We start from the raw sequence: 55,611 nt of genomic DNA, 5'->3' as shown, positions 1-55,611 counted from the left end.
CCGACCGGCCGATGATGGTGACCTCGCGGCCCATCGCCCGCAGGCTCGCCGCGACCTCGCAGCCGATGAAACCGCTGCCGAGCACCGCGACCGGCCCGAGGTCGGCGGCGAGGTTGTCGCGCAGTTCGGCGGCGTCGGCCAGGGTCCGGACGACGACCACGCGCGGATGCCCGTGCGGCACCCCGGACAGCCGCCGCGGTTCGACGCCGCTGGCGATGACGAGACCGTCGTAAGGCAGTTCCTCCGCCCCCGGCAGGTGGACGACCTGGCGGCCCGGTTGCAGATGCGTGGCCGGGGTGTTGAACCGCCATTCGGCGTCGATCTCGTCGAGCCTGGCGAGCATCATCTCCGCCGGATGGGTCTCGCCGGTCAGCAGTTGCTTGGACAGCGCCGGCCGGTGGTACGGCAGATCCGGCTCGTTGCCGACGATCACCAGTTCACCGTCGAACCGCAGTTCCCGGAGCCGTTCCGCGCACCGCAGCCCGGCCAGCCCGCCGCCGACCACGACGATCCGTTCGCTCATTGTCCCGCCCCTTGCAGTTGGATGGCTCGCATCGGACAAGCTCTGGCCGCGGCCTGTACCCGCGGCACCTGTTTCGCGCCGGGTTTTCGGAGATAGCGCAGCTGGCCGTCGCCGGTGAGCTGGAAGACCTGCGGCGCTTCCGCCTGACAAATGGCGTAGCGGTGACATTTCTTGTCGTCGACGGAGATCCGGACCGGTTTGGCGCGGCCGGTCTCGCCGTCGAGCAGCCCGAGGCGGACCAGCGCCGGCAGCGGCAGCACCCGGAGCACGGTGAGCACGACGGCCGGGGTGAGCACGGTGATCCCGCCGAGCCAGACCGTCGCGAGGGTGCCGTTCGCGGCCGCGCCGAGCCAGGAGTGGATCGCCAGCAGGCCGACCGAGAAGTAGCTGACCTGATGGAACCGCTGCCAGCTGCGGGTGACCACACTGCGGCGCAACGCGGCGGTGACCGAGACGGCGACGAACAGTTCCAGGCCGACGACACCGGCCGCGTGCCGCGCGAACCCGCCGCCCGCGAACGGGATCAGCAGCATGAAGAAACCGAACGAATCGTCGTCGAGGAAGAGGTAGGACAGGCCGTGGACCACGCCGGTCGCGAGGGTGAACGCGGCGAGGACGATATGACCGCCGCGCAGCGCCTCGTGCCCGGTGATCCGCCGGATCCAGCCGGTGGCGCTCAGCACGCCCCATGCCAGCGTCAGGCACATCGTCACGTAGGCGAACCGGGCCGAAAGCGTGGCGATGTCCCGGACCCCGCTGTCGTGTGGCGAAGGGGACGGGATGACGGCGAGGAGTGAGACCGTCATGCGTGCCTGCCCGGCGAGCCGAGCACCCGCACGAGGCCGAAGGTCGCGCCGCCCGCGATCCCCACCATGAGCACGCCGAGCACGATGTCGCCGCCATCGAGTTCGTTGCCGTTGGTGGAGACGACCATCAGCGAGTCCGTCCCGGCGATACCGGTGCTTTCGAGCAGGGTCATATGCCGCATGACGGTGTCGACGGCCGTCTGGGCGAAGGAACGCATCGCGTCGTCGCGGGTGGCCGCCCGGACCTGGGAGGCGAGACCGAAGATGCTCCCGTGCGCGGCGCGGGCGCGGTTGACGTAGACGCGGTCGAAGTCGGCGCCGGCGGCACCGGAGATCTCGTCGACCCAGGATCGCTGCTCCTCGGTCGGCTCGCCGGGGAGTTCGACGCGGACCTTCGCGGCGAGTTCGCGGACCTGCGCGTCGAGCCGATCGTGATCGTCCGCGAGTTTGCGACCGACTTCGCGCACCCGCTGCCCGGTCCCGCGTTGTTCCGCCTGACGACTGACCGGGCCTTCCCACAGACCCGCCTGCCGGACCCCTACGAGCAGTTCCCGGTCATGGGCGTCGATTTCCGCATAGGCGTTGGCCGGCAACCCGACCCATATCGCAAGACAACCGATCACCATACCGAGCAGTCGATAGATCATTTCACCCGTCCCCGTGCAGCCCATTGCTGTTCAGTGCCTCACTGGGAGTACGGCGAAGCGGAGCGACCGGTTCGATCTTTGCACACTCAAGGTAGTGTGATGTGTATCACACTAGCCATTTAGAACCGTTCTGCGCCGCCATACGTACCGGGGGCAACTAATTGTAAATAGATGACTACTGCACATGGCTTACAGCGATAGTCTGCGCTACGGTGTACGGACTCGTGAAATCCTCCACCGCTGGGGAGGTTGCAAACCTTATGGAAGCAGTGGGCAGAGGGTGCCAGTTCGGCCGCGACCGCCACGCGACCGACCTGTCCGACGATCCGTCCGACGAACTTATTTCGTTGCTGTACAAGGATTTTCGGGCGACTCTGTTCAACCAGGTCATGTACCTGACCGGCCACGACCAACAGTGGACCGAGGACGTTGTCCAAGAGACGTTGATTCGCGCCTGGCAACATTCGGACACACTGAACCGCGAGCCGGGAATGTTGCGCGGCTGGCTGCTCACGGTCGCGAGGCGGATCGTGATCGACGGTTGGCGAAACCGGCGGGCCCGACCGCAGGAGGTGGAGCTGGACAGTTCCGAAAACGCCGAAATAGCGGATCAGACGGATCAGTCACTGTCCGCGCTCGTCATTTCCGAAGCGCTACGATATCTGGACCGCAAATACCAGGCGGTCATCTACGAGACGTATCTGACCGGACATACGGTCCGGGAGGCGGCGGTGATATTGGGAATCCCGGAGGGAACGGTCAAATCACGGCTGTACGCGGCTATGAAGACATTGCGACGGTCGTTAGGAGAGCTGGGTTCGCGATGAGGAAGCGAAAGGTGAAACACACCGATGTCGCGGCCTATGTGCTCGGTGTGCTCGATCAAGCCGAGGCATACGCCTTCGAAAAACACTTGAAGGCCTGTGAGCGCTGCGGCCGCCAGGTCGCGGAGTTCACGTCGGTGGAAGGCGCGCTGGCGAAGGCCGACCTGCGCTACCTGTCGCCCGGCGCCACGGCCACGCGCCGTCCCGGCGGCATCGTCGTCCGGCGCTGCGGGCGGCTGTCGATGATCGCGGCCAACCTCGTGGTGGTGCTCCTGGCGTGCGTCGTCGCGGCCCTGATGTCGTCACACCGGTCGTCCGGCCGGTACCGGCGGGCATCCTCGGATCCGGACATCTCGTCCCCGGCTCCCCTCGACGACGGGCCGGCCGGTGACCCCGACCAGCGATTACTCCCACTACCGCTTACGTTCCAGTAGTCTGCCGCAAGCCGACACGAAGGTCTCTACGGTGCATACCGAAGTAAATCCCGAGAGTCCCTTCGGCGGGCCTTCGGTACCGAAGCGCCGCGCCGCCGGACTGCTGGGTCGCGACAGCGAACTGGACACGATCACCAGGCTGTTCCGGGCCGCCCTCCACGGGCGCGCCACCAGCGCGGTGGTGGTCGGTGAGTTCGGCATGGGCAAATCGTCGGTGCTCGCCGCGGCGGGCGAGCTGGCGACGGCGGCCGGATTCACCGTCGCGATCGCCGCCGCGTCCAGGCTGGAGACCCAGCTGAGCGGCGGTGTCGCCCGCCAGCTGATCGAAGGGCTCACCCACGCCCCCGCCGCCATGGGCTCCCCGCGACCGCGGGCACCGCATGCGACCGAGATCCTGCCCGACCGTCGTCCCCGGAACGAGCAGGAGCAGACGGAGGCGCTCGACGCCTTCTTCCACATCGTCCGGCACGCCGCCGAACAGGGACCGGTCTTCCTCGGCATCGACAACATCCACCTCGCCGACCCGTGGTCGATGCGCTGCCTCGCCTACATCCGGCACCGTGTCGAGCAGCTGCCGGTGATGATCGTGCTGACCTCGCTGATCGGGCATCTGCAGACCGGCGAGGTCGCCCTGATGGAGATGTCCGGATGCACTCCGGCGGCGATCAGGCTGCGCGGGCTCGGCACGGGGCAGGTCGCCGAATTCCTCCGCATCTCCCCCGGCCGGTTCGCCGAGCAATGCCTCGAGGTGACCGGCGGCAACCCGTACCTGCTCGCCGCGCTGCGCCGTCGACTGGTCCCCGGCATGGATCTGGACACCACCGGATCGGCGATGATCGGCGAGGTCCTCCGGGTCCGCATGCACGAGTACACCACCGCGCCCAAGATGCTCGAAGCCGTCGCGATCCTCGGCGAGGACGCGAGTTTCGACCTGCTGGCGCAGCTCGCCGGCGTCGACGAGATCACCGCGCTGGAAGCCATCGACACGATGGTGCGCGTGCACCTGCTGACCAACAGCCATCAGCCCGCGCTGACCTACCGCTTCGTCCGCAACTCGGTGCTCGCCGACATGCCGCTCGCCACCAGGGCGGTCAGTCACGCCCGTGCGGCGCGGCTCCTGCACGACGCGGGCGCGCCGCCGGAGCGGATCGGGGCCCATCTGCTGGAGGCGACCGCGATCAGGATCCCCTGGGCGGTCGACATCCTGCGGCAGGCCGCCCGGTGTTCGGTCGTCAAGGGCGACCCGGAGCTTTCGGTCCGGTTCCTGTTGCGGGCGCTGGAGGAACGGCTCAGCGAGCGCAAGCGGATGGCGATCCTGCTCCAGCTCGCGCACGCGGAGTTCCACTGCGACCCGGATCTGGCGCCCGCCAGGGTGCGCGAAGCCGTCGACCACATCGACGACCGCGAAACCGCGGCCTTCGTCGCGACCGCCATGATCCTTTCGCTGTGCTGCGGACCGGACGCGCGGCTGGCGATCAACTCCGCCGGCCAGTTCGCCGCGCGGCTCGACGCGGGCGGCCCCGACGTCGTCGGGCCGTTGCTGTGCATGACCTACCTCGCCGAAGCGGGCAGCAGACTCGGGCCGCCGCCGGACTTCCGTGACTTCGAACAGCAGTGGGCGCCGCTGAACGACCCCGCCGCTCAGCAAAGCCGCTCAGGTCTGCTGGCGCTCGACACGGTGCGGAGCGGAAACTCGTCGGCGAACGCCGTCCGTCATTTCGGGGAGGCGTTGTCCGGCAACCAGCCCGAACTGTTCGAGCAGCCCTATTTCTTCACGCTCGCGACGGCCGTGCTCGCCGACGAGGCCGCCCTCACCGACAGGCTCTGCCAGGTGCTCGACACCAAACGCCTGCCGTGGGACTTCCACCTGCCGAAGGGCGCCCTCGCCACCCTCGCCCGCGGTATCGCCCTGCAGGCGGGCGGCGACCTGGTACGGGCGAGCGTCCATTACGAATCCCTCGTGCGGCAGTTCGACGAGCGCCGCGCAACCAGCCAGTGCCCGGTGGCCGTGCTGTGCGCGGCCAGGCTGATCGAGACCTCGGTCGACCTCGGCCGGTTCGACGTCGCGAACGCCCTGCTCGAAAAGATCGATTTCGGTGCCACACAAGCACTTTTCACGCACAACTATCTGCTTTACGCCCGCGGCAGGCTCCGGGCGGCCACCGGTGAACCCGAACTCGGCTACGAAGACCTGCGCGCCTGCGGCCGCCGTCTCGCACACCACGGCATGCGCTTCCCGGGTTTCGCACCCTGGCGGACGCACGCCGTCCGCGCCGCACTGGCGCTCGGACGCACCGACGCGGCGGTCCGGCTCGCCGAAGAGGATCTCGAAGCCGCGGAACGCTGGGGAGCGCCCCGCGTCCTCGGCGGCGCGCTGACCACGGCGGGTCTCGTCCGCGACGACGAAGAGGCCGAACGCCTGCTCACCAGGGCCGTCGACGTCCTCGGCGGGTCGACCGCGAAACTGGCGCTGGCCGAGGCGTTGACCGAACTCGGCGCACTGCAGGCCAGGCACGGGCAGAGCGAGAAGGCGATCGTCACCTTGAGGCGGGCCGTGCAGTCGAGCGACCACTGCGGGGCGCGGCCGCTCGCGAGGCGGGCAGCCGAGGCGCTGCGGGACGCGCGGGCGAGCCTGACGACGGCGAAAGACAACGAACACGGGCTCACCAAACAGGAGTACCGCGTCGCGCTGATGGCGTCGCAAGGTCTCACCAACCGCGAGATCGCCGAAGCTCTGCACCTGACCCGGCGCACGGTCGAACTCCATTTGTCCGGGGCATACCGGAAACTGGGGATCACCGGAAGGACCGAATTGAGTTCCACCCTCGGCCGTTCCCAGCGCGTGGACGTCGATTGACGGTTTCCGGGGGCGGCGGGTTCACTCCGCAGCATGCCGGGAATCGAAGCCGAACCACTCAAATTCGCCTATTGGGTCCCCAATGTGAGCGGTGGACTGGTCACCAGCGACATCGAGCAGCGCACCGATTGGGGATACGAGTACAACCGGGATCTCGCCGTCCTCGCGGAGAACAGCGGATTCGAATACGCGCTGAGCCAGGTCCGCTACACGGCCAGCTACGGTGCCGCCTACCAGCACGAATCGACCGGATTCAGTCTCGCACTGCTCCTCGCGACGCAGCGGCTGAAGGTGATCGCGGCGGTCCACCCCGGACTGTGGCATCCGGGCGTGCTCGCGAAGTTCATCGCCAGCGCGGACGTGATCTCCGGCGGGCGCGCCGCGGTCAACGTGGTCAGCGGCTGGTTCAAGGACGAATTCACGAAGCTCGGTGAACAGTGGCTGGAACACGACGAACGGTACCGTCGTTCGGAAGAGTTCATTCGCGTACTGAAGGAACTCTGGACCGACGACCACGCCGAATTCAACGGCGATTTCTACCGGATCCACGATTTCGACATCAAACCCAAACCGGTCGGCAGGCCGCATCCGGAGATCTTCCAGGGCGGCAACTCCACCGCGGCGCGGAAGCTCGCCGGCCGGGTCTCCGACTGGTACTTCAGCAACGGCAAGGACTTCGACGGCTTCAGCGAGCAGGTCGAGGAGGTCCGCGGTTACGCGGCCGAGAACGGGCACGCCGTCCGCTTCGGCCTCAACGGGTTCCTGATCGCACGGGAGACCGAGAGCGAGGCGAAGGCCGTGCTACGCGAGATCGTCGAGAAGGCGAACACCGACGCCGTCGAGGGATTCCGCAACGCCGTCAAGCAGGCGGGAAGCTCCACTTCGGACAAGAAGGGGATGTGGGCCGACTCGGAGTTCAAGGATCTGGTGCAGTACAACGACGGCTTCCGCACCGGGCTGATCGGCACGCCGGAGCAGATCGCGGACCGCGCCATCGAGTACAAGAAGCGCGGGGCGAACCTGCTGCTGCTCGGCTTCCTGCACTACCTGGAGGACGTCGAGTACTTCGGGAAGCACGTGCTGCCGGTGATCCGGGCCAAGGAGGCGGACCTGGACCGGGGCGCCGCCACCCCGGAACCCCTGCGCGTTTAGTCCTCTGGTTGCGGCGACAGTGGTTTGGCAGCGCACCGGGATACGGTGGCCGTCCTGTCCGGAACCCGAGGATCCTGGGGGATCACATGCACCAAGTCGAACGGACGACGGCGCGAAGGTCACTCCGTCAGCTCGCCGCGATCACCGTCGCCTGCACGGCGGCGACGATCGCACCGCTCCTTCTCGCGGCGGCTCCCGCCCAAGCCGGTGAAATCCGCTACGCGGGGCCGTTCTGGAAGTACGACGTCTGCCTTGACGAGCAGTCCGACTACGCCCGCTACTACAGGATCGTGAAGGCCTGCTACCGGCCCAATGGGACCTCGTGGGGCTTCGACTACACGGAACGGACCTAACCGCCTACGACGAAGGCCGCTTTCCCGAGGTCTCACCTGGGGAAAGCGGCCTTCGTCGTGGTCAGGGGAGGTAGACGGTCTCGCCGGGGTGCATGGTCGGCCCGCAGTCCTTGAGCGGCCCGCCGAAGCGCGCCCTCTCGACGTCCGGCAGGGTCTTCACGGCGTAGTCCTGGGCCGCCTTCAGCTTCTCCGGGCTGGAAACGGCGTCCTTGCGGACGAAGTCGCCGTTACGCGGCCCGGCGCCGGGGTACACGAAGATCGGCTCGTAGTCGCGATCGATGCGCGGATCGACGGTGATGCCGTTCCCCGCCGCCCACGGGCCCCACGAGTGAATGAAGGTCGGCTTGACCTGGTCGAACACGTAGTCGCGCAGCCCCGGCATGTCGCCGTTCTTGACGAAGTCCGCGACGTTCGCCTCGACCAGCCCGGCCATGTCGACCAGGTGCAGGCGGCTGGTCATCGACGAGCCGCCGAGGTCGGGCAGCAGCAGCGACGCCTGCTGCAGGCCGAGAATGTCGGCGATGGTGTTGAAACCGCGGCCGAAGCGGTCGGCGATGAGGCACGCGGGCACTGTCGGGACCTCGCGGAACTTCTCCGACGCCGACGCGAAGCCCATCCCGGACGGGATCGCGGCCGCGACCAGCACGAGGACCACGACGGTCCGCAGCACCGCTCGCGACCGGCGCAGCAGTTCGCCCGCCGACAGCGTTCCCGCCAGGACGGCGAGAATCCAGATCGGGGTGGCGAAGCGGTGCTGGCCCATCCAGTCCGGAACCATCACGCCGTAGGCGATGATGCCCAGCGCCAGCGGCACCAGCAACGCGATCAGGCTGCGGCGCCATTCCGCGCGGAAGAGCGCGTAACCGATGGTCAGCGCCAGCAGGATCGTCCCGGCGACCCCGGCGTAGCCGACCAGTTCGAACGGCTGCTTCAGCGCCGAAAGGCCGGGCAGGCCCTGCCCCTTCGCGATGGACGGGTTCGCCAGCAGCCTGCCGAACTCCGCGATCCGCCAGGCGAGGTACGCGCCGAACGGGATCGCGAACGCGACCACGGAGAGCACGACGAACTTGATGCTCTGCCCCAGCAGCGGCTTACGCAGCTGGAACAGCACGACCAGCGGGTACGCGCCGCCGTAGATCAGGCCTTCGGGGCGGGTCAGCGCGGCGAACGCGACCAGCACTCCGCACCAGATGGCGACCTTCGCGGTGAGCACCTTGTCCTTGCGCACCGCAACGAACAGCAGCGCGGCGAGCCAGGCGACCGCCAGGCCGAACAGGGAGTTCTCCAGTCCGGAGATGGTCCAGATGACGAAGGACGGGATCGCGGCGAGCGTCAGCCCGACCACCAGTGTCGCCAGCCAGGCGAAGCGCGCGAAGACCTGCTTCGCCACGACGTGGCAGGCCGTCAGCGTCCCGGCGGTGAACAGGAGACCGAGCAGTTTGGGGAACAACACGTAGTCGGGCAGGCCGAACAGCATGCCGCTGTCGAAGACGCCGACGAGCTTGCCGACCGCCAGCAGCACGAGCCAGGTCGAGTTCGACCACCCTTCGACCGACGGCTGCCCCGGCTGCAGCACCGGGCCGATCCCGTCGGCGAAGCTGCGCGCGTAGGAGAAGGTGATGGCCGCGTCGTCGACGATCCAGTGGCCGTAGAGGGTCGCGTGCCAGGCGAGCGCCGCGACACCGGCGAGAATCGCCAGGTAAGGCGCGATCCGGGCGGCCACGCCCCGAGAAGGCGGCGTCTCCGCCGGACCGGGCACGTCTTTTTCGGAAGCTTCGCTGAGTGCGCTCGCCGTCATGTCCCCGTCTTTGCCTTTTCGTTCACGTGCCCGTCGTCGAAACTGTAGCCAATACCCCATCCGGGGCTGACGACGCGTCATATCCAGGCGTGATCCGCGCCACACTCTTCGGGTCAGGACAGATGCGAGATGTCGTTCACCAGCCGGACCGACGCGTTGCCGTCCGGATAGAACTCGACGATCGACAGCGAGGCCAGGTCCAGGTGCAGGCGGAACAGCAGCGAGGGCCCGGCGTCGAGACCCATCCGCAGCAGCGCCTTGATCGGCGTGACATGGCTGACCAGCACGAGGGTGCGGCCGCCGTATTTCGCGATCAGCTCGTCGCGGGCCTTGCGGACCCGGCGGTGGACGCCGTCGAAGCTCTCCCCGCCCGGCGCCGCGATCGAGGTGTCGGAAAGCCAAGCGGTCTGGAACTCGGGGTCACGGTCCATGGCCTCTTTGAAGGTGAGGCCTTCCCAGTCGCCGAAGTCGGTCTCGATCAGCCCGGGATGGGTCTCGACCCGGCCGCCGAGCGCGTCCGCGATCGCCTGCGCGGTCTGCTGGGTGCGGATCAGCGGCGAGGCGATGATCGGCGCGGCTTCACCGTCGACGACCAGGCCCTCCATCGAGCCGAGGCGTTTCGCGGCGGCGGCCGCCTGCTGCTTGCCGTGTTCGGTGAGCGGTACGTCGCCGCGGCCGGAGTAACGCTTCTCGACCGACATCGCCGTCTGGCCGTGCCGCACGAGGAGCAGTTTGGTCGGTGTCCCGGTGGCACCGGTCCAGCCGGCGGGGCTGTTCCTGTCCTGCTTCACGATCTTCGGGGCGTCCGGCCGCTTTCCGGTTTCGTGCCCGGCGTCCATCGCCTCGTTCGCGAGGCCGTCGGCGTGCGAGTTCTCCGCGCGCGGGATCCATTCGTAGCGCACCCGCGAGAACCGCGACGCCAATTCCTTGGCCTCGGCGTTCAGCGGCTGCATCGACGGGTGCTTGACCTTCCAGCGCCCGGACATCTGTTCCACCACGAGCTTCGAGTCCATCCGGACGTCCACTGTGGACGCTCCGAGCTCGGCGGCCGCGGCGAGCCCGGCGATCAGGCCGGAGTACTCGGCGACGTTGTTGGTCGCGATGCCGACGTAGGCCTTGCGCTCGGCGAGTACCGCGCCGGTGGCCGCGTCCTTGACGACCGCGCCGTACCCGGCGGGCCCGGGGTTTCCCCGGGAACCGCCGTCGGCCTCGATGAGCACGTGCTCGGTCACAGGCCGGACTCCAGGGTGCGGACCAGGATGGCGCCGCAGTTCTCGCACTGGATGACGTTGTCCTCGGGAGCGGCCTTGATCTCGGCGATCTCGCGGCGGTCGATGTCCAGCTGGCAGGCGCCGCAGCGGCGGGCCCGCAGCAGCGCCGCGCCGATGCCCTTGTGCGCCCGGACCCGCTCGTAGAGCTTAATGAGGTCTTCCGGGAAGCGCGGCAGGAGCTTGGCGCGGTCTTCGTCGCGGCGCGCCTGCGTGGTGTCGAAGTCGGCGAACTGCTCGTCGCGGCGGCGGATGGCCTCGGCGACCTCGTTCTCGGCCTTCGCGACCTCGGCGCTGGTGCGCTGGGCGTCGAGGTCGAGCGCCTCGCGGCGTTCCATCAGTTCGAGCAGGTCGTCTTCGAGCGCCGACTGACGCCGGGTGAGGCTGTTCAGCTCGTGCTCGATGTCGGTCATCTGCTTCGCCGCGACGGAACCGGATTCGAGCAGCTTGCGGTCGCGGTCCCCGCGAGCGCGCACCGACTCGATCTCCTTTTCCTGCCGGGCGATCTCACGGTCGAGGTCGGACGCCGCGGTCTGGACCGAGACCAGCGCGTCGCGGCGTTCGCGGACCGTTTTCTCGCCCGCGTCGATCTCGGCGATTTCGGGAAGGGTGCGGCGGCGGTGGGCGGTACGCGAAAGTTCGGCGTCCACCTTCGCGAGTTCGAGCAGCTGGCGCTGGATGGCGGGGTCAGCCTTCACGGTGCTCCTTGATTCTTAGTGCTCGGTTCGGGTGGCCCGTAGCGTCCACGGGTCGGTGCACCTCGTGGAGACGTGAATGTCGACGTTACCCGCAAAGACGGCGCGGACGACGGCCGAGGCTTGCTCGCACCACGGCCATTCGCTCGCCCAGTGCGTGACGCCGACCAGCGCGGGGACTTCGGCGATGTCGGCGAGGTGCTCCCCCGCCGGATGGTGGCGGAGATCGGCGGTGACGTACGCGTCGACTCCGGCGGCGGTGGCCCGCTTGAGATAGCTGTCGCCGGAACCACCGGAAACGGCGACGCGGCGGATGAGCCGGTCCGGATCGCCCGCGCCGTAGACACCGGGTTCCGTACGCGGCAAGGCGTTCGCGACGCGTTCGACGAACACGGAAAGCGGTTCCGGCGCGGGCAGTTCGCCGATGCGGCCGATGCCGGTGACACCGTCCTCGCGGGGATCGAGCGGGCCGAGGACGGTCAGGCCGATGGCCTCGGCGAGCGCGTCGGAGACACCGGGCGACGCGGAATCGGCGTTGGTGTGCGCGCAGTAGAGGGCGACGCCGGCGCGGATCAGACGATGCACGAGGCGGCCCTTGGTGCTGTCGGCCGGGACGCCGTGGACGCCGCGCAGCAACAGCGGATGGTGCGCGACGATCAGCTGCGCGCCGCCCTCGATCGCCTCGTCGACGGTCTCGTCGACCGGGTCGACGCAGAACAGGACCTTGTCCACGTTCTCGGCCGGGTCGCCGCAGACGAGTCCGACGGCGTCCCACGATTCGGCGAGTTCGGGCGGGTACGCCTGCTCGAGGGCGGCGATGACTTCGGCTAGCGCGGGCACCGGTGGATTTTCGCATGTAGCGTTTCCGGGCATGCGACTTCGGGTGCTCTGCGCGCTGCTCGTGGCCGGTCTGCTGGCGATGCCCGCGCCTGCTTCGGCGTCTCCGGGATTCTGGACGCTCAGCGACCTGGCCGCACAACGCGTGCAGATCGCCGACAAGGTCGCGGCCGCGAAATTCGGCACGCCGTCGCCGATCGACGACCCGGTGCGCGAACAGCAGATCCTCGATTCGGTGGCGGCGAAGGCGCCCGGCCTCGGCCTCGACGCGGCCGACGCGGTGCGGTTCTTCCGTGACCAGATCGAGGCGAACAAGCTCGTGCAGCGCGGCCTGTACGCGCGGTGGACCGAGGACCCCGGCTCGCGGCCGCCCGAACGGCCCGACCTCGCGACCGAGGTCCGGCCGGTGATCGACCGGCTCAACGCGGGCCTGCTCGCCGAACTCGCGCGGACCCGGGACGCGCGGGCGCGGCGATCCTGCGACGTGCGGCTCGACGTCACGGTGCGACTGGTGGACGCGCGGCGCGAACTGGACCGGCTGCACTCGGTCGCGCTCGGGGAGTCGGTCCGGTCGGCCTGCTCCCACCCCTGAGCTCGGGGCGGGAGCAAGGGACCTTTGCTATCGCCGACGTCCCTGACCTGCGGAAAGAGAGCAAGGGACCTTTGCTATCGCTCCCGGGTCAGTCCAGCGCCTTCGCGTCCTTGTTGACCGCCCAGCGGCCGGCCGCGCGCATTACGCGGCCCGTCCACAGCATCGCCCGGTACGCCTTCGTCGCGTGATCGGGGACGTCGGAGTGGTCGACCTGGTACGGCGCGACGGAAGCGCTCGTCCGGAGGTGCAACGGCATCCTGGTCATCGCCTCTTTCGGCGATCTCGCCTGGACGAAGTGGTGCTCCGAGAGGATCCGCCCGACCTCGTAGGGGTGCGGATGCTTGACGGTGATGCGGTACCAGCGAAGCCCGGTTGCCGGGGATTCGACGGTGGGTGTTGGTGCGCTCATACGCGACCTTCCTGCGTGTTTCTCTTCAGGAGGTCTACTCCCGCTTCGCCCCGGCTTTCCAGCTTCGCGCGCCCGGTTGCCGTTCGGAGCCGGTGAGCGGTCGATCTCTCTCTGCGGTCACACTGATCGGGTGCTGCACATCGTCTTCGTCTGTTCCGGCAACATCTGCCGCTCACCGATGGCCGAGCTCGTCTTCCGCGCGAAGGCCGAGGAGGCCGGTCTCGATCACGTCGTCCAGGTGTCCAGCGCGGGCACCGGCGGCTGGCACGTCGGGGAGGCCGCCGACAAGCGGGCCCGCGCGAAACTGGCGGAGCACGGGTACCCGACCGGCCATGTGGCGGCGGAGGTCGACCGCGGACATCTCGCCGCCGACCTGCTGCTCGCCGCGGACGAGAGCCACCTGTCCTTCCTCCGGCGGAAGGTGTCGGACCCGTCGAAGGTCCGCCTCCTGCGCGAGTTCGATCCGTCGGCACCCGAAGGCGCCGAAGTCCCGGACCCGTACTACGGCGAGGACGACGGTTTCGAGGACGTCCTCGGCATGATCGAGCGGTCCGTTCCGGGCCTGCTGGGCTGGGTGCGCGCACACGCCTGAGGCGGACCGCTTACCGTGGTGGGGTGCGGTTGAAGTTCCTGCTGAAGCCCGGCTGGCTGGCGTTGACGTTGGTGGTGTTCACCTTCGCCGTCTGCTGCTTCACCCTGCTGGCGCCGTGGCAGTTCTCCCGCAACGCGGAGCGCGAGCACCAGAACACGGCGCTGCGGGAGTCGTTCACCGCGCAACCGAAGTCGCTGAACGAGCTGCTTCCCGCGGGCACCGCCCCTGATCAACGCACCGAATGGCACCTGGTCGCGATGAAGGGCACGTACGTCCCCGAGGGCGAGGTCGTCGCCCGTCTGCGGTCCATCCAGGGCGAAGCGGCCTTCGAGGTGCTGACGCCGTTCCGGACCGTCGAGGGCACCGTGGTGCTGGTGAACCGCGGGTACGTGCGGCTCGACGAGAAGTCACGCGCCCTGCCCTTCGCCCCGCCGCCCACCGGGACCGTCGACATCGTCACGCGGGCTCGTCAGGACGAGAGGGACGGGAAGAACCGCGACGCCTTCGCCGACGAGTCGACCGGCTGGAAGCTGCAGAGTTACGTCGTCGATTCCCAGGTCGTCGCGCGGGCCGCGAAGCTGGACATCCGGCCGGGCTATTTCCAGCTCGACGTGAACCAGCCCGGTGTGCTGGGCGCGCTGCCGTTGCCGCAGACCGACGCCGGACCGTTCTTCTCCTACGCGCTCCAGTGGATCGCGTTCGGGGCGATGGCGCTGCTCGGCTGGCTGTATTTCACCGTCCGCGAGTTGAAACCGGGCGGCGCGCTGACCACGGAACGACCGCAGCGGCGCAAGAGCGTCGCCGAGATGCTCGCCGAGGACGAACGTTCCGAAGTGGCCACCTGATATGATGCGAAACTGGCCCTTTTATGAGGCCATTTCCCGTGTTCGTATTCGATCATGCTGATTCACCCGTGGGATGCCGCCCACGACGACGCCGAATGGCAGGCCTGGCTCTCCGGACACGACTTCGGCCAGCTCATCGCCGGCGGTTCCGGGCGTGACCTGCCGGTCGTCAACCCGGTGCACTTCGCCTACGACGGCGACCGAACGGTCCTGTTGCATCTCGCGCGCCCCAACCCGGTCTGGCCGCTGCTGGAGGAGCACCCACGCGCGCTGCTCTCGGTGACCGGCGACCACACCTACATCCGCTCCGACTGGAACACCCCGGCCGACCCGGCCCACGGCGTCCCGACGTCGTATTACGCGTCCGTCCAGCTCGAATGCGACGTCCGGCTGATCGACGACGCCGCGGAGAAGGCAGCGCTCCTGAACCGGCAGCTCGCGCGCTTCGAGCCGTCCGGTGACCGGGTCGCGGTGAGTGCCACGGAGGCACCGGACAAGCGGCTGCTGCCCGGCATCCGGGGCGTCGAGCTGACCGTGACCGGGGTGCGGGCGAAGTTCAAGTACGGCGGGAACAAGCAGCCCGCCGACCGGTCGCGGATCGACGCTGAGCTGGAGCGGCGTGGCGATCCGCTGGACGCCCAGGCGCGGGCACAGCTGGCGCGGCGGGAGCGATAGCAAAGGTCCCTTGCTCTCTTTTCGCAGGTCAGCGGGCCCGGCGATAGCAAAGGTCCCTTGCTCCTTCTTCGCGGTCACCGTGTGGAGATAGGGACACTAACGTCCCTATCTCCACACAGACCCCCCAGTGGTGACCGTGTGGATTTTGCTGCGTTAGACGAAGCAAAATCCACACGGTCACCAGGTGAGCCAGCCGCGATACCTCAGGCGGGAGCAAGGGACCTTTGGTATCGCCGACGTCCCTGACCTGCGGCAAGAGAGCAAGGGACACGTGGAGCTGTGTGGAGATAGGGACACTCAACGTCCCTATCTCCACACACCCCCGCCAAGTGATAGCAAAGGTCCCTTGCTCCCCCGGCCACCGAAAACCGCAGGTCAGCGGCGCCGCCGCCGCAGACCGACGAGGGCGGCCAGCATCACCGAGCTGATCGCGCCCAGCCACCCGACCACCCGCGAAAGCTCCACCGCCCGCGTCACGTGCCCGGCGTCCGGGTTGCGGCCGATGCCGAGCACCGGCAGTTCCTCGACCCCGTGCGGGTACACCGTCCGCCCGCCGACCCGGATTTCCAGCGCCCCGGCGAACGCCGCCTCGACGCGGCCCGCGTTCGGGCTCGGGTGCGCGGTCGTGTCCCGTCGCCACGCCCGCCACGCGCCGCCGGCCGAACCGCCGACGACCGGCGCCGCGAGCACGGTCAGCCCGGCCGCGATCCGGGTGGGCACGAGGTGGACGATTTCATCCAGCCGGGCGACGAACCAGCGGTACTTCTCGGGTCGGCCCCGGCCGAGGCCGCGCAGCAGGCTGATCGCGCGTGAACCGAGCAGACCGGGCGCACCGGCCAGCGCTCCCCACACCAGCGGCGCGATGACGACGTTCGAGGTGTTCTCCGCGAGCATCTCCACCGAAGCGCGCGAAAGACCGATGACGCCGAGGTCGTCGGCGACCCGGGGGTCCAGTGTGGACAATGTGCCGCGCGCGGTCTCGAGCTCGCCTTCTTCGAGATCGCGGGCCAGCGACGTGCCGTGCGCGGCGAGCCCGGCGGCGCCGAGGACGGCCCAGGTGGTCACCGCGGTCGTGGTCGCCTGCATCACGGGGCTGCGCCGTCCGGCGCGTTCGGCGAGCACACCCGCCAGCACGGCGGAGCCCGCGAGACCACCGGTCCACAGCACTCCGGCCATCGGATGTTTCGACCGGACCTTCGCGTCCACCGCCGACGCCGCTCTGGCGAACGCCGTCACCGGCCGCCGCGACCGAGGGTCCCCGATCGCCCCGTCCGCGGCCACCCCCAACACCAAACCGATCGCGCGTGCCGCGCTCACCGTCGCCCCCTGCATGCAGTTCCCTCGAAGACCTGCAGAGATTACTCGAAGATCATCCGTCCAGGAGGACGGCCATCTCGTCACGCGCCTGGCTGACGATGTCCCGCATCGCGCGTTCGGCCCGGTCAGGGTCACCGGCGTCGACGGCGGCCGCGACTTCGACGTGCAGCGCGACGGCCTCGGGCTGCGGTTCCTCCGGCATCAGGCCGTGCCCGGTGCGCCCGGCGAGCACTTCGGCGACGACCGCGGAAAGCTGCGCGAACATCGGATTCCGGGAGGCGGCCAGCAGCAGGTCGTGGAAAGCGACGTCGTGGCCGAGGAAGGTCACGAGATCTCGCTGATGGGCCGTCTCTTCCAGCCGCTTGGCCAGCGCGCGCAGGCGGCCGCCCTCTTCCGGCGTCGCCCGGAGCGCGGCGAAGCGGGCGGCGCTCGGTTCGACGGCGGAGCGCAACTCGGTCAGCGTGCGCAGCGCGGTCTTCCGCTCGGCGCCGTCGAGCTGCCAGCGGATCAGCCTCGGGTCGTAGTGGTTCCACTCCCCCGGCTCGCGCACGATCACCCCGACCCGGCGTTTGCTGCTGGTCAGGCACATCGTCTCCAGTACGCGAACGACCTCACGCGCCACCGTGCGGGAGGCGCCGAACCGCTCCTGGAGCTCGTCGGACCGCAGCACCGCACCCGGCGGAACCTCTCCGTTCGCGATCGCGGAACCGAGCGCGTCGAGCATTTCGGCATGCCTGTCATTGCCCACCAGGGGACCCTAGCGTTCTGATTCGATTAAGTAGTACTTCATATTGCTTAAGTAGTACTTTTGAGCTGTACTCGTCCCGGCTACAACGACGTGGGAGGTACGGATGACCGTCATCGTGGTGATGGGCGTTTCCGGCTCGGGCAAGACGACCGTGGGCACGGCACTCGCCGAACGCCTCGGCGTCGACTACGCCGAGGCGGACACGTTCCATCCTCAGGCGAACATCGACAAGATGAGCTCCGGCCACCCGCTGAACGACGAGGACCGGCAGCCGTGGCTCGAAGCCATCGCCGGCTGGATCCGCGATCACCAGGACTCGGGCGGCGTCGTCACGTCCTCCGCGCTCAAGTACCGCTACCGCGACGTCCTGCGCGGCGGCGGCGACGTCTGGTTCCTGCACCTGCACGGCGACCGCGCCCTGCTCGCCGACCGGATGAAGACCCGCTCCGGCCACTTCATGCCGGTGTCCCTTTTGGACAGTCAACTCGCCGATCTCGAACAGCTGCGGCCGGACGAATCCGGCCTCGTCGCCGACATCGCGAAAACGCCGGAAGAGATCGTCGACTCCGCCCTCTCCGCTCTCGAGGACCGCGAATGACCACCACCCTCGCCGCCGCCTGGACCGGACACGACACGCGCCTCATCGGCGCGACGGTGCTCGCCATCGCCGTGATCGTCGTGCTCATCACGAAGGCGAAACTGCATCCTTTCCTGGCCCTGATCCTCGGCTCCGGCGCACTCGGGCTCGTCGGCGGCATGCCGGTGGACAAGCTGATCAAGAGCTTCAGCTCCGGTGTCGGCTCCACCGTCGCCTCGGTCGGCGTGCTGATCGCGCTCGGCGCGATGCTCGGCAAACTGCTCGCCGACTCCGGCGGCGCGGACCAGATCGTCGACACCATCCTGCGCCGCGCGGGTGACCGCACCCTGCCGTGGGCGATGGCGCTGGTCGCCGCGCTGATCGGGCTGCCGATGTTCTTCGAGATCGGCCTGGTCATGCTGATCCCGGTGATCCTGCTGGTCGCCAAGCGGACCGGGAAACCGTTGCTGCTGCTGGGAATCCCGGCGCTCGCCGGACTTTCGGTGCTGCACGGCCTCGTCCCGCCGCACCCCGGCCCGCTCGCCGCCGCCGGCGCGCTGAACGCGAACGTCGGTCTCACCCTGGCCTTCGGCCTGCTTGTCGCGATCCCGACGGTGATCATCGCCGGACCGCTGTTCGGCAGGCTGGCCGCAAAGATGGTGCCGGACGCCGTCGCGCCGGAACGGCTCGTCCCGGAATCGTCCTCTTCGGACGGACGACGTCCCGGCTTCCTCCCGACGCTGTCGACCGTACTGCTGCCGGTCGTGCTGATGATGGGCAAGGCGCTCGCGGACATCCTGCTGGAGAAGGAGAACCACGTCCGCCGCGTGCTCGACTTCATCGGCGACCCGCTGGTGGCCCTGCTCGCCGCCGTACTGGTCGGCATGGTCACCCTCGGCCGGGCCGCCGGCTTCACCCGCGGCAAGATGTCGTCCACCATCGGCGACTCACTGCCGCCGATCGCGGGGATCCTGCTCATCGTCGGCGCGGGCGGCGGGTTCAAACAGACCCTCGTCGACGCCGGGGTCGGCAACGTCATCACCGGCCTGGCGACCGGCGCGAACCTCTCGCCGCTGCTGCTCGGCTGGCTGGTCGCGGTCGCGATCCGGCTCGCCACCGGTTCCGCGACGGTCGCGACCGTGTCCGCGGCGGGCATCGTGGCACCGCTCGCGGCGACCATGGACCCGTCGCACAGCGCGCTGCTGGTGCTGGCGATCGGCGCCGGGTCACTGTTCTTCTCGCACGTCAACGACGCCGGCTTCTGGCTGGTCAAGGAGTACTTCGGGCTTTCGGTCGGCCAGACGCTGAAGAGCTGGTCGATCATGGAGACGGTCATCTCCGTGGTCGCGATCGCGCTCATCCTGCCGCTGGGCGCCCTCCTGTAGCCGAAGTACATGAAGGCCCCCATCCTTGCGTCTAGCGCATGGACCCGGCAAAGTCGTACAACTGCTGGTCCGTATCGCTCTTGGCGATCCGAAGGTCGTGCGTGGCTGCCTGATTCCGGGCTGGCCGGCCGCACCCCGAGTGTCCATAAGGGACACCACGGTCGGACGCAATGCCCGATGTGAGCACTTCGCGTGGGGGTCGTGAGTGTTTTGGGTCGTTAGAACGAACCCTCTCTCAGGTACCTACTCGTGGCCTGCGGGCTTGCTCGCGTGAAGTACATGATGGCCCCCTTCGTTGCGCTAGGCGCAGTGAAGGGGGCCTTCATGTACTGGGAAAGGTGTGAGGGTCGAGTTCCCTCGGCTGAGCCGAGGGACGGGGTCCTTCACGCGCCGCTGTTGTGACTGGTGGTGCCGCTGGGGCTTGTGATGTGGTTTCGGGTCCATGAGGGACTCCTTGAGGGACTCTGGGTCCCTCAAGGAGTCCCTCACGGACCAGCGCTACCCAGCTCACCCGCCGTAGGTAACCAAACACCGTTGGCCAGAACGACACAAAACACTCACGACCCCCACGCAGACTCGTATATATCGACATCAATCGGACACTCGGCCGCCAGGAAGCGTCCCCAGTGGACACTCAGAACCCGATCGGTGCGCGCCTACCTGCCACGGTCACCTGCACGAAGATCGACGAGTGCCGGAATCACCACTTGCAACCCACCTGACCGGCGATTATGCGACTTTGCCGGGGTCCTGCGTCTAGCGCACGAATGGGGGCCTTCATGCACTTCCGAGAAGCCCCGGTTGACATGTGACCTTTTGGTCACCTATGCTTTCGGTGTGCCCGACGACGACCTGGTTTTCAAGGCCCTGGCGGATCCGACCCGCCGGTTCCTGCTCGACCGACTGTTCGTGCGTGACGGCCGCACGCTGACCGAACTCGAGTCCGAAGTGGACATGAGCCGGTTCGGCGTGATGAAACATCTGAAACTGCTGGAAGAAGCCGGACTTGTCGTCACGCGCAAGGAGGGCCGGGAGAAGAAGCACTTCCTCAACCCGGTACCGATCCGGCAGATCCACGACCGGTGGATCGACAAGTTCACCGAGCGCAACGTGGCCGCGTTGCTCGATCTCAAAGCCGAACTCGAATCCCCCCGACCCGAAACCGAGGAGCCGTCATGACCGACACCACCACCGCCACCACCCAGGTCTACCGCGTCTACATCAAGGCCACGCCGGAGAAGATCTGGGACGCCATCACGAAGCCCGAGTGGTCGCAGAAGTACGGCTACACCGGCCTTGTCGACTTCGACCTGCGGCCGGGCGGCAAGCACGCCACCCATCCCACGCCGGATTACGTCGAGGCGGGATTCACGAACGACCTGATCGACGGCGAGGTCCTGGAAGTCGACCCGCCACGCAAACTGGTCATCACCTGGAAGCTGCGGATGGACGCGGCCTTCGACAACGAGCCCTACACCCAGCTCACCTACGAGATCGAAGAGACGAAGACCGCGGGCACCCGGCTGACCGTCACCCACGACGTCACCAACGCGCCGTGGACGGCCGCGCTGGTCGATGGTTCGCAGGAGGACATCAACGCCGGACCGGGCGAGAACGCCGGTGGCGGGTGGCCGTGGATTCTGTCGGACCTCAAGTCGGTGCTGGAGACGGACGAGCCGCTCGTGCCCGCAGCTTCCTGAGCCGACTGTCCGTGAAGGCCTCCTTCACTACTACCTGTGAGCTGATCCAGGCCAGGGTGCGGTGAGGTCGCGACAACGGCTGAACCGTCACCCTCCCGCAGGTCAGGGTCCCGACTTCGCCGGGACCCTGACCTTGGGGGTAGCGAAGGAGGCGTTCCGGTCAGCCACACGCGGCCCGGAGCAGGAGATTCCGCGTTTCCGCCCAGCGCTCGGCGATGTCGGCGCGCCCGTTGAGCCGATCCGAGATGTGCTGAACACCGAAGAACGCCGCCACGAAGCTTCGGGCGAGCGCCGCGGGATCCTCACCGCGGCGCAACTGCCCGGCCTTCGCCGCGTCCCCGAGCAACGACGTGAGCAGGTCGGTCCAGCCCACGAAGGGCTCCGGCAGACTGGCCGGGATGAAGGTGCGCTCGTTCTGCAGACGCGCGCCGCCCTGGATGACCGGATCGTCCCGGAAGGCGACCGCCATCCGGTCCAGGAGCACGACCACGGTGTCGAGCGGGCTCAACCGCTCCGCCAGCAGCTCCTCGAGCACCTCGGTCCGCCGGTCGTAATGCTTCTCGACCACGGCGGACGCCAGCGTCTCCTTGTCCGGGAAGTGGAAGTAGACCGCCCCCTTGGTGACCTCGGCGCGTTCGGCGACGTCCTTGACCGAAGTGCCGTGGAAACCCCGTTCCGCGAACAGTTCGGCCGCCGCGACGACCACCAGCGCCCTGGTACGCACCGCGCGCTCCTGGCGCAACGGAGCCAGTTTCGTCCTTTCCTTCGGCTCGCCGAGCAGCTGGACGGGCGTTTTGCCAGGTTTCGGCACGGGTGACTCCTGTTTGTGAGTGAAGATCCACGAACTCGGTTGCAATATACCTTCCCGACGGTATATTTTTCAGAGCACCATCACACAGAGTAGTGAATGGTCCTGGGGTCTCCGTCTTTTCACACTTGATGCCGAATATCGGGGGATGTTCTGTCATGGCCAATTCCGAGGCTGCTGTCACGCGCTCGATCCCGGTCGAGCGGGCACTGGTCCACAAGAGCGCCGCGAACGAGGTCCTCGTGACCGGCGCCGACGTCCTCGCCCCGCACCGCTACCGCGTCACCGCCCGGTGGCACCGTTCGCAACTGGTCGGCCCGCGCGGTGAGCACGCGCCGGTCGATCCGCTCCTGTTCGCCGAAACCGTCCGCCAGGCGACGATCTACCTTTCGCACCGGTACTTCGACGTTCCGCTCGACCACCCTTTCGTCCTGTCGGGCCTGCACTTCCGGCTCGACCGGCCGGGACTCACCGTGCCGGAGGGCGGCGAGCTGCCGATCGACCTGGAAGTGACCGTCCAGGAACCCGAACGCCGTCCCGGCCGGTTCACCTGCGCCCTGGAGGCGGTCCTGTGGGCGGGCGGGGTGCGCGCCGGCAGTGCCGGACTGCGCTGGTACACGCTCGAACCGCGTCGGTACACCACCTTGCGCCACCGTTCCGCCGTGACGGGTGAGCCTTCGCTTCCGCTCCCTCCCGTCGAAGCGGCGCTCGCGGGGATGCTCGACGAACGGGACGTCCTGCTCGCCGCCTGCCCCGACGGCGACGCGTCCTGGCGGCTCCGGCTGAACCGCGACCACGAGGTGCTCTTCGACCACGAATCCGACCACATTCCGGGAATGACCCTGCTGGAAGCGTTCCGCCAGGCCACGACCGCACAGTATCCACAATGGACATTCGGTGGGGCCGACGTCACCTTCTGCCGGTTCGGGGAGCTTGATCTCCCCGTCCGCATCGAGGTGACGGGCGACGGCAGGACAATCGACGTGAAGGCGTTCCAGGCGGGCAACGTCCTCGCCGCCGCCAAACTCGAAGGGCTGACCGCCACCGGGTCGCTCACCCCCGCCAGGGTCGCCCCGGTCGCGGCCGCCGCCTGCGCGGCGGCCGCCGTGCTGGACCAGGAACGCCGGCTGCCGGCAGGCGTCGTGCGCGCGGTGACGGAAGCCGGCTTCGCCCGACATTTCGTGCCGAAGCGCTGGGGCGGCACGGCGGGTTCCTTCACCGACCTGGTCGACGCCGCGGTGGCACTGGGCCAGACCTGCACGTCGACGGCCTGGTGCTCCACGCTCTACGCCGCGCACAGCAGGCTCGCGGCCTACTTCCCCGAGCAAGGCCAGCGCGAACTCTGGTCGGCGACGCCCGATGTCCGGATCGCGGCGGCGGTGATGCCGCCCCGGGGCACGACCGTCCCGAGCGACGGCGGCGTGCTGCTGTCCGGTAGCTGGTCGCTCGCCAGCGGGGTCGACGCCGCCGACTGGATCCTGCTCGCCAGCGATACCGGGCCCGAAACCGACCGCAGGCAAACGATTTTCGCCGTCCCGGCCACGGACTACGTGATCGAGCACACCTGGGACACCCTCGGCATGCGAGGCACCGGGAGCAACACGGTCGTGGTGAAGGACGTCTTCGTTCCGTCGCATCGCCGCGTCGACCTCGCCGACCTGCTCCGGCCCCGACCGGACGCCGCCCGCTGTCACCAGGTGCCCTATCCGATGGTCGCCGGTCTGCTGTTCGCCGCTCCGCTCCTGGGCGCCGCCATGGGCGCCGAGCGGGACTGGGTGGCGAGAATGGCGGCGCGGACCAGCGTGCGAGGCACCCCGGCACGGGAGAATCACGTCGTCGCCGACGTGCTCGCCGCGTCGTCCGCCGAGATCGAAGCCGGACGGCTGCTGCTCGAACAGGCGGCGCACCGGGCCGATCACGCCGCGGCGACCGGCCTCGCGATCGCGGAGAACCAGCGGGATTGCAGCCGGGCCACTCAGTTGTGCGTGGCCGCCGTCGACCGGCTGGTCCGTGCCGGAGGAGCCAGCGGGCGGGCGGCGGACGACCCGGTGCAGCTGCGCTGGCTCGACATGATCGTCGGGGCCTCCCACGCCGCGCTCGCCCCGGAAGCCGCCGCGGCGGCGTACGTGCGCGCGCGGCTGGCACTCGAGGCCGCGGCGTGACGCGCCGGATCCTGCGCCCCGCACCGGAAGGCGTCACTCGTGCCGCCTTCTTCGACGTCGACGAAACACTGCTCGCGGTCAAGACCATGTTCGCCTTCTGGCGGTACTGGCACGAACGGTCCGGTGGGGGCCCGGACCACGCCACCGCCGAACTCCGGCGCCTGGCCGCGACCGGGCTGCCGCGCGAGGTGCTGAATCGCCGGTACTACCGCCGTTTCGAAGGCGTGCCGTCGAAGGACCTCACGGCAAGAGGCCGGGAGTGGTACCGCGAGTTCTCGGCGGGTCCCGCGCCGTTCGTCACCGAAGGGGTCGCCGCGCTGGGCCGTCATCTCGCCGACGGCGATCTGATCGTGCTGGTCTCCGGCTCGATGCCCGCGTTGATCGAGCCCGCCGCGGCGGAACTGGGCGCCCATCTCCTCTACTGCACCGAGCTCCTCGAAGACGCGTCCGGTGTGCTCACCGGAGAGGTCGACCGGCCGATGATCGGTTCCGCCAAACGGGAAGCGGTCCTCGACGTGCTGTCCTGGGCAGGCCTGCCCGCCGGGGACAGCCACGCCTACGGAGATCACGCGAGCGATCTTCCGATGCTCGACGTGGTCGGGCATCCCGTCGTCGTCGGCGACGGCGACCCCGAACTGGCCGCGAAGGCCGCCGCTCTCCGGTGGCCGGTCCTGTCCGCGGCCGCGGGCCGATGAGGTGGCGGGTACGGGCTGGGGGGACCCGTACCCGCCGGCGCACCCCTCCGCTCAAGGAATCAGCTGAGGGAACAGATCACGGTTGTCCTGGTACCACCGCACGGATTCATGGAGCTTCGCGGTGGAGCCGGTGAAATGCGGGGCCACGTAGCGGGCGAGCAGGTCGTAACTGCGCTTGGTCTTCTCCCAGCTCGCCCAGTCCTGGGCGTAGACGAGCAGCGTGCCGAAACCGCCGGTCTCCTCGTAGAGCCGCTGGATACCGGCGACGACGTCGTCCACCGTGCCCACGAGTGCTCCGCCGAGATCCACGGTCGCTTCCAGCGCCCGCGAGCGCGGGACTCCGGGTGTCGAGACGTCGAGGCCCCGGATCTCGTTCCAGTACCCGTATGCCCAGCGGTCGTAACCCTCACGGATGTCCGCGAACGCCTCCTCCCGCGTCTCGGCCACGTACACCGGGAGCGTGATGCGCCAGTTGGCCCGGTCGACGGTGTTCCCGTGTTCGGCGGCGGATTCCTCGGCATAGGCCCACTGGGTCCGCATGTCGACCCGCGGGTGGCCGGGACGAGGAGCGCCGAAGGAGACCGTGCTGATCCCGTACTTCCCGGCGAGCCGCATGCTGTTCGGGGAGGCGACGCTCGCCGCGACGATCTCGAGCCCCTCGGCCTTCACCGGCGCCAGTTGGAGTTTCGCGTCCTGCAGGGTGAACCACGGGGTCTTCTTGGTGATGCGCTCGCTGCCGTTGACCAGTTCGACGACCGCCTCCAGCGCCTCACCGAAATGGCCTCGCAGTTCGCTCATCTCGAGTCCGAGCATGCGCGCGTCGGTGGGGATCCCGCCGGCGCCGACCCCGAGCACGAACCTGCCCCGCGTGAGGTGGTCCAGGTGCACCGCGCGCGAGGCGACCATGAACGGGTGGTGGTACGGCAGCGTCGACACCCCGGTGGCGAGGGTGATCCGCCGGGTGCGCTCGGCGGCCGCCGCGACGAGCAGTTCCGGCGCCCCGATGGTGTTCCAGCCCATCGAATGGTGTTCACCGATCCAGAACTCGTCATAGCCGAGCCGGTCGAGCAGTTCGGCGAATTCGAGATCGCGCTGGAACTGCAGGGTCGGGTCTTCGCCGAGCGGGTGCATCGGCGAAAGAAAGGCACCGAACTTGATACGGTCCGTGGGCATGGCCATTCCTCCAAGATCTCTTCAGAACGTCTTCGGACAGGGATCGCGTCAGGCGAAAACGGGTTCTCCGGCACACAACCGGCGTATTCCGGCGAGGAAATCCCCCTCCGGGCGGCGATGGAAGAAATGTCCTCCGCCCACCCGGTGCAGGCGGAATCCGGCGGTCGTGTGCCGCGCCCACGCGGCCGCACCGGACAACGGCACGATCGGGTCGGCGACGCCGGCGAACACGTCGATCGGACGGGGCAGGACCGTATCGCCGACGACGGTCGCCTCGGCGCAGAGCGCCAGATCCGCCCGCAACGACGCCAGAGCGCGACTCGCCAGCCGGGAATTCTCCAGCAGCCGCGCGGATTTCCGGTCAATCGCGAGCAGGCTCTCCAGCAACTGCCCGTCGTCCTGCCGGAGGACCCGGTCGAGCCCGGCCGGCAGGCTGGGCGCGGCGGAGGCGCCGACGATCAGCCGGTCGGGGCCGGGCAGGCCCCGCGAAAGCAGGGAGCAGGCGACGAGAAACGCGATCCTGGCACCCATGCTGTGCCCGTAGAACAGATACGGCCGGGAATGATCCAAGGCTTGGACGACGGATTCCACGACGCCATCGAGTGTCCTGTCAGGACCGGACGGCAACACGACCGGAACGATTTCGACCGACCGGCCGAGTTGCCGTCGCCAGCCGAGATAGGTGGACGCGCCGCCGCCCGCGTGATGAAAAGCGTAGAGCCGGCGCGGTGTTCCGTGCTCGGGATTCCGCGGTTTCGGAATGGTCGGCGACATGCTTCGAACATATGGGCCGCGGCAGCCATCGAAAAGTGTGCGTCTCTCCTAGTGGTAGCGCCACCAGGAACAGCCGCGGGCTCAGGAAACGACGTCGGGCGCGGCGAGAATGGCGTCGAGCAGACCGGGAAGGACGGATTCGAGGTCTTCCCGGCGCAAAGTGTTCATCCGCGACGTGCCTTCGTAGTACTGCCGGATGATCCCGGCGTGACGCAGCACCTTGAAATGGTGTGTGCCGGTGGACCGCGTCACCGAGATGTCGAACGTCCCGCAGCGGATGTCCTGCCCGGCTTCGGCCAGCTGCCGGACGATGCTGCGGCGTACCGGGTCCACCAGCGCCTCCAGGACCCCCTGCAGGGTCACGTCCGCGACGTCCGGGTGATCGGTGATCCGCTCGTCCGTGATCTGGGGCATCGTGCGTCCTCCTCCGTGGCGATCCCCCAATACTACGACGAACGTCAAAGGTTGACGAACATCAAAGTTTGACAGCCATCGACATAGTGCGCTTCCATGATGGTGACCGGTGACCGTCCGTACGCGTCAAGACGCGCAACGCAGGGGAGAAAGCCAGATGACTACGTCCAGTACCTCGCCGGGGCGGGTGGCGCCCGGCGGGGTGAAGATCGCCGCACTCGCCACCGGGTTCGTCATGGCTTCGTTGGACACGACCGTGGTCAACGTCGCGGGTGCCGCCATCCAGGCGGACCTTGACAGCACGCTGACCCAGCTCACCTGGATCGTCGACGGCTACATCCTGACCTTCGCCTCGCTCCTGCTCCTCGCCGGTGGCCTCGCCAACCGCGTCGGCGCCCGGGTCGTCTACCAGGTCGGGATGGCGGTGTTCTTCTTCGCCTCACTCGCGTGCGCTCTCGCCCCGAACGCCGAGACGCTGATCATCGCCCGCCTCGTCCAGGGGGTCGGTGCCGCCCTGTTCATGCCCAGTTCCCTGTCCCTGCTGGTGCATTCGTTCCCGGAGAAGAAGCAGCGCACCCGCATGCTGGGCCTGTGGTCGGCGATCGTCGCGACCTCGTCCGGCCTCGGCCCGACGCTGGGCGGGCTCATGGTCGGCGCCTTCGGCTGGCCCAGCATCTTCCTGCTCAACCTGCCGATCGGCGTCATCGGCATGCTGCTGACCCGCCGGTACATCGCCCCGGTCGCGGGCAAACCGCAGGGCCTCGCGGTACCGGGCCACCTGATCGGCATCGTGCTCCTCGCCTCGATCAGCTTCGGTCTCATCGAAGGTCCGCAGCTGGGCTGGGCTTCGGCTCCGGTGCTGGGCGCGGCGGTGGTGGCGGTCCTCGCCATCGGGCTGCTCTCGCTGAGGGAACGCCGAGCCACCACCCACCTGATGCCATGGAACCTGTTCCACGACAAGCGTTTCGCCGGAGCGAACCTGATCGGCTTCCTGTTCAACTTCGCGCTCTTCGGCAGCATCTTCATGCTCGGCCTGTTCTTTCAGAACGCGCGGGGCGCCGATCCCTTCGAAGCGGGCCTGCAACTGCTGCCGATGACGATCTTCTTCCCCATCGCGAACATCGTCTTCTCACGGATCTCCGGCCGGTACGGCAATGGCCTGCTGATGACCGTTTTCCTCACCCTGGCCGCGGTTTCCACCCTCAGTCTGGTTTCGGTGTCGGAGGGAACGCCCTACTGGGTGCTCGCGCTCGGCGTCGGTGCGGCGAACATCGGCGCCGGCATCATCTCCCCGGGGATGACCGCGGTTCTGGTGGACGCGGCCGGCCCGGAACACGCCAACGTCTCCGGTTCGGTGCTCAACGCCAACCGCCAGATCGGTTCACTGGTCGGCGTGGCGGCGATGGGCGTCGTCCTGCACGCGGCGCCGGACTGGTACACCGGCGCCTCGGTGTCCTTCCTGCTCATCGGCCTGTCCTACGGGCTGGGCGCGCTCGTGTCCTGGCGGATGCTGCTCCGCCCGGAACGCCGCGAGGCCGCCGCGGCCGAACCGCGGGAAGTACCCGCGACCGTCGACGCGTCCTGAGTGACGGCGAAACGTGGAAGGGCTCTTCCCCGGGTCACTCCGGGGAAGAGCCCTTCCACGACGGCGAACTCAGCCCGCTCCGAGCACCGACAACGCCGTGCACAGCCGTTCGGCGACGCCTCCGCGGAGGACGTGCACCGGGCAGCCCAGCCGGCCGAGCACCTCGAGCAGGAGCCGGTCCGACAACTCCCGGAACCGCTCGCTGATCGGGGATTCGCCCGGCCGCAAGGGAAACTCCACCGGCACGTGCAGGAAGACGTCGTAGGCCTCCCGGACGCGCTGCTGGATCACGGTGCCCAGTTGCCCGGCCACCTCCTCGTAGGGCCCGTCTTCGTAAAGCGGGAGGTCCTGCGGCGGCCGGGGATGCCGCCCCAGCGCCAACCGGACCTTCGTGTAGATCCATTCGTGCAAGGACGAACCGTCGGAGACGAAGCCGTCGGGATTGCGTTCCTCGGAAACGGTGCGTTCGGTGAACCGCCGCAGCATCAGCTGCAGCAGTTCGCCTTCCGTGCAGTCTTCGAGCGGTTTCGGCGCCGAGCCCGCCGGGTCCGCCATCGGTGCGCCGTGCACCCGCGGGACATCCAGCAACGGCGCGAGCGCGGCGGTCAGGGTGGTCTTGCCGTTGCCGTAGGCACCGACGACCGCGATTCTCATCGATGTCCTCCGTTACGCCGCGCGGCTGCTGACCACCGCCGCGGCGCTGCCGAGGGTCCGGCCCGCCGCGAGTTCCTCGTCGGTCACCTCGACCCCGAACTCCCGGTGCAGGATCACCGAGAGTTCGACCAGGACCAGGGAGTCCAGGCCGAGTTCTTCGAATTCGGTGTCCGCGGTCAGCTGGGTCTCCTCGATATCGAGCTGGCCGGTCAAGATCGTGACGAGCCGGTCCATCACGTGCTGGGACATGGGCTTCCTCCTCGGGTCAGGGAATTGCGATGGGCAGCTCGGGCCACACCAGCGCGGTGGAGCCCCAGGTGAGGCCGCCGCCGAAGGCGCTGAGCAGGACCCGGTCGCCCGGCCGCAGCCGGTGCTCGGCGGCGGCGCGGGCGAGAGCGAGCGGGATCGACGCGGCCGACGTGTTGCCGACCCGGTCCAGGTCGACCACCACGCTTTCCCGCGGTACGCCGAGGTGGTCGGCGAGCGCATGCAGGATGCGAGTGTTGGCCTGGTGCCCGACGAGCAGGTCGACCGAGTCCTTCGGCCAGGCGATGGACTCGAGGAGGCTCGACGCCGAGCCCGCCATCCTGGTCACCGCTTCCTTGAAGACCGCCTTGCCCCGCATGGTGAAGTAGCGGCCTTCCGCCCCGTCCGCGCCGGTCCGTTCGCGCGAACCGCCGCCGGGCACCTGGATCAGTTCCCGGTTGGCCCCGTCGCTGCCGAGATCGAACCCGGCGAAGGAACCGGGTGCGCCCGCCTCTCCTCGTTCGAGGACGACCGCGCCGGCACCGTCGCCGAAGATCACCGACGTCGTGCGATCCTCCGGATCGAGGATCGTCGAGTAGGTTTCCGCTCCGATGACGAGCGCCTTGGCCGCCAACCCCGCCGAGACGCCGGCGGACGCCATGGCCAGCGCGTAGACGAAACCACTGCAGACGGCGGCGATGTCGAACGCGGCCGCGTGCCCGAGGCCGAGCCGGGACGCCACCTCGGGCGCGGTGGCCGGACAGGGATGGTCAGGGGTGGTGGTGGCGAGCACCACCATGTCCACTTCGGACACCCGTGCGGCGGCGAGCGCCCGTTCCCCCGCCCGGGCGGCCAGATCGCCGGTGGATTCCCCGTCGCTCCAGAACCGTTGCCCGATCCCGGTCCTGGTCCGGATCCACTCGTCCGTGGTGTCCAGTGTCGTGGACAGTTCCTCGTTCGTGACCAGCCGGGCGGGCAGCGCGGTGCCCAGCCCGGTCAGCACCGCGGCCGTCATGCGGTGATGACGGCCCGCTCGCGGTCGAGCTCGCCGGTCGTGTCGATCAGTGCGTAGTCCGCCTCGGCCCGCTCGATAGCCTCGTCGACGCTCATCACCGGGCGGAAATCGAAGATGTCCAGGATCTTTTCCAGCCGTTCCGGCACGGTCCCGCCGACGATGTGCACCGGGATGCCGAGTTCGTCCAGCTGCTTCAGCAACATCTCGTCGGCCAGCGCGCGGAAACGTTCGTTGACCGGCCGGTGCCCGTCCGCGACGAGCGGGAACTCGATCGGCAAGTGCACGAAGGCGTCGTAGGTGGCTTTGGCGTGCTGCCGTGCCGGCACCCCGATCTGGCGCATCACCTCGGCGTAGAACCGGATCTCGTCGGTCATCTCGATCGTCTCGAGATGCACGGAGTCGTTGGGGTTGATCCCGACGAGCACCCGCACCGTCCCATAGCACCATTCGTGCAGGGACGAGCCGTCGGAGACGAAGCCGTCGGGGAGGTGGCTCTCGTTGACGGCCCTGCCCTGGTTCCGCCGGGTGATCAGCATGATGATCTCGGCGGCCGTGCACTCCTCCAGGGTCTTACCAGGCACGGAGATCGGCAGCAGCTCCCGCATGGTCAGCGCGGAACTGCGGGGCAAGCCGGTCAGATGCGCGACGGCCATCGTGGTGAGGGTCTTTCCGACCGAATAGGTGCCGGAAATGGCGAGTTTCATCTTCTGTTGCCTTTCTCTGGTCGTGTTCTCGGTACTGGAAGCGGTCACGGCAGCCGGTGCGCGACCGAACACCGCAGACGGACACCTTGGAATTCACCGACGATGTCGGCGGCCCGCCAAACCTGTCCCTTGCTGTTCTCCAGCAGCTTCGCCTTCTCGAGCCGGAAGGCGACCGGCCCACCGGGCAGCCGCGGTTCCCCCGGTCGTTCGCAACTCAGCACGGTCCGCCGCATCCAGAGCGTGTTGCTGCGGGCACGACTGACCGAGTCGAGTTCGTAGAGCAGGACCTGACCGAGCTGGAGACCGACGACGAAGGTGTCGACGATGAGCGCCGACGCGGAAAGGGGCACCACATCGGGGCCTTCGATACGGACGTCCGCGCCGGCCGTCACCGCGGCGACGTCGGCCGAGACCTTCTCGACGAACTGCCGCCTGTTCCGGTGCCCTTCCGCGAACAGGCGAATTCCTTCGTCTCCCAAGATCTCTTCAGGGCCGCCGAATTCCGCGGGCGCGGCGTTGGGCACCCCCGGTTCGTGGTCGATCTCGCACCGCAGCGTGAGGGTGCCGATCACACAGTCGACCACGCTGCGGATCCGCCCGTCGGCCAGCGGGGTGGTGACCGCGGCGGCGGCCGTGACGCGGAACCCGCGAAGTTCTTCCTCCACCGGCGTGGTCCCCGCCCTGATGTCCGCGCGGAGCAAGACCGCGTCGGCACGCTGCGCGGGCGTCAACCCTCGTGTGTGCGCCAGCTGCGTCTCGGCGAGCCACGCGCCGAGCACCAGAACGTCCACAGTGGAGAGATGCGGTCGCTGGTCGTGGTCCCCCTTGCGCGACCAGTCGGCCGGGTAGTCCACCGTGGCGGTCGCCGACACCGCGCCGTCGACGATCCGGACGTCGGTGATCCGGTGTTCGGCGCGTTTGAATCCCTCACCGAAGAACCGGCGTGCGCGCGGGCCGAGGTAGTCGTCTATCGAACCGAGGAGCGTCGTTTCCGGAGCTGTTCCGTTGGCGGCCATGTCATTCCTCCGGCGATTTCGGGAACTGTCCTAAGACGACTATCCGACTTGGGAGTTTCCTTTGCCAGAGCGGGTTTATCCCGGCTCTTCCCGGCATAGTGCCACCGCCACCAGGTTTCGCGGAGACAGCGAAGCGGCCCCGGCGGGTTTCCGCCGGGGCCGCTTTCGCCGATTCTTCAGTCGAGTGTCTTCAACAGGTCGGCGTCGAACGCGCGCCGGTCACCACCTTCACGCAGTTTCGTCACCCATTCCGGGTCGGCCAGCAACGCCCGCCCGACTGCGACGAGGTCGAACTCGCCTTCGCGGAGCCTGTCGGCTACCGCGTCGACCTCCCCGGCACGGGCGCCTTCGCCTTTCAGATAGCCCAGGAAATCGCTGTCCTCCAGACCGACGGAGCCGACGGTGATCACCGGGCTGCCGGTCACCTTCTTGGTCCAGCCTGCCAGGTTCAGCGGCGAGCCGTCGAATTCCGGGCGCCAGAATCTCCTCGTGGAACAGTGGAAAGCGGTCACGCCGGCGGTCACGAACGGGCCGAGCAGCCGCTCCAGCTCGTCCGGGCCCTTCGCCAATCTCGCCTGGTAGTGACCGACCTTCCACTGGGAGAACCGCAGAATGATCGGGAAGTCCCTGCCGACCGCCCACCGGCAGGCGGCGATGACCTCGGCGGTGAATCTGGTCCGGCCGAGGAGATCGCCACCGTAGGAGTCGGTGCGGCGGTTGGTCGTCGCCCAGAGGAACTGGTCGAGCAGATAGCCGTGCGCGGCGTGCAGTTCGATCGCGTCGAAGCCGATCCGTCGCGCGTCCGCGGCGGCGCGGGCGAAAGCGTCGATGACGTCGGCGATCTCCTGTTCGGTCATCGGGCGGTGCGCCGGACTGTCCGGTGCGATTCCCGAGGGGCTCATCGGGACGACCCCGTCGGGCATCATCCGGTCCCGTTCGGTGGCGGACTTTCCCCACAGCAGCGGGTCGAATCCGACGTGCCACAGCTGCGGCGCGATCTTCCCGCCCGCCGCGTGCACCGCCCGCACCACCTCCGCCCAGCCGGAAAGCGCGTCCGCGCCGTGGAACCGCGGCACGTCCGTACTGCTCGACGCCGCCGGATGATCGACCGTGGTGCCTTCGGTGATGATCAGCCCGACTTCGTGCCGTGCACGGCGCGCGTAGTACTCGGCGACATCCGCCCCCGGTACACCGTCCGGGGACAGCTGCCTGGTCATCGGCGCCATCACCACGCGGTTGCGCAACCGCAGCGGTCCGAGATCGAACCCGGTGAACAACGGCGCGACGCGAGGGACTACCGCGGTCACCGAGAGGCCGCCGCGACCAGCCCGGCGGCGACCCGCAGATCCGCCGGGGTGAACAGATGCGGGAACACCGGGCCGCCGGGATCGAGCGCGGCCGAATCATCGAGACCACCGAGACCGACCGGGATGAACCCGGCGTCGGCGATCAACCCTGCGACGACCTCGCCGGTCTCCGGATCGTCCGCCGCGTAGGCCATCCCCCAGAAGTCGCGCTGCTGGGTACCCCGCGACCAGAGGAGTTCGTCCATGACGTGGGTGAACGCGCGGGCGACCCTGGCTCCGGGAAGGCGATCCGCGGTGGCCCGTCCCTGGGTGACGCCGGGATCGAGCAGCGAGATGATGTGACCGTCGGCGGAAAGCCCCATCGGGTTGGTGGCGTCGATGACGATCTTGCCGTCGAGTGCGGCGCCTGCCGTCTCCAGAAGACCCCCCAAAGCCGGATACGGCACCGAAAGCAGGACGATTTCGGCGGAAGCCGCCGCTTCGGCGAAACCGGCCGCCTTCCCGCCGTCGAGGTCGGTGAGCCGCTCCGGCCGCCGCGACCCGAAGACCACCTCATGGCCGGCCGCCAGCCAGTGCCGCCCGATCGGGCGGCCGATCTTGCCCGCACCGAGGATCGCGATCTTCTTGCTGCCCACAGGTTTCTCCTTCATCAGCTCAGCCGGGAATCGGCAGGACCGTTGCCACCGTCGATCACCGGTGGCACGTACAACATCAGGAGCAGATCCGTCCGGTCGGCGAAACCGAGGATCATCTGCTCGTAGGAAAGAACCTCGTCGGCGGGGCCACGCAGATCGACCTTGGTCATCGCGCAGTCCCGGGTCTCGTGCCTGCCCCAGAGTTCGGCGAACCGGGGACTGGCCGAACAGAGCCGGACGGTCAGCGCGGCGAACCCGTGATCGCCCGCGTACCGCGTCGCCTGCACACGGAACTGGCCGACCAGCTGCCGGGCGAGATCGTCCCAGCGCAGGTACCGGCGCATCACCTGCGGATCGGTGAAGAACCCGATGAGATGGTTGTACCCCGTCTCCGTGACCCCCAGCAGGGAACGCGCCTTTTCGTTGGCCGCCAAGCTGTTCCAATAGCGGTCGACGACGTAGGCGGGCGCCGGAAGCGCCTCGACGGTGCGTTGCAGCCGCGACACCTCACCGGACGTGGCCTTGGCCGGCAGCGGTGGCGGATTGGTACCGGTGAGCCGGTAGAGGTGTGCGCGTTCGATGTCATTGAGCCGGAGCGCGTCGCTGATCGAGTCGAGCACGGTTTCCGAGACCTTGATGTCCCGGCCCTGTTCGAGCCAGGTGTACCAAGACGCGCTGACCCCCGCCAGCACGGCGACCTCTTCACGACGCAGACCGGGGGTGTTCCTGCGGCCTCCATGGACGAGGCCCACGTCGGCCGGAGTCAGGCGAGCCCGGCGCGAGCGGAGAAAATGTCGAAGAGATTCTCTTTCCCGGTAGGGACTTCTCAGTTCCGAATCCTTGACTGCCACGCAATCGAAAGTAAGTGGCCCTCGCGAGGCATGTCAAACCTTCCGGAAGGTTTTTTTTGAGTTCCGATACGTCGCGTCGAGACCCCAGGCCTGAGCGAATCCGCAGGTCAGCGAGCCTCGCCGGAACGGCCTGGGCCAAGCGACCGGATGGCACTGTGACGGCGCTCTCGCCCGGATGGCCGCAACCCGCCCGGGAGTGCCACCACCACCCGACGCGAACCTAGGAGCATTCGGCTCTGGAACGACTTCACGACGGCGGCGAGACTCGAAATGTCCCGCCCACCGTTCCGGGCGGAATTCGCGAACCACCCTTTTCGGGATTGGAGAAGTCGTGGCCGACCTTCCGCTCGACCGCACCGAGGTCGTGGAACTGACCCTGCGCATGGCCTGGCACCTCGACCACTGCGAGTGGGAAAGCCTGGTGTCGCTGTTCACCGGCGAGGTACTGCTGGACTACACCAGCCTCAACGGCGGAGAACCCGTGAGCGTGCCCCGCGCCGACGTCGTCGCGAAATGGCGCGGCAACCGGACCGGCCTCAAGGCCACCCAGCACCTGCTGGCCAACCACATCGTGCGGCTCGACGGTGACACCGCCGAAGCCACCGCCATGTTCCAGGCGACCCATTCCCTGCCGAACGAGCACGGGAGTCCACTGTGGACCTTGGGTGGCGAGTACCGGTACGGCTTCACCCGCACCGAGGAGGGCTGGAAGATCAGCGCCCTCACCATGAACATCCTGTGGGCCGACGGAAACCGCAACATCCGCGACCTCGCCGTCGCGGACTGACGGCGCCACCCCGGAAGGAGACGAGATGACCGCCGATCCGACGACCGCCGCCAACGGGCAGTCCACGTTCCGTCACGTCCTCGGCCACTTCCCCAGCGGCGTGGCCATAGTCACCGGGATCGACGCGGGGGGACCGGTCGGGCTGGCCGTCAGCTCCTTCACCTCGGTGTCGCTCGACCCGGCCATGGTCGGCTTCTTCCCCGCCAGGACGTCGTCGAGCTGGCCACGCATCGAACGGACCGGCGTCTTCGCGGTCAACGTACTCGGCGAGGACCAGGAGGACCTGTGCCGGTCGTTCGCCGTCAGCGGGGGTGACAAGTTCGGCGGCGTGCGCTGGCGTCCCGGCGCCACGGGCTCCCCCGTGCTGGCCGGTGCCATCGCCTCGATCGAATGCGAGCTCCACGAAGTCGCCGGCACAGGTGACCATCTGTTCGTGCTCGGCCGGGTGCGGACGTTGTCGTCCACACCCGGCCGTGGCCCGCTGGTGTTCTTCCGCGGTGGCTACGCCCGGCTCGGCACCGGCGGATCGTGACGCGTCAGACCCGTTTGGTCGCGGCCTTCAGGGCGGCTTTGGCCGTGTCGGCCGCACCGATGGTGTCCAGGGCGAACAGTGCCGCGCCGACCACGGGGGCGACGTCGACGACGCGGATCGAAGCACGCGGCGCCACCTTCAGGCACCGCCGCTCGATCTCCGCGACCACCTGCGTGCCGACCCCGGTGAGCACTCCCCCGCCGAGGACCACCTCCGGTGCCTCCTCGGTCAGTTCGAGCCGCCGCAGGATGACCGTGACCAGCACGGCCACCTCCTCGACGAACCGGTCGACCACGTCCTGCGCCACCTCGTCGCCGTCGGCCGCGACGGCGAACAGCAGTGGGCACAGCCCGTGGATCGCATCGGTGTGCAGCTCCTCGAAATGCAGGCGCTGCACCACTTCCAGCACCGACGAGGCCTGGAAATGCGCGGCGACGGCGGTCCGCAGGGCCGTGCCCGGGCCACGGCCGTCCTCGGCGCGGACGGCCCACCACAGCGCCTCCTCGCCCAACCGGTAGCCGCCGCCCCAGTCGCCGGAGATCTTGCCCAGCGCGGGAAACCGGTGCTCGCGGCCGTCGGCGCTGACACCGGCGCCGTTGATCCCGGCGCCGCACACCACCGCGACGCCGGTGCCATCGGAACTGCCCGCGCGCAGCAACGCGAGCGTGTCGTTGCCGACGATCAGCGTGTCACTCCAGCCGCGCGCGGCCAGCGCCGCGTGCAGGATCGCTTCCTCCTGCGGGAAATCCAGCCCCGCGAGGTAGGCAGACGTATGCGTCGCGAACGGGCGCTCGTCGGGAAGCCCTGCCCCGCGAAGGGCCTCCAGCACCAGCTCTTCCAGCGCGCGGACGCTGGCGTCGACCCCGATGTTCTGCGGGGACGCGCCCGGCCCTCGCGACTGCCCGAGCACCCGCCCGTCCCTGGAGACGATCAGGACGTCGGTCTTGCTGTTGCCCCCGTCGATCGCGACGACGACGTCGGCCGGGCCTGCCGTCATGCCCCCGCCCAAGGCAGGAACTGGCGATTGATCTGCACCAGCGTGTCCGCGAGCTGGTCCGCCTTGGTGTACTGGCCGATCAGCGGATGCGCGAGCAGCGCGTCGGCCACCCGGTCCCGCCCGCCCTTGATCGCCGCTTCCAGCGCGAGATGCTCGTACGCGGTCACCCCGGCGATGAGCCCGGCGAACCGCTGCTCCACCGGCGGCTGCGGGATGGGCCGCGGCCCCTTGCCGTCCACAAGGGACGGAACCTCGATGACGGCGTCGTCCGGCAGGAAGTCGAAAGTCCCTTCGTTGCGGACGTTGACGACGTGCTCCTCCGCGGGACCGCCCGAGGTGAGCGCGTGCACCAGCTGCACCGCGGCCTCGGAATAATAGGCACCGCCCCGCTTTTCCAGCTGCTCCGGTTTGGTCACCACCTCCGGGTCGAGGTACACCTTGAGCAGTTCCTCCTCGACGTCGCTGACGACGTCCGCGCGCGGCCGCTCGGTGCGCTGCTTCACGACCTGCTCGTCGTGCCCGTAGTAGTACTTCAGGTAGTACGACGGCACGACATTCATCCGCCGCATCCATTCCACCGGCGCGGTGACGTGTTCGCCGAGGAATTCCGCGTGCTCCGCGAGCAACTCCGGCAGCCGGTCTTCACCGTTGACGAGCACCTGACGTTCCCAGCTCAGGTGGTTGAGGCCGGTGTGCACGAGTTTGACGTCGTCGACGCCGGCGCCGAGCAGATGCGCGAACGTCCGCTGGAGGTGGATCGCGACGTTGCACAGCCCGACGGCGCGGTGTCCCTCGTTCAGCAGCGCCCTGGTGACGATGCCGACCGGGTTGGTGAAGTTGACGATCCAGGTGTCGTCACCGGCGATTTTCCTTACCCTGTCGGCGATGTCGAGCACCACCGGCACGGTGCGCAACGCCTTCGCGAGGCCGCCCGCTCCCGTGGTCTCCTGCCCGACACAACCGCACGCGTGCGGGAACGTCTCGTCCCCGCGCCGCGCGCGCTGCCCGCCGACCCGCAACTGGATCAGCACCGCCGACGCGCCCTCGACGCCTTCTTCGAGGTTGGCGGTGGTCCGGACCCGCGCCGGATGCCCGGCGTGACTCAGCAACCGATTGCTGAAGTCACCGACCGCCTCCACCCGATAGGCGTCCGGATCGATCAGCACGATCTCGTCGACGTCCAAAGTGGACCGTCGCCCGGCGATCCCGTCGATCAGCTCGGGTGTGTAGGTGGACCCACCACCGACGACTGCCAGTTTCATCCCTTGACCCCTGTGAATGTGATGCCCTTGACGAAGGACTTCTGCGCGAACACGAACAGCACGATCACCGGCAGCATGATCAACGCGGTGGCCGCCATGGTGAGGTTCCATTCCACGTGGTGCATCCCGCGGAACGACGCGATCGCCAGCGAAAGCGGCCAGCTGTCCCGGGTCTCACCGGTGTAGAGCAACGGACCGAAGTAGTCGTTCCAGGTGAACAGGAAGCAGAACATCGCCGTCGCCGCGATACCCGGCTTCGCCATCGGGATCAGCACCTTGACCATCGCCTGGAACTCGTTGCAGCCGTCGATCTTCGCCGCTTCCAGGTAGTCCTTCGGAATGGTGAGGAAGAACTGCCGCAGCAGGAAGATCGAGAACGCGTCGAAGAAGAAGTACGGCACGATCAGCGGAACCAGTGTCCCGGTGAACCCGAGCCGCACCCACAGGTCGTAGAGCGGCACGACGGTGACCTGCGGCGGCAGCATCATCGCGGCCACGGTCAGCATGAAGAACAGGTTCTGCCCACGGAACTTCAGCTTCGAAAGCGCGTACGCCGCCGGGATCGCCGAGATGAGCGCACCGGCGGTCGCCAGCGTCGAATAGAGCATGCTGTTGCCGAAGTACTGCAGCAACGGCGCCTTTTCGAACACCTCGATGAAGTTCTCGAAGTGCCATTCCTTCGGCCAGAAATTCGACGAAAGCGCCTGATCGCTGGACATCACCGCGGTGAGGAACACGAACAGGATGGGCAGCATGAAGATCACGCCCATCGCGATGCCGAGACTGTGCGTCGCGATCCAGTACAGCTTCTTGTCCCATTGGCGCCGCACCCGCACCTTCGGCGGTTCGGACGCCGGGGCGGTGTGCCGGGGCTCGGCCAGGGTGGTCATCCGCCCTCCTCCTGGTGCTGGGACTTACGGAGCTGCCGCACGAGAATCCAGGTGAACCCGGCCGACACGATGAACAGCAGGACCGCCATCGCCGCCGCGTAACCCATGTTGAAGTACCGGAAACCCTGGACGTACAGCCAGACCGGATAGGTCAGCGTCGAGTTCTGTGGCGCACCGATGAATCTCGTGTTGCCCGCGACGTCGGCCGCGCCCGCGGCCGCCGAACCCGCGACGATCGCCTGCGTGAAGAACTGCAGCGCGAAGATCATCGAGTTGACGACACCGAACAGCAGCACCGGCGAGATCGACGGGAGCGTGACGTGCCAGAACCGGCGGACCGGCCCGGCGCCGTCGAGCTGAGCGGCTTCGTACTGTTCCTGCGGCACGTCGAGCAGCGCCGCCAGGATGATGATCATCAGCTCGCCCGAACCCCACATCACCAGCAGGGTCAGCGCGGGCTTCGACATCGCCGGGTCGTTGAACCACAACCCGCCGTCGATGCCGACCGCCCGCAGGAACGCGTTGACCGGGCCGTATTCCGGGTTGAACAGGAACACGAACGCCAGGGTCGCCGCGGCGGGCGGGGCCAGCGACGGCAGATAGCAGAGCGTCCGAACCAGGCCGACGCCCGACTTCAGCCGGGAGATGATCGACGCCACGCCGAGGGAGAACACCACCCGGCAGAACGTCAGGACGATCACCAGCCACAGCGTGTTGTACGCGGCGGTGCCGACCAGCTGTTCGCTGGTGAACATCCGGATGTAGTTGTCGAAGCCGACGAATTCCGGCGCGTTGATCAGGTCGTAACGCGTGAAGGAGTAGTACACCGTGGCGATGAGCGGGTACCCGAAGAAGATCAGGAACCCGAGCATCGCCGGGGCGATGAAGTAGAAGACCGTACGACGGCGGCGCGCCGTGTTCCCCTTCCGCGTCCGGGTGGACGCGGAAGGGGAAGCGACCGCCCTGGGATCCAGGGTCGATGTCATGCGATCAGCCGCCGGCGCGTTTCTGGGCCAGTTCGTCGTTGATCTGCGCGTCGACCTGCTTCAGGCCGGCGGCCATGTCGGGAATGTTCCCGGCCTGCCACTTCTCCGCGAAGTCGTTGACCGCCTTGAGGTGCGCGTCACCGATCGGGGTCGACGGGTTCGGCAGCAGCTTCCCGCCGTTGTACAGGTCGAGGAACGTCTTGAACTCGGGGTTGACCTCGAGCTTCGGGTCGGTCAGCGCGGCCTTGGTGCTGGGGACGTTCTTCAGGCCGTTCGACAGGTCGACCAGCGTCGCGGTGTCGAGGGTGACCTGCTTGATCAGTTCCCAAGCCGCACCGGGGTTCTTGGCGCCCTTGGGGATCGCGATGATCGTGCCCGTGGTGAACGCGCCGCCGTAGCGGTCCGGCTTGCTGTCGAGCACCGGCGGGGCCGCGGTGCCGAACTTCAGTTCCGGCGCCTGGTCCTTGATGAACGCGGTGCGGTATTCGCCATCGATCATCATCGCGAGCTTGCCGCGCTGGAAACCGTGGTCCGCCGAGTACTCCTCGCCGAGCCCGGCCTTGAACTGCTCGACCTTGGCGTGACCGCCGTAGAAGTCGACCAGCTGCTTCTGGAAGTCGAACATCGCCTTCCACTCGGGGCTGTCGGCGAGATGCGACTGGCCGTCGGGGCCGAGGTAGCTGGCGCCGAAGTTCGGGGCCCAGTACTGCGCCATGTTGGCGTAGAACGGCATCGACGGCAGGAAGCCGGCGACCTTGATCGAGCCGTCCGGGTTGAACTCGGTCAGCTTCTTGGTGGCCTCGAACAGTTCCGAGGTCGTCTTCGGCGGCGACGTGATGCCCTTCGCCGCGAACATGTCCTTGTTGTAGTAGAAGCCGTAGACGTCGGCGAGCAGCGGCATGGCGCAGCGCTTGCCCTGGAACTCGGTGTAGCTGCGGACCGCGTCGGGGATCTGCGTCAGGTCGATCTTGTCGCGGTCGATGTAGGGCTTGAGATCCTGGAAGCTGCCGGTGGAGCACCACGCGCCGAGGTTGTCGGTGAAGAACGAGATCGCCACGTCCGGCGGGTTGCCACCGCGGATGGACTGGGTGATCTTGTCGTCGTCCTGCTGGCCTTCGTGCTTGATCTCGATGTTCGGGAACTTCGCCTTGAGCTTGTTGAGCCCGGCGGTGACCACGTTGTACTCGCGATCGGTGAACTTGCTGTAGACGGTCAGCGTGAGCTTCGCGTCCGCGGCCGGGGCGGCCGCCGCGTCGCCCGAACCACCGTTCGGACCACTTGCGGCGCCCGAACAGGCGGACACCAGTGCGGCGACGGTGACCGCGCCGAGCACTATCGAGCCGCGCCAACGGCGGCCACTTCTCCGAACCTGGGTCGTGGAACTCATGACCCTCCTCCTAGTTGGTTGGGGCGGGAGACGGTGGTTCTGTTCGTGAATCCGGGATCGCCACGATCGGGTTCGGCTCTCCCGCCCCGGACCGCCCGGGTCCGAGGAGCGAAGGGGTGTTGACGCCGAAGACGTCCCTGCGGACGGTGGCGAGCGCGGATTGGAGCGCGCCCGCGCGGACCGCGTTGCCCTGCACCGAAGCGACCCCGACGGGGGTGCGGGGCAGGACGAGTTCGTGCAGCCTTTTCGCGACCAGTGCGGCGAACTCCTCGCCACCGGCGCGGCTGGTGTCACCCGACAGCAGCACGAGTTCGGGGTCGACGACCGCGATCAGGCCGGCCGCGCCGCCCGCGACGCGGCGGGCGAGGTCGTCGAGGAAGGGTTCGTTGGCGCTTGCGCGGGCTTTGGTGACCGCGTCCGCGCCGTCCACGGCCTCGATCCCGTGCGCGGCGGCGAGTTCGACGACCGCGGGTGACGCGACGAGGTCACCGAAGCGGTCTCCCGCACGGGGCTTTTCTCCTTGCCGGGCAACGGAAACCGGGTCGGGAACGCGCATCCAGTCGATCTCGCCGCCACCACCGGTCGCGCCGCGCAGCAGCCGCCGCCCGACCACCACCGCGCCACCGACACCGTCGCTCAGCCAGATCATCACGAAGTCGTCCAGCCCGACGGCCTGGCCGACGGTCATTTCGACGATGGCGACGAGGTTGACGTCGTTCTCGATGGTGACCTCGACACCGAGTTCCGCGCTGAGCCTGCGCGGCACGTCGAACCCGAGCCAGCCGGGGATGTGCGGCGCCGAAGAGAGCAGGCCGGTACGCGGGTCGAAGGCGCCCTGCGCGCCGATGACGACCTGGCGGAGATCGGTGGCGGCGAGTCCGGCGTCGTTCGCGACCTTCGTGAGCGCCGTGCCGAAGGTGCCGACGACGTCGGCGCCCTCGTGGACCGGGAGCGGCACCTGGTACTCCGCCAGCACCGCGCCGGTGACGTCGGCGACGACGAAGTCGGCTTTCTGAGGCGTGAGGTCGACGGCCGCGACGTAGGCGAGACCGCCGTTGACCTGCCAGAGCTGCGCCCGCGGCCCGCGGCCACCGCCGCGCACACCCGCCTTGCCGACGATGTCGTCCTGTTCGAGGCGGGTGAGCAGCTGTGCCGTCGCGGGCTTCGACAGGCCGATCGCGACCTCGAGCTCGGAGCGCGTCAGCGGGCCCTCCCGGAGGAGGACCTCGATGGCCGCACGATCGTTGATCTCGCGCAGCATCCGCGGACTACCGGCTCGCACTGTGACTTGCCCCCGACTTCGTTAGGAAACTTTACAGACGGTTTCCCGGGACTGTAGTGAGCCGAACCACAGCCGTCAACGGGGTGGGGAAACGGGGAGATAACGCTTGGTGTGTTCCGCACAGCGGGTATGCGCGCCGACGCGGAGGGTGCATCAGACGACGAAGGGCCGCTCAGGAGCGTCCTGAGCGGCCCTTCGGCTACGCGTTGATCAGAAGTTGGGATCCACGTACAGATCCCACACCCAGGGGAGCGAGGTGGGATAGCACATCCACCCGTTCCAGTCTCCCGCGATCTGGCCATGGTGACCGGTGAGTCCGCAGTCCTCTTCGGTGTACGAGCCGAAGTACTCGTAGCCCGAGGCCTGCGCAGCTCCCGCGTTCACGGCGCTGAACGAAACGATGGCCGCGACAGCTGCTCCGGCGACGGCGAACCGCCGCAAGGTGTTCTTCATGCTTTCCCCAGTGTTGTGATTCGATGGTCCTGAAACCGGACACCGGGAGCTTAGCGAACGATCTTCGCGCCCGTGAGCGAATCACCAACTCCGCTCGCGGCACGGAGAGGTCACGTGCTTGCTCAACGGAGGCCGCTCATGATGGCGTCGACGATGCCCTGCTGAGTGACCGTCAGTGCCGCTCGGTCGAACAAGCCGAACCCGTATGTTCCGTTCGCGCCGTTGTCCCAGTAGACGGGGGCCGCGCCGTACTTCTTCGCGGTGGCCACGACGGCGTGCGCGAAGTCCGCCCGGTACTTGTTGTTCGACGCATCGAACGACGACTTGTCGATCGACCCGTACTCGCCGACGACTACCGGATAGCCCTTCGTGTCGAACTTGTCGTGCACCGATTTGAACTGCGCGTCCAGGTAGTCCTCCTGCCCCCAGGTCGACTTCTTCGCGGAATTCGTCGCTCCGCGTCCCCACTGGGTGATGGTGCCGCTTTCCTCGCCCGCGAAATCCCAGGGGGTGTAGTAGTGAACGGAAATCATGATCCGCTGTTCATTGGCGGGAATGCGGGAAGAGCGATTCTTGTCGGTCGGAAGCACGAATCCGTAGTCACCGACGGTGTAGTCGATGCTGGTGTTCCAACCCGCGATGAGGAGCCAGCGTGAGTCGTTCTTCCCGCCAGTCTTGCGCACGGTATCGACGAAGATCTGGTTGTAGTCGTTGATGTTCGAGTAGCACGGCTGCCTCGGATCACCGAACTGGCCGTCGAACTCCTCGTTCATGGCCTCCATGATCAGATGCTGATCGTAGTTCTTGAACCGGGTGGCGATTTGCCGCCAGACCTTCTGGTACTTGTCCTTGATCGTCGCCTGACCGGTCGAGTCGCAGATCAGCCAGGAGCCGTTGACGCTCTTGTAGCCGTCGGTGTGCATGTTGATCAGCACGTACAAGCCGCGGTTGTAGGCATAGTCGACGACCTGCTGGACTCGGTCGAGCCAGGCCGGATCGACCGCGTAGCCCGGACCGGACCCGATGGTCCCGAGATAGGAGACCGGGATCCGGATCGTCTTGAAGCCCGCCGCCTTCACCTTGTCGATGAACGCTTGCGTCACGGCAGGCTGACCCCACGCCGTTTCATTCGGCCGACCGGCCGTGCTGGCTTCGAGCTGGTTGCCGAGATTCCAGCCCGCACCCATGTCGGCGATGATCCCCCGTTTCTCCATTTCGATCGCACGAGGGTTGACACCAAGCGGATCTCCCTGCCTGGACACGGAGTGACTCGGCGGGACTCACGTTGCAGCACAGTTGATCAGGCAGTCAATCCTCGAAGGGGTGACACACCACCACTGACGTGCGATTTCACGCCCCGGTCGCCGGAGGCTCCGTGAAATCACTCTGGCCTGGTTCGCGGCCGGGGTTCCATCGCGGGTCGACCCGGGTTTGTCCATGAAGGAATGGGGACGTTGAATGTCCCCATTCCTTCATGGACGCGGGCACCTTATGGACAGTCAAGCGCCGGCGTCGACGGCTTGGCGTTCGATGTCGATGTCCGCGCGGTCCGCGGCCGCCCGGCCCGCTTCCCAGCCGGCCCCGTTGCTGACCGTCGCGGAGCGCTGGACCGTGTTGCTGAACATGTTTTCGAAGGTCTCGTCGACCACTCGCGACCGCGCGGCCAAGACCGGGAGCAACCGCTCGTCTTCGACCGGGTCGTGTGCGCGTGCACTCGCCTCTTCGAGCCGCTCCCCGATACGGACGGCATACGACACCAGGAAGGACTGCCGGAACGACCGGGTTTGAGACGTACCGTTGCGGCTGATCTGCTTGCCCTCGGCGACCATCGCGCGGGTCGCCTGTACCAGAAGCGACGTGGCCAGCATTTCGATGATCTCCAGGTCCATCGCTTCACCGACCAAGGCGACGAATCCCAGTTTGGTGTAGAAGACCGACCTGCCGCGGTTCGCTCTCGCGATCGCGGCGACCAGATGCGATTTGGCCTCGAGGTAGGGCGCGTCCAGCCAGATCCTGACCGACGCCGCGACCTGCTTCCGGTTCGCGTCGGCGTCGAGCAAGGCACGCTCGAAGGCGTACCGGTTCATCAACTCTTGCGCCTTGGCCGAAAAGGCTTCGGCTTCCTCGGGATACTCCGTGGATTCAGCCTTGGCCAGCAGGCCGCGCACCTTGGTGAGCACCTTGTGGTCGACACCGTTCGCCGACGCGGACGCGCGCGCCGCGGCCGTACCCGGCAGCGGCAGGATCTTCGGCAGCCGCGGCAGCTTCATCAGCAGACCGAGGACCTCGATCGTGGCCCACAACGCCTGACGGAGGTCGGCACCGTGCCGATCGGCCCACTGCAGCAGATGCGGCCGATCGCGCTCCCACCAGATCTCTCCGCCGAAATCGCGGACTTGCCGGGCCCATCGTTCATCCACAGTGGACGATGCGTATTTCGCCAGATCGGCGGCCACGCAGTCCACCAGCAGGGCGACCACGGCTGCGCTTTCGCCCCGGCGGGCGAACTCCCAGACGTCGGCGGGCGTCCAGCCTTCCGACCATGCCCTGACCAGTTGCTCGGCCACCGCGATCCCGGCACCGATGGCCACCGGCCGGGGCTCCGCCACCGGCCCGTCCCCGGCGAGATCGGCCACCACTCGCTCGGGCAGATCGGAGGCACCGTTCGGCCCGACTTCGGCATGGTGTTCGAAGGCGGCCTGCGTAAGCGCTTCGGCGATCATCTCCACGCTGAGCGTCTGAGGTGGCGCAACCGGCGGCACGGTGAACTCGAAGTCGTACTTGGGCGCCGTAGGGCCGCGCACCGCCCGAGCACGCTTCTTCGCCGCACGCTTCTGACGGTTGTTCTTACCCACTGAACTCCTTGTCAGACACCGGCCCAGGCCGCCAGCATCACGCGCGCGATCGACGAGTTCCCCGGCAGCACCAGCTGCCGCTTGCCACCGGCGATCGGCGTCGGCACGGCGCCCGCGTTCCGCAGCTGGCTGTTCGCGAACGCCGCCCGCACCTCCTCACGCGAAACCCAGAACGCCTCTTCGATCTCGCCCTCCGCGGGCACGATCGTCGAGGAGATGTCCGCCCGCGCGGTGAAACCGAGCATGATCGACCTCGGGAACGGCCACGGCTGGCTGCCGAGGTAGCGCACGTCGCGCACCTCGACGCCGACCTCTTCGCGAATCTCCCGCTCGACACAGCCTTCGAGCGACTCGCCCGCCTCGACGAAACCGGCGAGTATCGAGTACCGGTTCTCCGGCCAGATCGGCTGGCGCGCCAAGAGGACGTGCTCGCCGTCGACACCGGCGTCGTCGTGCACGAGACAGATCACCGCCGGGTCGGTGCGCGGGTACTCCTCACGGCCGCAGCCGGTGCACTTGCTCGCCCAGCCCAGCTGGATCACCTCGACCGGGCTCCCGCAGCGCGTGCAGAACTTCGCCTGACGGTGCCAGTTCCGCAGCGCCTGCGCGGTGGTGAACAACCCTGCCGACGTGTCGTCGAGCAGGTCGCCGTAGCCGCGCAGGTCGACCCAGATCTCGCCTTCGTGCCGAGGGACCTCCTCGACGACGCCCCAGCTGCCCGCCATCTCGACGGTCTCGGTCTCCCCGGCGGGGCGGCCGGGCAGCGACCAGAAGTCGGTGCCCTGCCACTCCCCCAGGAAGATCGCGTCGGCGGGCGGCTCGGTGCCGAAGTCCTGCGTCTTGCGGGTCGCGAGCGTGCCGGAACCCTCCACCACCGGGGTGCGGGAGTGCTCGTCGAGCAGCACGACCCGGGCGTCCGGCCAGCGCGCGGCGAGCCTGTCCGGGTTGGTGCGCAAGGATTCCTGACGGTCCGCCGTGGAGCGCGAAAGCGTCGGGAGCGCCCCTAACCCGAACGGCGTTTTCATTCAGCTGTGCCTTCCGCGAGTATGCGCGCGACCACGATCGCGCCAGGGGGCGGCATACAACGAATACCCACGATCCGACAAAGGACGCCCTGCCGCCGCGATCGCGGGGCCTGGCGGCCGGAGCGCGCACTGTGGCCCGGCCGGGTGCCGCGAGTCAAGACCACGAACGGCCTCCTTCGTACCTCATTCAGCCGGCTCCCCGACGGTCACGTCGCCCAGTGCCTTCAGCTTCGGCGCTAGAACGTCGGCGTCGCCGACGACGACCCCGGTGAACCGCTTCGGCGCGAAGTACTCCAGCGCGGCGTTGGCCACGTCTTCGGCGGTGACCGCGGCGAGCCGCTCCGGGTGCCCGGCGAGCCATTCGGCGCCCAGCCCGGTCGCGGCGAGCGCGGACAGCTGGGCGGCCAGCCCGCCCTGCGACGACGCCGACGTGACCAGCGAACCGATCGCGTACTGCCGCACCGACTCGACCTCGTCCGCGGTCGGCGGCACGAGCCCCAGCCTCGCCAGTTCGTACCGCGTCTCCAGCAGGGCGGCCGCGGTCGCGTCGGTCGCGGTGTCCGCGTCGACGTTCACCACCGCGGTCTGGTCGGTGAACTCGAATCCGGAGTGGGCGCTGTAGGTGTACCCCTTGTCCTCACGGATGTTCTCGACCAGCCGCGACGAGAAATACCCGCCGTAGGCGAGGTTCGCCAGCTGCAGCGCGGCGTAACCCGGGTCCGTACGCGGAACGGTCTGCGCGGACAGCCGGATCTGCGACTGCACAGCACCGGCACGCGGCACGAGCAGGACGTCGCCGCCGGTGAGCTCGGGCAGCGCGGGCAGCCGGACGGCGGAGCGGTCCGAAGCCCAGCCGCCGAGCGCCTTCTCCAGGTCGCCGATGATGGTCTGCGGGTCGATGTCGCCGACGAGAACCAGCACGGATCCGCGCGGCAGCACCGAAGCCTGGTGCAGCGCGCGCACCTGCTCCGGCGTCACGACCGCCACGTCTTCGGCCTTCGGCACCTCACGCGTCGCCGGGTGGTCGCCGTAGCGGTGCTTCTGCAGCGCCTCGCGGGCGATCGTCCTCGGCTGGGTGCGCGAGACGGCGATCCGCTCGATGAGCCGCTCGCGTTCCCGTTCCACCTCGGCGTCCGCGTACGACGCGCCGGTGAGCGCGTCGGCGAGGACGTCGAGCATCGTCGGCAGGCCGTCGGCCAGCGACGTACCGTTGACGGCCAGCCGCTCCGGGTCGACACCGGCGCCCAGGTCGCCGCCGATCAGCGCCAGGTCGGCGTCGACCTCGATGCGGTCGCGGCGGGCGGTGCCGGTCAGCAGCGTCTCGGCCAGCACCTCGGCGGTGGCCGGGTGCAGCGCGTCGTCACCGGCGAACGGGATCCACATCCGCAGCTCGACCAGCGGCACGGTGGCCTTGCGGACGGCGAGCACCCGCAGCCCGTTGCTCAGTGTGGTGTCCACATGGGACAGATCGGCGGCGGCGCGCTGCGTCCCCAGCGACGGGACCGGACGCGGCCCGGCGGCCGTGCGGCCGATCTCCTCGGCGGTGCGGTGCGGTGCGCTCACTGCTCGGTACCTTCCTGCTCTGAATCGGCACTGCCGGGACGGATGACGAGGACCGCGCGCGAGTCCGGCCGCAGTGCCTTCGCCGCCGCCGAAACGGCTTCCGCGGTGACCGCCGACATCTTCTCGGCGAGCCGGTGCACCAGCGACGCGTCGCCGTACAGCAGCTCGAACGAGCCCAGCGCCAGCGTGCGGGACACCAGCTTGTCGTGCTCGGAGTGCAGGCTCGCGGCCCAGCGCGCGGTGACCTTCTTCAGTTCCTGGTCCTCCGGCGGCGTGGCCGCCAGCTTCTCCAGTTCCTCGTCCAGCGCGGCGAGGACCTGGTCGGTGCTCACCTCGTGCGGGTGGATCGCGGTGATGGTGAACGTGTCCGGGTCGCGGGCCTCGAACGGGCCGAACAGCCCGGCGCCCGCGCCGATGTCGACGACCAGCGGCTCGCGGTGCACCAGGCGCTGCTGCAGCCGGGAGCCGTCACCGTCGGTCAGCACGCCGGCGAGCACGAGGTTCGCCAGGTAGCCGTCGAGGTCGTTGATCGGATCCGGCATGCGGTAACCGAGGGCGACCGCGGGCAGCGGGGCGTGCGGGTCCACGTGCTCGCCGCGCAGTTCGCCCTCGGGGGCGGGCTCGGCGAACGACGGGCGCTGGGGCGCGGGCCGGTGCGGCACGTCGCCGAAGTGCTTCTCGATCAGCTCGCGGGCCTGCTCGACGGTGAAGTCACCGGCGACGGTCAGCACCGCGTTCGCGGGCGAGTAGTAGGTGTCGAAGAAGGCCGCGCAGTCGTCCAGGGTGGCCTGTTCGAGATCCTCGAAACCGCCGTAACCGTTGTGCGCGTTGGGGAACGTGGAGTACAGCACCGGCGGGAGCAGGATCCACGGGAATCCGCCGTACGGCCGGTTCAGCACGTTGAGGCGGATCTCCTCCTTGACCACGTCGATCTGGTTGGCCAGGTTCTCCTGCGTCAGCTTCGGCGCCCGCATCCTGTCCGCTTCGAGGAACAGGGCGCGCTCGAGAGCCGCGGCGGGAAGCACCTCGAAGTAGTCCGTGTAGTCCGGATGGGTGGAGCCGTTGAAGCTGCCACCACTCGACTGGACGTACCGGAAGTGCGCGAGCTTCTCCAGGCTCTCGCTCCCCTGGAACATCAAATGCTCGAAAAGGTGCGCGAAACCGGTGCGCCCCTCGGGCTCGGAACGGAAGCCCACGTCGTAGTGGACGCTGACACCCACCACCGGAGCGGTCTCGTCGGGCGCGAGCACCACGCGCAGACCGTTGTCGAGGGTGAATCGGACAAGCTCGGGATCGGCCATGCGCACCACCCTACGGCTTGGTCACGACTTCAGGCGACGACCCTGGCGGGTCGCGGCGAAGGTTCCCACTAGCGCGGCCGTGAAGTCGCTCACCCGCGCGATCCCCACCTCTCCGGCGGCTTCCCTGCCGTACCAGTAGATCTTGGGCGGTCCCTTGATCCCGGCGAAGCCGGCGATCCAGGTTTCTTGTTCGCCGAGAGCGAGCGCGTAGGGCAGCGCCCGCGACAGGAGTACCTCGCGTTCGAGCTTCGGGACGGCCGTCGCCTTGGTCTCCAGCACCGCGTCACGGACTCCGAGCAGCCGCCGGTGCAACGCGACGCCCGCCCCCGTGCGCACCGGCAGCCAACGGGCGGTGACGGCGAGTACCGCGCCCGCGGCGATGATGATCAGCCCGAGTTGCGCGTAGCCGACGGTCAGCGCCAGCAGGACGGTGAGGAACAGGCCGTAGAAGCAGACCCGCAGACCGGCCCGGGCGAGCTTGCCGGGCCCTCGCGAGTACCAGCGACGCTCGACCACGCTGTCACGCAGCGCGCCCCGCACCGCTTCGACCCCGATGCCCGCGGACTGGATCTCCGACAACAGGATCGACTCCCGCCCGTCCGGGAGCAGGAGGTCGAACACCGCGCGTTCGAAGGCGGTGAGCTGCTCGTCCGGCGGGTTGCGGCGGACGAGTCGCCAGTCGGTGAGTTCGCCGGGCTCCTCGCTCACCCACAGGTAGTTCCGGACCGCGAGGTCGACGACCGTCGCCGCCAGATCGACGGCGTCGGCCCGCCCCGAAAGGACGAACCCGACCTGTCCCGGCAGCACGCCCTCAGGTGACGCGAACGCCGCCTGGTCGTCCTTCCCGGTGAGCAGCCGGACCGGGAGCGCGCCGCCCGGACGCTTGTCCCGCCGTCGCAGCACGCCCAGCGCCACGGCACCCGCGAGCAGCGCGAGCGCGAAGCCACCCCAAGCCCAGCCGACCGGCGCGGTGAGCACGAACGCTCCGGCGAAGGTCTTCGACGGCTCCAGCCGCGCGTTCGCCGGGACGGTGCCGCCGGGCAGCTCGACCGAGATCTCCATCCGCTGTCCGGCGGCGAGGTTCTGCTGACTGAACCGGGTCAGTCCGGAATGCCCGATCTGCGCGGTCCCGCAGTGCGCGCGCGAACCTTCGGGACCGGCGTAGCAGGTGACCGCGTTCGGGATGACCGGCGCGGCGAAGCCGGCGCGCACGAGTTCGAGGCCGGTATCCCAGCCGCCCGCGATCTGCCAGGCGACCCGCAGCAGGCCGTCGGCTTCGGCGACCGCACCGTCCACTGTGTACCGGACGATCGAGGTGCCGCCCTTGAGCCGGATGGTGAATTCGTCGTCGGTCAGCTCGGAATCGCCGGCGCCCTCGATGACGACGTCGCGGATGCCGATGATCCGGTCACGGTCGCGCGGGGCGGCGGTCCGCAACGGAACGCGGCGCGTCATCGTCGCTTCGCTCGGCACGGACACGGCCTCGACGACCGAGAGCGCGCCGTCGCGTTCCACCTTGAGCGAGATCTCCGCACTGTTGGGCAGCGTGGGCAGTTGCGGTTCGCCTTGCGCCGACGCCGGTGTCGCGCCCAGCACCAGCAGGAGGCCGACCAGCAAGCAGATCTTCACGTCAGGCGGGGACCGGTTCCGGGCGGATGGAGCGCAGGTGACCGGATTCGGCGAGCAGACCGTCCAAGGCGGACAGGAACGACGGCAGATGCGCGGCGAACCGGCGCAGATCCCGATCACCTTCGAGCCCGCCGAACCAGTACAGCCCGGCCGAACCGTCCGCCGACGGGTCGAGCGCCTCGAACGTCCGGAGCCAGTGTTCGGTGTCGCCGAGCACGATGGCGTACGGCAGCGATCGGGAGAACACCATTTCCCGGTCCCCCAACGGAATGTCGGCGACCTTGACCGTGTGCAGGTATTCGAGGAGCCCGCGCACCTGGCCGACCAGACGCCTGCCGCGCGAGGTCCTCGGCGGCACCCACGACGCGCCCAGCAGCACGGCGAGCCCGGCGAGCGCCACCGCGACCCCGAGCAGCGCGTGCCCGGCGGTGAACGTCAGCACCACGGTGCCCACGAGGCCGAGGGCGACCAGGCCGACGCCCGCCAAGGTGAGCTTGCTCCGGCTCTTGTCCGGGCGGCGCGAGAACCAGCCCTTGTGCACGACGTCGGCGTACATCGCCTCGCCCGCGACGCGGAGGTCGACGGTGCCGCGGCCGCGGAGTTCCGACAACAGCACGGAATCGGTGCCCTCGGGGAGCAGGGCGGTGTAGATCTCGCGCTCGAAGGCGACGAGGTGCTCGTCCGGCGCGTTGCGGCGGGCGATCTGCCAGTCGACGGTTCCGGCGCCGCGGACCTCGGCGATCCACAGGTAGTTGCGGACCGCGAGATCGACCACCGTGCCGCTGACGTCCACGACGTCGACCGTCTCGTCGACGACCGTGCCGACCTGGCCGGGCAGGACGCCGTCCGGCGAGGCGAAGGAGACACGATCGCCGTCACGCATGAGGACGTCGACCGGGCCGGTGCCCGCGATCAGCGCGCCCTTGTCGCGACGGCGCGACAGCCAGACGGCGAGCGCGCCGAGCACGAGGAACAGTGCCAGTACCCCGAAACCGATGCCGGTGAGCGTGGTCAGCGCGAACGCGCCGCCGACCGAGTCGACGCGCTCGAAGCGCGCGTTGGCGGGCACGGTGCCCGCCGGGAGCTGGACGGCGAGGTCGACCCGCTCCCCGGCCGCGAGCTTGTCCTGTTCGATGCGGACGACCCCGCTGTGGTCGGTCTCGGCGAGCGAACACTGCCTGTCCGAACCCAGCGGCCCGGCGAAACAGTCCACTGTGGGCGTTTCGCGGGTCGGCGCGCTGAACGAAGCCGACACCCGGGACACTTCGCCGTCCCAGCCGCTCGCGACCTGCCAGCGCACCTGCTGCGCGCCGCCGACGTCGGCGACCGCTCCGTCCACTTTGTACTTGAGGGTGGCCGCTCCGCCATCGAAGGTGGCGACCAGCTGCTCGCCGGTCAGCTCGGTCTTGCCCGCGCCTTCGAGCGAGACGTCACGGATGCCGTAGACCCGGTCCTGCTCGTCGGTGGCGGGAACCTTCAACGGAATACGGCGTACCAGGTGCTGTCCACCCGGGACGGTCACCTGCTCGGTGATCGACACCGAACCGTCGCGTTCCACCTTCACCGCGACGTTCGTGGCCACGCCGCTCGGTGGCTGCAGCAGCCCGAGCTCGCCGCGCGCGCCGAGCGGCGGCGGCTTCGGCAATTGCGGCGCGTTCGTCAGCGAAGGGCCCGCTTCGGGCGCCTCCGGAACGTTCGAATCCGTCGGCGGGGCCATCAAGGCCGTGCTCGCCGCGACGGCCACGACCGCCGTCCCCCATTTCGTCAACACAGCCACACACTCTAGGCCAGCCGATCTATGCTGACCGCCGAAACGCCGAAACCCGCCACCTGGGCCGGAAGGCGTTGCAGACCGCATGGGGGATCCACTCGATGAACCACCAGCCGCCCGGCCCGCCTGATCCGCGGCGCCGGCCGACTCCACCACCGACGCCGCCACGGCCTCCGCAGGGTGGCCGTCCGCTCCCGCCGCCGGGCGCGCGCCCGCTGCCGCCTCGCGGTGGTCCGCAGGGCAGGCCACCGGTGCCGCCGCCGAACCGGCCTGGCCCGGTTCCGCCCGGCCGTCCAGCGCAGCAGGGGCCGGGTCATCAGGGTCCGCAGGGCCCTGGCAGGCCGCCGATCTCGCAGCCGACGCCGATCCCGCCGCCGTACCGGCCGGGCCCCCCGAGCGGCGGGATCCCGCTCCCCCCGCCGGGCGCGGCTCCGCTTCCGCCGCCGCGGATCGGCGCCCCGGTCCCGTTCCAGCCCGGCGCCGTCGGCCCGCCACAGCTTCCCTACGGCCCGCGTTTCACGCAGCCGGCGTTCACGCCCTACGGCGGATACCGCGCCAAGAAGTCGAACGGCGGGGTCATCGCGGCCGTCGCGATCGTGGCCGTGATGGCGGTGATGGGCGGGCTGATCATGGTGATCGCCATCGCGAACAGCGGTACGCGCCACACCGCGGACGCCGGGTACACGACCGGCGCCTACCCGACCACGTCCACTTCGGACTACTCGACGACGACCACGTCCAGTGACACGTCCACCACGACGACCGGCACCAGCTCGCGCGGTTCGACCGCCACGCGCGAGACGTCGGCCGGCTCGACCCGCGAGACCTCGGCCAGCCGGGCGCCGTCCGGCCCGCAACCGCAGCACAAGCTGGCGGACAACCCGCTGTGGCTGAATACCAACGTCGGCCTGCCGAACCAGGCGTGCAACCTCTCGCGCTGGGGTAACAACCCGAACGCGGCGTCGGCTTTCTTCGAGAGCGCGCGGCCTTGTCTGGACAGCGTGTGGCAACAGGTCATGAACTACACGAAACTGCCGTTCCGGATCCCGACCGTGAAGTACCCCTCCGGCAAGAACTGGTCGAGCCCGTGCGGTGACGCCAGCAACGGCGCGGTGGCGGCCTTCTACTGTTCACAGAACGAGACGCTGTACATGCCGTACGAAGGCCTCCAGGTCGACCAGTACGGCAACCGCCCCGGGGTCTACCTGGCCGTCTTCGCCCACGAGTACGCGCACCACATCCAGGCGCTTTCCGGTATCTCGGACGCCTATTGGGACGCGCGGTACGAAGCGGGCACCGACTCGGCGGCGGGGCTGGAGATGTCGCGGCGGAACGAACTTTCGGCGCAGTGTCTTTCCGGGACGTTCCTCGGCTCGACGGTGGGCCGCGGCGGCTCGGTCGATCAGGCGATGTACCGGGACGCGTGGGGATCGCAGGACCGCGGCGACCACAACGGCGGCCCGCGCGACCACGGCTCCGACGCGCACGCCGTCTCGTGGTGGCAGCACGGCGCGCAGAAGAACCGGATGTACCAGTGCAACACGTGGGCGGCGAACTCGTCCGAGGTGTCCTGATCCCGCATTTAGTCCTCTAAATGCGGCACTCCTGGTCACCCGACACGCCGTGAAGGCCTCCTTCCCTACGCTGAAGGCAGGGTCCCGGCAAAGTCGCGATCTTGCAGGTCAGGCGACTATTCCTGCACTGTCACGGGCCGCGCACCAGCGGCGGAGCTTGATCAACGGAAGATCGGGGACATTGAGTGTCCCCGATCTTCCGTTGATCAAGGTCGGGCCGGGGTAGAGCAGGCCTGATTCTGGA

The 55,611-nt window shown here is 68.5% G+C and carries 55 protein-coding genes (1 of these 55 only partly in view); 19 read left to right on the top strand and 36 right to left on the bottom strand.

Annotation, left to right across the window (positions count from 1 at the left end):
• The 3 genes in view from ACZ7KI_RS09605 to ACZ7KI_RS09595 are tightly spaced (each overlapping or abutting the next) and all read right to left on the bottom strand, a layout consistent with a single transcriptional unit that may run on beyond the window.
• Positions 1–523, bottom strand: the 5' end (the start) of a protein-coding gene (locus ACZ7KI_RS09605; protein WP_470272723.1) for an NAD(P)/FAD-dependent oxidoreductase. Its footprint begins 761 nt before the window's first position; the window shows 523 of its 1,284 coding nt (coding positions 1–523); it begins with the start codon at positions 521–523; the stop codon falls past the left edge of the window.
• A complete protein-coding gene (locus tag ACZ7KI_RS09600) occupies positions 520–1,329 on the bottom strand; it encodes a ferredoxin (RefSeq protein WP_470272722.1) in 810 nt (269 codons plus the stop codon). Before ACZ7KI_RS09600 ends, ACZ7KI_RS09605 begins: the two co-directional genes overlap by 4 nt.
• Positions 1,326–1,976 (bottom strand): DUF4142 domain-containing protein, encoded by a 651-nt coding sequence (locus ACZ7KI_RS09595; protein WP_470272721.1) that lies wholly within the window; start codon positions 1,974–1,976, stop codon positions 1,326–1,328. Before ACZ7KI_RS09595 ends, ACZ7KI_RS09600 begins: the two co-directional genes overlap by 4 nt.
• Positions 1,977–2,236: 260 nt before the next feature.
• Here ACZ7KI_RS09595 and ACZ7KI_RS09590 point away from each other — a divergent pair, with 260 nt between their 5' ends.
• From ACZ7KI_RS09590 to ACZ7KI_RS09570, 5 genes are all read left to right on the top strand, one after another.
• Positions 2,237–2,803: a sigma-70 family RNA polymerase sigma factor gene (locus tag ACZ7KI_RS09590; protein ID WP_470272906.1), complete on the top strand. Its 567-nt coding sequence runs from the start codon at positions 2,237–2,239 to the stop codon at positions 2,801–2,803.
• Between the two features lie 11 nt (positions 2,804–2,814).
• The gene (locus ACZ7KI_RS09585) at positions 2,815–3,234 is read left to right on the top strand and encodes a zf-HC2 domain-containing protein (RefSeq protein ID WP_470272720.1); all 420 of its coding nucleotides are present in this window, start codon (positions 2,815–2,817) and stop codon (positions 3,232–3,234) included.
• Between the two features lie 31 nt (positions 3,235–3,265).
• Positions 3,266–6,091 carry an AAA family ATPase gene (locus ACZ7KI_RS09580; protein ID WP_470272719.1) on the top strand — a complete coding sequence of 942 codons (2,826 nt, stop codon included), beginning with the start codon at positions 3,266–3,268 and terminating at the stop codon, positions 6,089–6,091.
• Positions 6,092–6,124: 33 nt separating this feature from the next.
• Entirely contained in the window at positions 6,125–7,243 is a 1,119-nt protein-coding gene (sfnG, locus tag ACZ7KI_RS09575) for a dimethylsulfone monooxygenase SfnG (protein WP_470272718.1), read from the top strand.
• Positions 7,244–7,329: 86 nt separating this feature from the next.
• Positions 7,330–7,596, top strand: a complete 267-nt coding sequence (locus ACZ7KI_RS09570; protein ID WP_470272717.1) for a hypothetical protein — start codon at positions 7,330–7,332, stop codon at positions 7,594–7,596.
• 61 nt (positions 7,597–7,657) lie between these two features.
• Here ACZ7KI_RS09570 and ACZ7KI_RS09565 read toward each other — a convergent pair whose 3' ends face one another.
• From ACZ7KI_RS09565 to ACZ7KI_RS09550, 4 genes are all read right to left on the bottom strand, one after another.
• A complete protein-coding gene (locus tag ACZ7KI_RS09565; protein ID WP_470272716.1) occupies positions 7,658–9,394 on the bottom strand; it encodes a hypothetical protein in 1,737 nt (578 codons plus the stop codon).
• A gap of 113 nt (positions 9,395–9,507) precedes the next feature.
• Complete coding sequence (locus ACZ7KI_RS09560; RefSeq protein WP_470272715.1) at positions 9,508–10,626, bottom strand: bifunctional RNase H/acid phosphatase; 1,119 nt, start codon at positions 10,624–10,626, stop codon at positions 9,508–9,510.
• Entirely contained in the window at positions 10,623–11,360 is a 738-nt protein-coding gene (locus tag ACZ7KI_RS09555; RefSeq protein ID WP_470272714.1) for a zinc ribbon domain-containing protein, read from the bottom strand. Before ACZ7KI_RS09555 ends, ACZ7KI_RS09560 begins: the two co-directional genes overlap by 4 nt.
• Positions 11,361–11,375: 15 nt before the next feature.
• Entirely contained in the window at positions 11,376–12,197 is an 822-nt protein-coding gene (locus ACZ7KI_RS09550; RefSeq protein ID WP_470272713.1) for a Nif3-like dinuclear metal center hexameric protein, read from the bottom strand.
• Positions 12,198–12,228: 31 nt separating this feature from the next.
• Here ACZ7KI_RS09550 and ACZ7KI_RS09545 point away from each other — a divergent pair, with 31 nt between their 5' ends.
• A complete protein-coding gene (locus ACZ7KI_RS09545; protein ID WP_470272712.1) occupies positions 12,229–12,786 on the top strand; it encodes a chorismate mutase in 558 nt (185 codons plus the stop codon).
• A gap of 88 nt (positions 12,787–12,874) precedes the next feature.
• Here ACZ7KI_RS09545 and ACZ7KI_RS09540 read toward each other — a convergent pair whose 3' ends face one another.
• Positions 12,875–13,195, bottom strand: coding sequence for a hypothetical protein (locus ACZ7KI_RS09540; RefSeq protein WP_465504860.1), 321 nt, complete (start codon positions 13,193–13,195; stop codon positions 12,875–12,877).
• Between the two features lie 130 nt (positions 13,196–13,325).
• Between ACZ7KI_RS09540 and ACZ7KI_RS09535 the strand changes: the two genes are divergently transcribed.
• The 3 genes from ACZ7KI_RS09535 to ACZ7KI_RS09525 are packed head-to-tail and all read left to right on the top strand — an operon-like array spanning position 13,326 to position 15,307.
• Complete coding sequence (locus tag ACZ7KI_RS09535) at positions 13,326–13,787, top strand: low molecular weight protein-tyrosine-phosphatase (protein ID WP_470272711.1); 462 nt, start codon at positions 13,326–13,328, stop codon at positions 13,785–13,787.
• A gap of 23 nt (positions 13,788–13,810) precedes the next feature.
• Positions 13,811–14,632, top strand: coding sequence for an SURF1 family cytochrome oxidase biogenesis protein (locus ACZ7KI_RS09530; RefSeq protein WP_470272710.1), 822 nt, complete (start codon positions 13,811–13,813; stop codon positions 14,630–14,632).
• Positions 14,633–14,686: 54 nt separating this feature from the next.
• Entirely contained in the window at positions 14,687–15,307 is a 621-nt protein-coding gene (locus ACZ7KI_RS09525; RefSeq protein ID WP_470272709.1) for an FMN-binding negative transcriptional regulator, read from the top strand.
• Between the two features lie 375 nt (positions 15,308–15,682).
• On the opposite strand, the gene ACZ7KI_RS09520 is transcribed toward ACZ7KI_RS09525, so the two are convergent.
• A complete protein-coding gene (locus ACZ7KI_RS09520; protein ID WP_470272708.1) occupies positions 15,683–16,624 on the bottom strand; it encodes a cobalamin biosynthesis protein CobD/CbiB in 942 nt (313 codons plus the stop codon).
• A 52-nt stretch (positions 16,625–16,676) separates the two neighbouring features.
• Positions 16,677–17,348, bottom strand: a complete 672-nt coding sequence (locus ACZ7KI_RS09515; protein ID WP_465463393.1) for a FadR/GntR family transcriptional regulator — start codon at positions 17,346–17,348, stop codon at positions 16,677–16,679.
• A 127-nt stretch (positions 17,349–17,475) separates the two neighbouring features.
• Between ACZ7KI_RS09515 and ACZ7KI_RS09510 the strand changes: the two genes are divergently transcribed.
• The 4 genes from ACZ7KI_RS09510 to ACZ7KI_RS09495 all read left to right on the top strand — a co-directional run bounded on the left by ACZ7KI_RS09510 (position 17,476) and on the right by ACZ7KI_RS09495 (position 21,034).
• Positions 17,476–17,970 (top strand): gluconokinase, encoded by a 495-nt coding sequence (locus ACZ7KI_RS09510; protein WP_470272707.1) that lies wholly within the window; start codon positions 17,476–17,478, stop codon positions 17,968–17,970.
• Positions 17,967–19,334, top strand: a complete 1,368-nt coding sequence (locus ACZ7KI_RS09505; RefSeq protein ID WP_470272706.1) for a GntT/GntP/DsdX family permease — start codon at positions 17,967–17,969, stop codon at positions 19,332–19,334. The genes ACZ7KI_RS09510 and ACZ7KI_RS09505 overlap by 4 nt, the downstream gene beginning before the upstream one ends.
• 837 nt (positions 19,335–20,171) lie before the next feature.
• On the top strand, positions 20,172–20,513 hold the full coding sequence (locus ACZ7KI_RS09500) for an ArsR/SmtB family transcription factor (RefSeq protein ID WP_470272705.1): 342 nt from the start codon (positions 20,172–20,174) through the stop codon (positions 20,511–20,513).
• Positions 20,510–21,034, top strand: a complete 525-nt coding sequence (locus ACZ7KI_RS09495; RefSeq protein ID WP_470272704.1) for an SRPBCC domain-containing protein — start codon at positions 20,510–20,512, stop codon at positions 21,032–21,034. The genes ACZ7KI_RS09500 and ACZ7KI_RS09495 overlap by 4 nt, the downstream gene beginning before the upstream one ends.
• Before the next feature lie 160 nt (positions 21,035–21,194).
• On the opposite strand, the gene ACZ7KI_RS09490 is transcribed toward ACZ7KI_RS09495, so the two are convergent.
• Positions 21,195–21,845 carry a ScbR family autoregulator-binding transcription factor gene (locus ACZ7KI_RS09490; protein ID WP_470272703.1) on the bottom strand — a complete coding sequence of 217 codons (651 nt, stop codon included), beginning with the start codon at positions 21,843–21,845 and terminating at the stop codon, positions 21,195–21,197.
• Positions 21,846–22,000: 155 nt separating this feature from the next.
• Here ACZ7KI_RS09490 and ACZ7KI_RS09485 point away from each other — a divergent pair, with 155 nt between their 5' ends.
• Both ACZ7KI_RS09485 and ACZ7KI_RS09480 read left to right on the top strand, forming a co-directional pair.
• Positions 22,001–24,004: a ScbA/BarX family gamma-butyrolactone biosynthesis protein gene (locus ACZ7KI_RS09485; protein WP_470272702.1), complete on the top strand. Its 2,004-nt coding sequence runs from the start codon at positions 22,001–22,003 to the stop codon at positions 24,002–24,004.
• Positions 24,001–24,699 (top strand): HAD family hydrolase, encoded by a 699-nt coding sequence (locus tag ACZ7KI_RS09480; protein WP_470272700.1) that lies wholly within the window; start codon positions 24,001–24,003, stop codon positions 24,697–24,699. Before ACZ7KI_RS09485 ends, ACZ7KI_RS09480 begins: the two co-directional genes overlap by 4 nt.
• Before the next feature lie 51 nt (positions 24,700–24,750).
• Here ACZ7KI_RS09480 and ACZ7KI_RS09475 read toward each other — a convergent pair whose 3' ends face one another.
• From ACZ7KI_RS09475 to ACZ7KI_RS09465, 3 genes are all read right to left on the bottom strand, one after another.
• Positions 24,751–25,872 carry an LLM class flavin-dependent oxidoreductase gene (locus tag ACZ7KI_RS09475; protein WP_470272699.1) on the bottom strand — a complete coding sequence of 374 codons (1,122 nt, stop codon included), beginning with the start codon at positions 25,870–25,872 and terminating at the stop codon, positions 24,751–24,753.
• A 48-nt stretch (positions 25,873–25,920) separates the two neighbouring features.
• Positions 25,921–26,646, bottom strand: coding sequence for a thioesterase II family protein (locus tag ACZ7KI_RS09470; protein WP_470272698.1), 726 nt, complete (start codon positions 26,644–26,646; stop codon positions 25,921–25,923).
• Positions 26,647–26,727: 81 nt separating this feature from the next.
• Complete coding sequence (locus ACZ7KI_RS09465) at positions 26,728–27,060, bottom strand: ArsR/SmtB family transcription factor (RefSeq protein ID WP_470272697.1); 333 nt, start codon at positions 27,058–27,060, stop codon at positions 26,728–26,730.
• Positions 27,061–27,217: 157 nt separating this feature from the next.
• On the opposite strand from ACZ7KI_RS09465, the gene ACZ7KI_RS09460 reads away from it, so the two are divergent.
• The gene (locus ACZ7KI_RS09460) at positions 27,218–28,645 is read left to right on the top strand and encodes an MFS transporter (RefSeq protein WP_470272696.1); all 1,428 of its coding nucleotides are present in this window, start codon (positions 27,218–27,220) and stop codon (positions 28,643–28,645) included.
• A gap of 69 nt (positions 28,646–28,714) precedes the next feature.
• Here the strand turns inward: ACZ7KI_RS09460 and ACZ7KI_RS09455 are convergent, their stop codons facing one another.
• The 8 genes from ACZ7KI_RS09455 to ACZ7KI_RS09420 form a co-directional block, all read right to left on the bottom strand.
• Entirely contained in the window at positions 28,715–29,299 is a 585-nt protein-coding gene (locus tag ACZ7KI_RS09455; protein WP_470272695.1) for an AAA family ATPase, read from the bottom strand.
• Positions 29,300–29,311: 12 nt separating this feature from the next.
• Positions 29,312–29,548, bottom strand: coding sequence for an acyl carrier protein (locus ACZ7KI_RS09450; RefSeq protein WP_470272694.1), 237 nt, complete (start codon positions 29,546–29,548; stop codon positions 29,312–29,314).
• Between the two features lie 16 nt (positions 29,549–29,564).
• Entirely contained in the window at positions 29,565–30,560 is a 996-nt protein-coding gene (locus tag ACZ7KI_RS09445; RefSeq protein ID WP_470272693.1) for a beta-ketoacyl-ACP synthase III, read from the bottom strand.
• Complete coding sequence (locus ACZ7KI_RS09440) at positions 30,557–31,264, bottom strand: AAA family ATPase (RefSeq protein ID WP_470272692.1); 708 nt, start codon at positions 31,262–31,264, stop codon at positions 30,557–30,559. Before ACZ7KI_RS09440 ends, ACZ7KI_RS09445 begins: the two co-directional genes overlap by 4 nt.
• A 44-nt stretch (positions 31,265–31,308) precedes the next feature.
• Complete coding sequence (locus ACZ7KI_RS09435; protein WP_470272691.1) at positions 31,309–32,280, bottom strand: AvrD family protein; 972 nt, start codon at positions 32,278–32,280, stop codon at positions 31,309–31,311.
• A gap of 176 nt (positions 32,281–32,456) precedes the next feature.
• Positions 32,457–33,587 (bottom strand): NADH:flavin oxidoreductase, encoded by a 1,131-nt coding sequence (locus tag ACZ7KI_RS09430; protein ID WP_470272690.1) that lies wholly within the window; start codon positions 33,585–33,587, stop codon positions 32,457–32,459.
• Positions 33,584–34,222 carry an NADPH-dependent F420 reductase gene (locus ACZ7KI_RS09425; protein ID WP_470272689.1) on the bottom strand — a complete coding sequence of 213 codons (639 nt, stop codon included), beginning with the start codon at positions 34,220–34,222 and terminating at the stop codon, positions 33,584–33,586. Before ACZ7KI_RS09425 ends, ACZ7KI_RS09430 begins: the two co-directional genes overlap by 4 nt.
• A gap of 14 nt (positions 34,223–34,236) precedes the next feature.
• Positions 34,237–35,073 carry a helix-turn-helix transcriptional regulator gene (locus ACZ7KI_RS09420; protein WP_470272687.1) on the bottom strand — a complete coding sequence of 279 codons (837 nt, stop codon included), beginning with the start codon at positions 35,071–35,073 and terminating at the stop codon, positions 34,237–34,239.
• A gap of 331 nt (positions 35,074–35,404) precedes the next feature.
• Here ACZ7KI_RS09420 and ACZ7KI_RS09415 point away from each other — a divergent pair, with 331 nt between their 5' ends.
• Together ACZ7KI_RS09415 and ACZ7KI_RS09410 are read left to right on the top strand one after the other, a co-directional pair.
• On the top strand, positions 35,405–35,860 hold the full coding sequence (locus ACZ7KI_RS09415) for a nuclear transport factor 2 family protein (RefSeq protein WP_470272686.1): 456 nt from the start codon (positions 35,405–35,407) through the stop codon (positions 35,858–35,860).
• Positions 35,861–35,885: 25 nt separating this feature from the next.
• Positions 35,886–36,392 (top strand): flavin reductase family protein, encoded by a 507-nt coding sequence (locus ACZ7KI_RS09410; protein WP_470272685.1) that lies wholly within the window; start codon positions 35,886–35,888, stop codon positions 36,390–36,392.
• A 4-nt stretch (positions 36,393–36,396) separates the two neighbouring features.
• On the opposite strand, the gene ACZ7KI_RS09405 is transcribed toward ACZ7KI_RS09410, so the two are convergent.
• The 14 genes from ACZ7KI_RS09405 to ACZ7KI_RS09340 form a co-directional block, all read right to left on the bottom strand.
• A complete protein-coding gene (locus tag ACZ7KI_RS09405; RefSeq protein WP_470272684.1) occupies positions 36,397–37,401 on the bottom strand; it encodes an N-acetylglucosamine kinase in 1,005 nt (334 codons plus the stop codon).
• Entirely contained in the window at positions 37,386–38,651 is a 1,266-nt protein-coding gene (locus tag ACZ7KI_RS09400) for a 6-phospho-beta-glucosidase (RefSeq protein ID WP_470272683.1), read from the bottom strand. The genes ACZ7KI_RS09405 and ACZ7KI_RS09400 overlap by 16 nt, the downstream gene beginning before the upstream one ends.
• Complete coding sequence (locus tag ACZ7KI_RS09395; RefSeq protein ID WP_465504847.1) at positions 38,648–39,541, bottom strand: carbohydrate ABC transporter permease; 894 nt, start codon at positions 39,539–39,541, stop codon at positions 38,648–38,650. Before ACZ7KI_RS09395 ends, ACZ7KI_RS09400 begins: the two co-directional genes overlap by 4 nt.
• Positions 39,538–40,527, bottom strand: a complete 990-nt coding sequence (locus ACZ7KI_RS09390; protein WP_470272682.1) for a carbohydrate ABC transporter permease — start codon at positions 40,525–40,527, stop codon at positions 39,538–39,540. Before ACZ7KI_RS09390 ends, ACZ7KI_RS09395 begins: the two co-directional genes overlap by 4 nt.
• A 4-nt stretch (positions 40,528–40,531) precedes the next feature.
• Entirely contained in the window at positions 40,532–41,914 is a 1,383-nt protein-coding gene (locus ACZ7KI_RS09385; RefSeq protein WP_470272681.1) for an extracellular solute-binding protein, read from the bottom strand.
• A gap of 10 nt (positions 41,915–41,924) precedes the next feature.
• Positions 41,925–43,175, bottom strand: a complete 1,251-nt coding sequence (locus ACZ7KI_RS09380) for an ROK family protein (protein ID WP_470272680.1) — start codon at positions 43,173–43,175, stop codon at positions 41,925–41,927.
• A 231-nt stretch (positions 43,176–43,406) separates the two neighbouring features.
• Positions 43,407–43,649: a hypothetical protein gene (locus ACZ7KI_RS09375; protein ID WP_470272679.1), complete on the bottom strand. Its 243-nt coding sequence runs from the start codon at positions 43,647–43,649 to the stop codon at positions 43,407–43,409.
• Between the two features lie 122 nt (positions 43,650–43,771).
• A complete protein-coding gene (locus ACZ7KI_RS09370; RefSeq protein WP_470272678.1) occupies positions 43,772–44,863 on the bottom strand; it encodes a glycoside hydrolase family 5 protein in 1,092 nt (363 codons plus the stop codon).
• Between the two features lie 285 nt (positions 44,864–45,148).
• A complete protein-coding gene (locus ACZ7KI_RS09365; protein WP_470272677.1) occupies positions 45,149–46,504 on the bottom strand; it encodes a DUF2786 domain-containing protein in 1,356 nt (451 codons plus the stop codon).
• Positions 46,505–46,515: 11 nt separating this feature from the next.
• On the bottom strand, positions 46,516–47,529 hold the full coding sequence (nudC, locus tag ACZ7KI_RS09360) for an NAD(+) diphosphatase (protein WP_470272676.1): 1,014 nt from the start codon (positions 47,527–47,529) through the stop codon (positions 46,516–46,518).
• Positions 47,530–47,712: 183 nt separating this feature from the next.
• Positions 47,713–49,092: a M16 family metallopeptidase gene (locus ACZ7KI_RS09355; protein ID WP_470272675.1), complete on the bottom strand. Its 1,380-nt coding sequence runs from the start codon at positions 49,090–49,092 to the stop codon at positions 47,713–47,715.
• A complete protein-coding gene (locus ACZ7KI_RS09350) occupies positions 49,089–50,393 on the bottom strand; it encodes a M16 family metallopeptidase (protein WP_470272674.1) in 1,305 nt (434 codons plus the stop codon). The genes ACZ7KI_RS09355 and ACZ7KI_RS09350 overlap by 4 nt, the downstream gene beginning before the upstream one ends.
• Positions 50,394–50,414: 21 nt before the next feature.
• Entirely contained in the window at positions 50,415–52,022 is a 1,608-nt protein-coding gene (locus tag ACZ7KI_RS09345; protein WP_470272673.1) for a DUF2207 domain-containing protein, read from the bottom strand.
• Between the two features lies 1 nt (position 52,023).
• A complete protein-coding gene (locus ACZ7KI_RS09340) occupies positions 52,024–53,793 on the bottom strand; it encodes a DUF2207 domain-containing protein (RefSeq protein WP_470272905.1) in 1,770 nt (589 codons plus the stop codon).
• A 101-nt stretch (positions 53,794–53,894) separates the two neighbouring features.
• Here ACZ7KI_RS09340 and ACZ7KI_RS09335 point away from each other — a divergent pair, with 101 nt between their 5' ends.
• Positions 53,895–55,367, top strand: coding sequence for a neutral zinc metallopeptidase (locus tag ACZ7KI_RS09335; protein WP_470272672.1), 1,473 nt, complete (start codon positions 53,895–53,897; stop codon positions 55,365–55,367).
• Positions 55,368–55,611 lie beyond the last annotated feature (244 nt).

Source organism: Amycolatopsis sp. NPDC039088 (assembly GCF_055598845.1).
Note: the sequence above shows the minus strand (reverse complement) of the source record. Positions and strands in the feature narration are given on the sequence as shown.

Excerpts from the sequence above, each read along its gene's own strand:
- ACZ7KI_RS09485 (WP_470272702.1), top strand. The coding sequence starts at position 22,001 with ATGGCCAATTCCGAGGCTGCTGTCACGCGCTCGATCCCGGTCGAGCGG.
- ACZ7KI_RS09335 (WP_470272672.1), top strand. The coding sequence starts at position 53,895 with ATGAACCACCAGCCGCCCGGCCCGCCTGATCCGCGGCGCCGGCCGACT.
- ACZ7KI_RS09590 (WP_470272906.1), top strand. The coding sequence starts at position 2,237 with ATGGAAGCAGTGGGCAGAGGGTGCCAGTTCGGCCGCGACCGCCACGCG.
- ACZ7KI_RS09525 (WP_470272709.1), top strand. The coding sequence starts at position 14,687 with ATGCTGATTCACCCGTGGGATGCCGCCCACGACGACGCCGAATGGCAG.
- sfnG (WP_470272718.1), top strand. The coding sequence starts at position 6,125 with ATGCCGGGAATCGAAGCCGAACCACTCAAATTCGCCTATTGGGTCCCC.
- ACZ7KI_RS09545 (WP_470272712.1), top strand. The coding sequence starts at position 12,229 with ATGCGACTTCGGGTGCTCTGCGCGCTGCTCGTGGCCGGTCTGCTGGCG.
- ACZ7KI_RS09470 (WP_470272698.1), bottom strand. The coding sequence starts at position 26,646 with ATGTCGCCGACCATTCCGAAACCGCGGAATCCCGAGCACGGAACACCG.
- ACZ7KI_RS09515 (WP_465463393.1), bottom strand. The coding sequence starts at position 17,348 with ATGCTCGACGCGCTCGGTTCCGCGATCGCGAACGGAGAGGTTCCGCCG.
- ACZ7KI_RS09455 (WP_470272695.1), bottom strand. The coding sequence starts at position 29,299 with ATGAGAATCGCGGTCGTCGGTGCCTACGGCAACGGCAAGACCACCCTG.
- ACZ7KI_RS09385 (WP_470272681.1), bottom strand. The coding sequence starts at position 41,914 with ATGAGTTCCACGACCCAGGTTCGGAGAAGTGGCCGCCGTTGGCGCGGC.
- ACZ7KI_RS09445 (WP_470272693.1), bottom strand. The coding sequence starts at position 30,560 with ATGACGGCCGCGGTGCTGACCGGGCTGGGCACCGCGCTGCCCGCCCGG.
- ACZ7KI_RS09400 (WP_470272683.1), bottom strand. The coding sequence starts at position 38,651 with ATGAAACTGGCAGTCGTCGGTGGTGGGTCCACCTACACACCCGAGCTG.
- ACZ7KI_RS09540 (WP_465504860.1), bottom strand. The coding sequence starts at position 13,195 with ATGAGCGCACCAACACCCACCGTCGAATCCCCGGCAACCGGGCTTCGC.
- ACZ7KI_RS09475 (WP_470272699.1), bottom strand. The coding sequence starts at position 25,872 with ATGCCCACGGACCGTATCAAGTTCGGTGCCTTTCTTTCGCCGATGCAC.
- ACZ7KI_RS09390 (WP_470272682.1), bottom strand. The coding sequence starts at position 40,527 with ATGACATCGACCCTGGATCCCAGGGCGGTCGCTTCCCCTTCCGCGTCC.
- nudC (WP_470272676.1), bottom strand. The coding sequence starts at position 47,529 with ATGAAAACGCCGTTCGGGTTAGGGGCGCTCCCGACGCTTTCGCGCTCC.
- ACZ7KI_RS09460 (WP_470272696.1), top strand. The coding sequence starts at position 27,218 with ATGACTACGTCCAGTACCTCGCCGGGGCGGGTGGCGCCCGGCGGGGTG.
- ACZ7KI_RS09440 (WP_470272692.1), bottom strand. The coding sequence starts at position 31,264 with ATGAAACTCGCCATTTCCGGCACCTATTCGGTCGGAAAGACCCTCACC.
- ACZ7KI_RS09465 (WP_470272697.1), bottom strand. The coding sequence starts at position 27,060 with ATGCCCCAGATCACGGACGAGCGGATCACCGATCACCCGGACGTCGCG.
- ACZ7KI_RS09370 (WP_470272678.1), bottom strand. The coding sequence starts at position 44,863 with ATGGAGAAACGGGGGATCATCGCCGACATGGGTGCGGGCTGGAATCTC.
- ACZ7KI_RS09435 (WP_470272691.1), bottom strand. The coding sequence starts at position 32,280 with ATGGCCGCCAACGGAACAGCTCCGGAAACGACGCTCCTCGGTTCGATA.
- ACZ7KI_RS09450 (WP_470272694.1), bottom strand. The coding sequence starts at position 29,548 with ATGTCCCAGCACGTGATGGACCGGCTCGTCACGATCTTGACCGGCCAG.
- ACZ7KI_RS09595 (WP_470272721.1), bottom strand. The coding sequence starts at position 1,976 with ATGATCTATCGACTGCTCGGTATGGTGATCGGTTGTCTTGCGATATGG.
- ACZ7KI_RS09380 (WP_470272680.1), bottom strand. The coding sequence starts at position 43,175 with ATGCTGCGCGAGATCAACGATCGTGCGGCCATCGAGGTCCTCCTCCGG.
- ACZ7KI_RS09505 (WP_470272706.1), top strand. The coding sequence starts at position 17,967 with ATGACCACCACCCTCGCCGCCGCCTGGACCGGACACGACACGCGCCTC.
- ACZ7KI_RS09570 (WP_470272717.1), top strand. The coding sequence starts at position 7,330 with ATGCACCAAGTCGAACGGACGACGGCGCGAAGGTCACTCCGTCAGCTC.
- ACZ7KI_RS09395 (WP_465504847.1), bottom strand. The coding sequence starts at position 39,541 with ATGACCACCCTGGCCGAGCCCCGGCACACCGCCCCGGCGTCCGAACCG.
- ACZ7KI_RS09410 (WP_470272685.1), top strand. The coding sequence starts at position 35,886 with ATGACCGCCGATCCGACGACCGCCGCCAACGGGCAGTCCACGTTCCGT.
- ACZ7KI_RS09600 (WP_470272722.1), bottom strand. The coding sequence starts at position 1,329 with ATGACGGTCTCACTCCTCGCCGTCATCCCGTCCCCTTCGCCACACGAC.
- ACZ7KI_RS09495 (WP_470272704.1), top strand. The coding sequence starts at position 20,510 with ATGACCGACACCACCACCGCCACCACCCAGGTCTACCGCGTCTACATC.
- ACZ7KI_RS09350 (WP_470272674.1), bottom strand. The coding sequence starts at position 50,393 with ATGGCCGATCCCGAGCTTGTCCGATTCACCCTCGACAACGGTCTGCGC.
- ACZ7KI_RS09565 (WP_470272716.1), bottom strand. The coding sequence starts at position 9,394 with ATGACGGCGAGCGCACTCAGCGAAGCTTCCGAAAAAGACGTGCCCGGT.
- ACZ7KI_RS09375 (WP_470272679.1), bottom strand. The coding sequence starts at position 43,649 with ATGAAGAACACCTTGCGGCGGTTCGCCGTCGCCGGAGCAGCTGTCGCG.
- ACZ7KI_RS09510 (WP_470272707.1), top strand. The coding sequence starts at position 17,476 with ATGACCGTCATCGTGGTGATGGGCGTTTCCGGCTCGGGCAAGACGACC.